The following is a 51,714-nucleotide window of genomic DNA, read 5'->3' as shown; positions in this document are numbered from 1 at the left end:
CAGTTCGAGGATCTCGCCCTTCACGTCCACCGTGATCTTCTTCGACAGGTCGCCGTTCGCCACCGCGGTCGTCACCGCCGCGATGTTGCGCACCTGGCCCGTGAGGTTGGACGCCATGAAGTTCACGTTGTCGGTCAAGTCCTTCCACGTGCCCGCGACGCCCGGCACGTACGCCTGGCCCCCGAGCTTGCCTTCCGTACCGACCTCCCTTGCCACGCGCGTCACCTCGGACGCGAAGGAACGCAGCTGGTCCACCATCACGTTGATGGTGTCCTTCAGCTGCAGGATCTCGCCGCGCACGTCCACCGTGATCTTCTTCGACAAGTCGCCGTTCGCCACGGCGGTGGTCACCTCCGCGATGTTACGCACCTGCGACGTGAGGTTACCCGCCATCGAGTTCACGGAGTCGGTCAAGTCCTTCCACGTGCCCGCGACGCCCGGCACGTACGCCTGGCCGCCCAGCTTGCCCTCCGTACCGACCTCGCGCGCGACGCGCGTCACCTCGGACGAGAACGACGACAGCTGTTCCACCATCGTGTTCGCGGTGGTCGCCGCGCGCAGGTACTGGCCCTTGAGCGGGTGGCCGTCGACTTCCAGCGCCATCGTCTGCGACAGGTCGCCCTTCGCGACGGCGCCGATGACGCGCGCCATTTCCGTCGTCGGGCGCACGAGGTCGTCGATCAGCGTATTGACCGAGCTGATGATGGTCGACCAGCCGCCCGCCGCGCCCGGCACGGAGGCGCGCTGCGTCAGGTGGCCCTCGCGGCCGACGACGCGCGACACCTCGGTGACCGCTTCGACCATTTTTTCCTTGGTCTCGATGATGTCGTTCAGGGTATCGGCGATCTTGCCGGACACGCCGGTCCAGTCGGACGGCATGCGCACGGAGAAATCCCCCTTTTTCAGCGCCATCAGCGTGGACAGCAGCAGCTTGACGTCGAGCTGTTCAGCCATGTCGGTCATATTATTCATTGACTAAAGATCCTCGAGTAGGGAAAGAAGGGAAGGGCAGGGCGCCGGCGGGCGCCGGTAGCGCGCGGCCGCGGGGGCCGCTGTAATCCGGATGGGTATCGCGAACAAGATTTTGGACGAGCGCGTATTGTTAAATGTCTAGAAAATGCAAAGATACTCCGGTGTCCAGTCAAGTCAAGCATGGGCGGCGACCGCTCGGCGAGATTGTTACGGATTCCATAGAAAAACTTGCATTTTTGAAATTTTAAACGGACAATTCGCGCGAGGATAAGCGAAAAGCGTAGAGGCTGGCGCACGATTCGATGGCGGGCCGCGTTCGGCGTGTATCGGAACGACAACTGAGCAAAAGCCAGTGCTCTGCCATAATGAATAAAAGACTAATTTTTCGTGCTTTTTGGTTACAACTCATCTAGCATACCGGGTGTCGTTACATCCCACATCAATAGCGCGAGGCAGCCATGAAGACCGTCGATTTGGACGAGTTGTTACATACCGACACCGCGTCCAGTTGGGGCGAAGCGCTGTTCGCCCTGGGCCGGCAGTATGGATTCGACAAGGTCTTGTTCGGCATGTCCGGCTCGCGGCATGCGCGCCTCGAAAATGCATTTATTCAGAGCAATTATCCGACGAAATGGCGGGAGCGCTACGACGCCGAGCGGTTCGCCTATGTCGACCCGGTCGTCAGCCATTGCATGGCCACCACGCTGCCGCTGGTGTGGCAGCCCGAGCTCTTCCGCAGCCCGGCCCAGCGCGCCTTGTACGAGGAAGCGTGCACCCATGGCATCCGGGCCGGCGTGACGTTTCCCATCCACGGTCCGAACGGGGAGTTTGGCCTGCTGAGCTTTGCCGTCGACGCGGCGGCCGACGGCGCGTTCGTGCGCGACGTGGCGAGCATGCTGCCGGATCTGGCGCTGGTGCGGGATTATGCGTTTGCGTCGGGCGTGCGTTTCTGCCCGCCGCCGACGCAGGAGGCGGCGCCGCGCCTGACCCCGCGCGAGCTGGAAGTGCTCAACTGGGTCATGGTGGGCAAATCGTCGTGGGAGATTTCAAAAATCACCGGCTGCTCCGAGGCGACGGTAAACTTCCATATGGGTAATATCCGGCAGAAGTTCAACGTCAACACCCGGCAACAGGCGGTCGTGCGTGCAATTTCCTTGGGTTTGATCACCCCAGAAGATCACCATCGTTGAGCTTGCCGTTGACATACAGCTTCAACAGCAGGGCGACCGGGGCCGGTATGGCCAGACCCGTTTCGAAGCGGCTGCCGCTGGACTGGGTGACGCCGAAACGGCCCCAGAATTTTTCCTGACTCTCGCGTTTGCTGATCCGATATTTCTTCAGATCGCCGATGGAGGGCGACAGTGAAGCGGGCGGCTTCACCAGGGTGCCTGCCAACGGTTCACGCAGGCTTGCTTCGGTAACGAAATCATTAGCCATCGCAGCTCCTCCATGGAAAGATGTGTGAGAAACAAGTATTCCATGCAACATTCATTTAGCGTCCTAGCAACCCTGCTAGTTCCCTATCCCATCTTTCGGTAACGGTCGCGCGATAACCGGTGGTTACTGTCGAAATGCGCCACCGGCCATGTCAATCCTTGCGGTTTACTTGAGCTGGCTCAACAGGAACGCATACGTCATGGCCCACATGGTCGCCGTCTGTTCGTTGTTGGCCGCGCCGGCATGGCCGCCCTCCGTGTTTTCCCAATACAGCACGGCATGGCCCTGTTCCCGCATCCGCGCCGCCATCTTGCGCGCGTGGCCGGGGTGGACGCGGTCGTCGCGCGTGGACGTCGTGAACAGCACGGGCGGATAGCGTTTGTCCGCGACCACGTTCTGGTAAGGCGAGTAGCGCGCGATGTAGTCCCATTCGTCCGGCTCGTCGGGGTCGCCGTACTCGCCGATCCACGAGGCGCCGGCCAGCAATTCGTGATAGCGGCGCATGTCCAGCAGCGGCACCTGGCAGGCGACGGCCCCGAACAGGTCCGGCCGTTGCGTGAGCGCCGCGCCGACCAGCAGCCCGCCGTTGCTGCCGCCCATGATGCCGAGGTGGCGCGGACGCGTGACGCCGCGCCGGACGAGGTCTTCGGCGACGGCCAGGAAGTCGTCGAATGCCTTCTGGCGGTTTTCCTTGAGCGCGGCCTGGTGCCAGCGCGGGCCGAACTCGCCGCCGCCGCGGATGTTCGCCAGCACGTACGCGCCGCCCTGGTCGAGCCACGCCGTACCCGTGACGCCGCTGTAGAAAGGCGTCAGCGACACTTCGAACCCGCCGTAGCCGTACAACAGCGTGGGGTTCGAGCCGTCCAGCGGCGCGTCCTTGCGCATCACGACGAAATAGGGGACGTCGGTGCCGTCGGGCGAGCGCGCCGCGAACTGGCTGACGGCATACGGCGCCGCGTCGAAGAACGCCGGCATGGATTTCAGGGGCTCCAGCCCGTCGCTGCCGGCTTCCATCAGATACAGGCTGCTCGGCGTGAGGAAGTCGGTGACGGTCAGGAACACCTGGTCCGACGCGTAGTCGTCGACGCCCGACACGTGCAGCGCGCCCATGGCGGGGGCCTGCACGTCGCGGCGCTGCCAGCGCCCGTCCGCGCGGCACCACTCGACGATGCGGTTCTTGACGTTGTCGAGGATGGTGAGGAACAGCGCCGTGCGCGTGGCCGCGATGCCGTCCAGCGACGTCGTCGGCGACGGTTCGAACAGGATCTCGAAGTCGCGGCTGCCTTCCATGAAGCGGTCGAATCCGATGGCGAGCAGGGCGCCCTGCGGCCACGTCCTGGCGCCGAGCGTCCAGTCCGAGCGCAGTTCGACGATCAACTGGTCGCGCAGCGCGAACGCATTGGCGTCCTGCGGCTTGTCGATGCGTTCGAGCCGGCCGTCGGCGGGATCGCGCAAGAACAGGTCGCTGGTATAGAAATCGATCTGGCGCTGGACGAACTGGCGCGCGTAGCCGGGCGTCGGGTCGTGCCAGGCGGAGACCGACAGATCGTCGGGCTGCGCTTCGTACACGAGCGTCGCGTCGTCCAGCGGCGTGCCGCGGCGCCAGGTCTTGACGATGCGGGGATAGCCCGACGTCGTCATCGAATCGGGGCCGAAGTCGGTCGCGACGAAGAGCAGGTCCTCATCGATCCAGCCGGCGCTCGTCTTCGCTTCCGGCAGCGTGAAACCGCCGGCGACGAAGGCGCGCGCCGCCACGTCGAATTCGCGCACGACGTGGGCGTCGCCGCCGCCGCGCGACAGCGAGACGAGGCAGCGGGTGCCGTGCGGTTCCAGGAACGCCACGCCCGCCCAGACCCAGTTCTCCGCCTCGTCCCGCGCCAGCGCGTCCAGGTCCAGCACCGTTTCCCAGGCAGGCAGGGGCTTGCGGTATTCGGCGAGCGTCGTGCGGCGCCAGACGCCCCGTTCGTGGTCGGCGTCGCGCCAGAAATTATAGAAGCGGCCGTCGTGGTGGCCGACGTAGGGAATGCGGTCGCGCGAATCCAGGATCGTCTTGAGGCGCGCGCGCAGGTCGGTGTAGCCGGGCAGGGCGGTCAGTTCGCGTTCGCTTTCCCCGTTGCGTTCGCGCACCCAGGCCAGTGCGCGATCCGAATCGACGTCTTCCAGCCACAGCCAGGGGTCCGGATTGTCATGATGTGTTTCGCGCATACGCATTCCTTATTGTTAAGCTCGCCATTTTGTTCCGATTCGGACATACTAGCAAACATCTAAAAATTGCCGTACGACAATACTCATTGTCATTTCTCGGACCGGTGGACATGGCTGACATCGCAATGCGCAACACGGGAAGGACGGCCGCGCCGTGGGTGGGCGGCGTGACGCTCGCCCTGCTGGCCGGTGTCGGCCTGTACCTGGGCGCGGCCCACGCGGTCGCGGTCGACGCGCAGGCCCGCTTCGACCACCTCGCGCGCACCGGGCGCCAGCAACTGGACGGCGCCGTGCACGAGTACGCGGACGTCGTGCGCGGACTGGCGGCCCTGTTCCAGGCCAACGGCGGCACCGTCTCGCGGCTGCAATTCCACCGCTATGTCGAGACGCTCGGCGTGGCACGACACTACCCGGCGATCGAGTCGATCAACTATGCGCAATACGTGGACGACGGCGCGCGCGACGCCTTCGTGGCCGCGGTCCGCGCCGACCGCGGCGTCGCGCCGGCCGGCTATCCGGACTTCGCGATCCGCCCGGCCGGGCACCGTCCGTCCTATACCGTGCTGTCCTACCTGGAGCCGCACCTGCCCGAAAAATTCGGCGTCGACCTGACGGGCGGCGCGCCTGCCGTCGCGCAGACGATGGACCGGGCGCGCGACAGCGGCCGCATGGCGGCGTCGGGCAAGCCCATCGTCGTGGAGCACCCCGTGCGCCACCCGGCCCTCGGCCTGCGCGTGCCCGTCTACCGCATCCCGGCCGGCGGCGCCGCGCCGCGCGACGTGGAAGGACGGCGCGCGGCCTATGCGGGCTCGGTCGGCATCGGCTTTTCCATCCCGGCCTTCGTGCAAGGCGCTCTGCAAGACGCCATGCGGGGCGTGGACGCCCGCCTCGTGGCGCTGCAGTTGTACGCGGCGGCCGATGCCGCGGCGGCCGATGCCGGCGCGACCGGACCGCTGCGCGTGAACGGGGCGGACGCCGTGTTGTATGACGGCGCGCCGCCGGCGCTGGCCGGCGCCGACCTGCTGGAAACCGTGCTGCCCGTGCGCTTCGACGACAATCTGTGGAAAGCGCGCTTCGTCGCCCGCCGCGCCGACCTGGCCGGCGGCTTCGGGCGCATCGTCCCGTGGCTGGCGGGGGCGGGCGGCTTCGGCGCCACGCTGCTGGTCTACGCGCTGTTCCTCAACCTGGCCTGGTCGCGCCGGACGGCGGTGGAACAGCGCCGGCTGCTCGGTCTCGTGCTGGACAACGTCGACGCCTACGTCTACCTGAAGGACCGCGACCGCCGCTACCGCTACGTCAACGCGAAGATGGCGGCCGCCTGCGGCCGCGCGGCACAGGACGTCGTGGGCCGGCGCGACCACGATGTGATGCCGCCCGCGCAGGCCGACGCGTTGTGGGCGCTGGACCGTCCCGTCTTCGAACTGGGCGAGAAACGCGCCGTGCAGAACCCGTTCGCCGGCACCGACGGCGTCGTGCGCCAGTTGTGGAGCGTGAAGGTGCCGGTGCGCTTCGACGGCGACGCCGACGGTGACGTCGATGCCGTCCTGTGCGTATCGACCGACGTCACCGAGCTGCACGCGCTGAAGGCCCGGGCCGACGCGGCCGGCCGCGCCGGGAACGACTTCCTGTCGACCATGAGCCACGAGATCCGCACGCCGATGAACAGCATCCTCGGCATGGCGTACCTGGCGCGCAAGCATGCGGACGAGCCGAAGCAGCGCGACTACCTGGACAAGATCCACCACGCGGCGCAGCACCTGCTGGGCGTCCTCAACCGCGTCCTCGACCGTCCCTGGACCGAGGCCGGCAAGGTGGAACTGGAACGGCTCGACTTCACGCTGGACGCGCTCGCGCACGATCTTGCCGGCCAGTTGGGCGCGCAGGCGGCGGCGCGCGGCCTCGTGCTCGAATTCGACGTGGCGCCCGAGCTGCGGCGGCCCTTGCGCGGCGATCCGCTGCGGCTGGAACAGGTGCTGCTGAATTTGGTCGGCAACGCCATCCGGTTTTCCGAACAGGGCACCGTGCACGTGCGCGCCCGCGTCGAGCGCACGGTGGGCGCCGACCTGCTCGTGCGCTTCGAGGTCGAGGACCACGGCATCGGGATCGCGCACGACGACCTGGCGCAGCTGTTCGCGCCCGGCCACGAGGCCGACCCGGCGCCGCCGCGGCGCCACGGCGCCGGCCTGGGCCTCGTCATCGGCAGGCAGCTGGTCGAGCTGTTGCAAGGCACGGTCGGCGCGACGAGCACGCCGGGGCAGGGCAGCACGTTCTGGTTCACGGCGCGCCTGCAGCCGGTGCCGGTGGCGCATGCCGCCGCCGAGCCGCAACCGGCGGGGCCCGGGGCGCTGGACGGCATCGCGATCCTGCTCGTCGAGGACAATGCGTTCAACCAGCTGGTGGCGCGCGATCTGCTCGAAGACGCCGGCGCGCACGTGACCGTCGCCGGCAACGGCGCCGACGCGCTGGACCGGCTGGCGGAGCGTCCCGTCGACTGCGTGCTGATGGACGTGCGGATGCCGGTGATGGACGGTCTCGATGCCACGCGCCGCATCCGGCGCGACCCGGCGCTCGCCGACCTCAAGGTGATCGCGATGACGGCGAACGCGGGGCCGGACGACCAGGCGCGCTGCCTCGCGGCCGGCATGGACGAATTCCTGACGAAGCCGGCCGCGCCCGAGACGCTGATCGCGACGGTTGCCCGCGCGCTCGGCCGCAACGTGCGGCGGCCGGACAACGGTGGTCCCCGGGCGGCCGATGCCTTGCTCGACGTCGGCGTGCTGTCCGACGCGTTTGGCGGCCAGCCGGACCAGATGCGCAAATACGCATTCCTGTTCCTGGACGCCGCGCGCGACGGCATGCAGGAGATCGAGCGCGGGCTGGCGGCGCACGAACCGGCGCGGGCGGCCGCGGTGGCGCACCGGCTCAAATCGGCGGCGCGGACGGTCGGCGCCCTCGGCTTCGGCGACCTGTGCGCCGAGCTGGAACGCCAGCTCGAGCCGGGCGCGCCGGGCCAGGCGCGCACGCTGGCGGCCCGGTTGCGCGGCTTGCTGGCGCGGCTGGAACGCCACATCCACGCCGAACTGGGCGCGCGCCAGCAGGATCACCAGGCGTAACGACTCGCCAGCTCTACCGCCCGGGGGCCGGAAGTAGTATGCTGCGCGAGTCTTCCCGTCACGTCGCGCCATGCCATCCCCGATCCGCCCCGGCCTCCTCATCCTGCACGGCAACCAGATGGAATTGCTGCGCGCCGCCGTCTTCGACTGGCTGCGCGCCAATCCGCTCGGGCCGCTGGAGGAAGAAATCATGCTCGTCCAGTCCAACGGCGTGGCCGAGTGGCTCAAGATCGCGCTGGCGGAAGAACTGGGCGTGTGCGCGGCCACGCGCGTGGCGCTGCCGGCGCGCTTCCAGTGGGAAGCCTACCGCGGCATGCTGGGCCCGGAACGCGTGCCGCGCCGCTCGCCGTTCGACAAGGACGCGCTGACATGGCGCCTCATGCGCCTGCTGCCCGAGGTGCTGGACAAGGCCACGTTCGAACCGCTGCGCCACTTCTTGAACGATGGCGACGCCGAGCGCCGCCTGCAACTGGCCGAGCGCCTGGCCGACCTGTACGACCAGTACCAGGTGTACCGCGCCGACTGGCTCACCGACTGGGCCGACGGCATCGACCAGCTGCGCCGTTCCGGCGGCGAACCTGTGCCGCTGATGCCCGACCAGTGCTGGCAGGCGCAGCTCTGGCGCGAGATCCACGCGAGCCTGCCGCCCGAGCGGCGCTGGTCCGGGCGCGCGACGATCCACGCGCAATTCATGGCCGCCGTGCTGGAAGACCGCGAACCGGTGCTGCGCCTGCCGCACCGCGTGATCCTGTTCGGCATGTCGACCCTGCCGTACCAGACGATCCAGGCGATGGCGGGGCTGTCGCGCCACACGCAGGTGCTGCTCGCGGTGCCGAACCCCTGCCAGTTCTACTGGGGCGACATCATCGAAGGCCGCGAGCTCCTGCGCGCCGCCTACAAGCGCCAGCAGCACCGCAACGGCAGCGACCTGGCCGACATCCCCGTCGAACAGCTGCATGCGCACAGCCATCCGCTGCTCGCGAGCTGGGGACGGCAAGGCCGCGACTTCGTGCGCATGCTCGACGAATTCGACAACGGCGAGGGCGCGCAATTCGGCAATATGCGCATCGACCTGTTCTCGGACGAGCCGGGCGATACGCTGCTCGGCCAGGCGCAGGCGGCCGTGCGCGACCTGCTGCCGCTGTCCGAGCATCCGCACACGCCGCCGCCGGCCGCCGACCGCTCGATCGAATTCCACGTCACCCACAGCGCCCAGCGCGAAGTGGAGGTGCTGCACGACCAGCTGCTGTCGTGGTTCGCCGAGGAGCGCGACGATCCGCTGCGCCCGCGCGACGTCGTCGTGATGGTGCCCGACATCGAGACGTTCTCCGCGGCCGTGCACGCCGTGTTCGGCCAGCACAAGCGCAGCGACCCGCGCTACATCCCGTTCGAGATCGGCGACGTCAAGGACCGGCGCACGAATCCGCTGCTCGTGGCGCTGGAATGGCTGCTGCGGCTGCCGCAGCAGCGCTGCCGCCAGAGCGAGGTGCGCGACCTGCTCGACGTGCCGGCGCTGGCGGGCCGCTTCGGCCTGCTTGACGCGGACCTGCCCATCCTCGGCCACTGGATCGAGGGCGCCAGCGTGCGCTGGGGCCTGGACCAGCACCACCGCGCCGGACTGGGCCTCGGGTCCGCCGGCGAGCAGAATTCCTGGCTGTTCGGCGTGCGCCGCATGCTGCTCGGCTATGCGACCGGCCACGGGGCCAGCTTCCGCGACATCGAACCGTATCCGGAAGTGGGCGGGCTCGATGCCGCGCTGGCCGGCTCGCTGACCGAGCTGGTGGAAGCGCTGCTGGCGTGGCGCGAGGACCTCGACCGCACGTTGCGTCCGATGGAATGGGGCAGTTGCGCGCGCGCGCTGCTGGCGCGCTTCTTCCGCGCGGCGAACGAGGAAGACCGCCTGACGCTGCAGCAGCTGGAAGAAGGGCTGCAATGCTGGCTGGAGATCTGCGAGAACGCGCTGTTCGACGAACCCGTGTCGCTGGCCGTGATGCGCGAGGCGTGGCTCGGCCAGCTGGACCAGCCGGCGCTCTCCCACCAGTTCGTGTCCGGCGGCGTCACGTTCTGCACCCTGATGCCGATGCGCGCCGTGCCGTTCCGCGTCGTCTGCCTGCTCGGCATGAACGACGGCGATTTCCCGCGCCGCGGCCATCAATCGGACTTCGACCTGCTGGCGCTGCCCGGCCTGGCCCGCCCCGGCGACCGCTCGCGCCGCGACGACGACCGCTACCTGATGCTGGAAGCGGTGCTGGCCGCGCGCGAAAAACTGTACGTCAGCTGGGTCGGCCGCAACGTGCGCGACAACACCGAGCAGCCGGCGTCCGTGCTCGTGTCGCAGCTGCGCGATTACCTGGCCGCCGGCTGGAACCTCGACCTGGCCGAGCGCACGACCGTGCATGCGCTGCAGCCGTTCTCGCGCCGCTATTTCGAGCGCGGCGGCCTGCTCACGTACGCGGGCGAATGGCGTTCGGCGCACGGGGCCGACGCGGCGGGCGCCGGCGCGGCGCTCGATGCCGATCCCTTGCCGCCGTTCGAACTGGACGCGGACTACCGTCTCACGCTCGGTGAACTGGCGAGCTTCCTGCGCCAGCCGGCGCGCTTCTTCTTCCGGCGCCGCCTGGGCGTGACGTTCAACGACCTGGAAGTCGTCGGCGAGGACGAGGAACCGTTCTCGCTCGATGCGCTCGACCGCTACTTCCTGGAAGACACGCTGCTCGACGACAGCGGCACGCCGGAAGCGCAGCACGAGGTGCGCCAGGTGCTGGAATCGCGCGCGGCGCGGCTGGCGCGCGAAGGCGTGCTGCCGATCGGCCTCGTGGGCCGGCAGTGGCAGCAGCAGCTCGTCGACGATCTCGTGCCCGTGCGCAGTGCCTGGCTGGCGCTGGGCAGCCGCTATCCGCGCCCGGCGCCCAAGCTCGTCGTCAGCGTGGAAGTCGGCGGCTGGCGCCTCGAAGACTGGATCGACCGCCTGCGCGGCAACGACGACGATACCGTATGGCTGCTGCAGATATCGTCGAAAGTCCTGGACCGCAAGGGCGAGCCGCGCGGCGACAAGTTGATGGGCCCGTGGCTGCGCCAGCTGGCCGCCGCCGCGATGGGCGAGCGGGTGGGCGGCGTGCTCGTCGCGCGCGACGCCAGCCTGGCGATGGCGCCTTTGGCCCGCGCCGAAGCGCTCGCGCAGCTGGGGGCGCTGGTGACGCTGTGGCGCTCGAACCTCGACCGGCCGCTGCCCGTCGCGTGCAAGACGGCGCTCGCGCATTTCGTCGGCGGCGACGCGCGCGAAACGTATGATGGCGGCTTCGAGATCGACGGCGAAGTGATCGATCCGTGCCTCGCGCGCCTGTGGCCCGAATTCGCGCTGCTGCGCGCCGCCGGCGGCTGGCCGCTCATGGCCGAGGCGTTGTACGGACCGTTGGTCGCCTGGCTGAAGGACAGCGTGACGGTCACGCGCTTCGACGGAGGCGAGCCATGAGCCAGCTGCTCGACGCCTTGCGCTTCCCGCTGCACGGCTCGCGCCTCATCGAGGCCAGCGCCGGCACCGGCAAGACGTGGACCATCGCCGCGCTGTACCTGCGCCTCGTGCTGGGCCACGGCGGCGAGGACGGCTTCGCGCGTCCGTTGATGCCGCCCGAGATCCTCGTGATGACTTTTACGCGCGCCGCCACGCGCGAGCTGTCGAACCGCGTGCGCGAACGGCTCGTGCAGGCGGCGGCGTGCTTCCGCGGCGAGGCCGAAGCCGACGATCCCTACCTGGCGGCGCTGGCCGCCGCGTACGGCGATGAAGCGTCCCGCCTCGTGGCCGCGCACCGCCTCGTGCTGGCGGCCGAGACGATGGACGAAGCGGCCATCTTCACCATCGACGCCTGGTGCCAGCGCATGCTGCGCGAGCACGCGTTCGACAGCGGCAGCCTGTTCGACGAAGAACTCGTCAGCGACGAGCGCGCGCTGTTCGAGGATGCCGCGCACGATTACTGGCGCCAGCACGTGTACCCGCTGTCCGGTGCGGCATTGGGTAGCCTGTTGTCGTGCTGGAGCGACGTCGAAGCCCTGAAACAGTCCGTGCGCGAACTGGTGCAGCGCGCCGGCCGCCTCGACGGCGGCAGCGAGCGGCCGCTGGGCGACGTCATCCTCGATGCGGAACGCACGCAACGCGAGGCGCTGGCGCGGCTGAAGGACGGCTGGCAGGCGCGCGCCGATGCGATGGAAGCGTGGATCGCCGCGCAGCGCGGCGTGAATGCCAAGGCGTTCAACGGCACCAAGATGCGCCCGGACTCGCTGGCGAAAGCCTTCGACGCGCTGCGCCGCTGGGCCGTCGACCCGCAAGCGCACTATCCGCAGCTGAGCGACGCCATGTGGCAGCGGCTGACGCCTGGCGGCATCGCGGACGCGTTCAGCAAGGACTACAGCGCGCCCGTGCCCGAGTGCTTCGGGCACACCGATACGTTGAAGGAAGGACTGGATGCCGTCGCGCCCGTGGCCCATGCGCTGCTGCGCCACGCCGCGTGCGCCATCGCGCGGCGCATGGCGGAGCTCAAGCGCCGCAACCGCCAGTTCGGGTTCGCCGACATGCTGGCGCGCCTGAAAGCCGCGCTCGAGGGCGCCAACGGCGACGCGCTGCGCCGGCGCATCCTCGATCAATACCCGGTGGCGATGGTCGACGAATTCCAGGATACGTCGCCCGACCAGTACCGCATCTTCGACCTGCTGTACCGCGTGGCCGACAATGACCCGGCACGCGGCCTGTTCCTCATCGGCGACCCGAAACAGTCGATCTACGGCTTCCGCGGCGCCGACATCCACAGTTATCTGTCGGCGCGGCGGGCCACGCACGGGCGCCACTACCAGCTCGGCACGAACTACCGCTCGACGCGCCAGCTCGTGGGCGCCGTGAACCGGCTGTTCGTCCACGCGGAAGGCACCTACGCGGCCGGCGCGTTCCGCTTCCGCAAGGGCGCGGAAAATCCGCTGCCGTTCGACGCCGTCGACGCGGCCGGACGCAAGCAGCGCCTGGTCGGGGTGGACGGTCCGTTCCAGGCGCTGGCCGTCGGTATCGCGGAGATCGAGGACATGCGCGCGGACGACTACCGCGAATTCTTCGCCCAGCACTGCGCCGAGCACATCGTGCCCCTGCTGAACGATCCGCGCGCCGGGTTCGAAGACGGTGCCGGCCGCTTCGCGCGCCTGATGCCGGCCGATATCGCGATCCTCGTGCGCGACCGGCGCGAGGCGGCGGCGGTCCGCCGCGCGCTCGTGCAACGGCAAGTCGCCAGCGTCTACCTGTCCGACCAGGACTCGGTCGTGGAAAGCGACGAGGCGCGCGACGTCTTGCGCTGGCTGCAGGCCGTGGCGAATCCGCTCGACGTCACGCTCGCGCGCGCCGCATTCGCGACCGCGACGTGCGCGTTGCCGCTGGCCGAACTGGCGCAGCTGGCGAGCGACGAACTGGCGTGGGAAGCGCGCGTCGAGCAGTTGAAGACCCTGCACCAGGCGTGGCAGCGCCAGGGCGTGCTGGCGATGCTGCGCCGCTTCATCCACGAACTGGGCCTGCCCGCCAAGCTGCTCGGCGCGTCAGGCGGCGAGCGCCGCCTGACGAACCTGCTGCACCTGGCCGAGCTGCTGCAGGAAGCGAGCCGGGAGCTGGATGGCGAACAGGCGCTGATCCGCTGGTTCGCCGAGCAGACCGAGGGCATGGGCGAGGGCGGCGACGAACGCGTGCTGCGGCTGGAGTCCGACGCGGAACTGGTCAAGGTCGTCACCGTGCACAAGTCGAAGGGCCTCGAGTATCCGCTCGTGTACCTGCCGTTCGCCGTCACCGCGCGCAAGACGGACCGCCGCAACCGCGCCTTCTTCGACTACGCCGAGGACGACGGCGAGCGCCGCATCGATCTCGCGCTGTCCGACGCGGCGCTGGCCGCCGTCGACCGCGCGCGCCTGGAAGAGGACCTGCGCCTGTTGTACGTGGCGCTGACGCGGGCGCGCCATTTCCTGTGGCTCGGCGTCGCGGCCGTGGCGGCGCGCAAGAAGGGCGAGAATCAGCTGCACGAATCCGCGCTGGGCTATCTGCTGACCGGCGGGACGCCGGTGCCCGCCGGCGCCGTGCGCGAGCGCTGGGAGGCCTTGCGCGGCGACGCCGACGGCATCGAGCTGCATGCGCTGGCAAGCCCGGACGGCTGCACGGTGCTGCGCCGCGCCGACGTGCGGCCGGAGCTCGTGGAGCCGCCGCGCTTCGAGGCGCGCTTCGAGCGCAACTGGGCCGTCGGTTCGTTCACGTCGCTGACGAAAAACACGGTGGCGCCGCCCACGCGGCCGCAGGAAGAGAACCTGCTGGAAGAGGACGACCCGGGCGTCGTGGCCGTCACGCACAGCGAGGACGCGCCGTGGCACCGCTTCCCGCGCGGCGCCGGCCCGGGCAACTTCCTGCACGAGCAACTGGAATGGATGGCCCACGAGGGCTTCGGCCAGGTCGACGACGAACAGTTCCGCGCGCGCCTCGCGCAGCGCATCCAGCGCGCCGGCTGGGGCAACCGCCTGGACGATGCGCTGGCCTGGCTGCGCATGATCGCCGTCACGCCGCTGCCGCCCATCGGCTGCGCGCTGGCCGACATCGATGCGCCGCTGGCCGAGATGGAATTCTGGTTCCCCAGCCGCCAGCTGGACGTCGCCGCGCTCGACCGCCTGTGCCGCCGCCGCATGCTGGGGAACACGCCGCGTCCGACGCTGCCTGAGCGCCAGCTGCACGGCATGTTGAAGGGCTTCACGGACCTCGTGTTCGAATGCGATGGCCGCTATTGGGTGCTCGACTACAAATCGAACGCGCTCGGACCGGGCGATCTCTCGTACACGCAGGCCGCGATGGCGGCCGGCATGGCGGCGCACCGCTACGATGTCCAGGGCGCCATCTACATGCTGGCCGTGCACCGCCTGCTGCGCGCGCGCCTCGGCAGCGATTACTCGCCGCGCGAGCACCTGGGCGGCGCCGTATTCCTGTTCCTGCGCGGGGTCGGCAGTCCGGCCACGCACGGCTGCTATTTGATCGAGCCCGACCCGGAACTGCTGGACGGCCTCGATCGCCTGCTGGGAAAGGACGCGCATGAAGCCTGATGCCAACGCCAACGACGTCGACGCGTCCGCGTTCTGGACCGAGGTCGAACGCCTGACCGAGGCGGGCGAGCTGCGCCGCCTGTCCGGCGTGTTCGCGCGCTTCGTCGCCACCTTGGGCACGGCGGCATGTGCCCGTTCGGTCCCGCTGCAGCTCGCGGCCCTCGTGCTGTCCGAGCTGGAAGGGCGCGGCCACAGCTGCCTGCTGCTGGACGACCTGGCGGCCGATCCGGCAGGGCTGCTCGGCTGGGCGGACGAGGACTGGAAGGCGCTGGCGCGCGCGGCGAAACCGCTGCCGCGCGGCGTCAAGGGATGGATGACGCAACTGGCCGCGTGCGAGCAGGTGTGGCGCGTGGGCGACCTCGATTACGACCAGCCGCTCGTGCTGGACGACAGCCGCCTGTACCTGCGCCGCTACTGGCGCGACGAAACGCTCGTGGCCACGTGCGTGCGTGCGCGTGCGCAGGAGCGCCGCGCCGTCGACATCGACCAGGCGCGCACGTGGCTGGAGGCGCTGTTCGGCGCCCAGCGCGCGGGCGAATCGCCGGACTGGCAGCGCATCGCCTGCGCCGTCGCGCTGCGGGGGTCGTTCGCCGTCATCACGGGCGGACCGGGTACCGGTAAAACGTACACGGTAGCGCGCCTGCTGGCGCTGTTGTTCGCGACGGCACCGGACGCGGAGCGCCAGCGCATCGCGCTCGCCGCGCCGACCGGCAAGGCCGCGGCGCGCCTGAAGCAGGCCATCGACAAGGCGCTGGGCGAACTGGCCGAGCGCGTGGGCGGCGCGCTGCCGCTGCGCGAACTCACAGGCAGGATGGGCGCCGCGCGCACCCTGCACAGCCTCCTGGGCGCGCGGCCGGACACGCGCAGTTTCGCCCACCACCGCGGCAATCCGCTCGACGTCGACGTGCTGATCGTCGACGAGGCGTCGATGGTGCACCTGGAGATGATGGCGTCGCTGCTGGATGCGCTGCCGGAAGGGAGCACGCTGATCCTGCTGGGCGACAAGGACCAGCTGGCGTCGGTGGAAGCGGGCGCCGTGCTGGGGGACCTGTGCCACGACGCGCAGGCCGGCCGCTACGACGCCGCCACGCTCGACTACGTGCGGGCGGCCAGCGGCGAGGCGATTCCGGACCACTACGCGGGCGCGGGCGGCCCGCTCGCCCAGCAAACCGTGATGCTGCGCCACAGCCGCCGCTTCGGCGGCCCGATCGGCAAGCTGGCGCTGGCCGTCAACGCGGGTGACGTCGACGGCGCGGCCGCCGCGCTGCGCGCCCCGGACGCAGCGGGCGTGCTGCGCTGGATCGACCACGCCCACCAGCACCACGTGATCCAGCTGGCCGTCGACGGCTACCGTCCGTACCTGGAACTGCTGCGCGCCGGCAGCGGCGGCACCGACGGCCAGGGCGGCCACGAAGACTGGGTGCGCGCCGTGCTGCAGCGCTTCGAAGCCTTCCGCGTGCTGTGCGCCGTGCGCGAGGGCGAGTGGGGCGTCGGAGGCCTGAACGACGCCATCGAACAGCGCCTCGCGCACGCGGGCCTGATCGCGCGCGGCGACTGGTACGTCGGGCGCCCCGTCATGGTCACGCGCAACGACTACCCGACGAAGACCTTCAACGGCGACATCGGCCTCGCGCTGACCGATCCGGCCCGTCCCGGCTCGCTGCGCGTGTGGTTCCTCGAAGGCGACAACGTGCGCAGCGTGCTGGCGACGCGGCTGCGGCACGTCGAGACGGCATACGCGATGACGGTCCACAAATCCCAGGGCTCGGAATTCGCGCACACGGTGCTGGCCTTGCCGAAAGAAGGCGGCGCCGTGCTCGCACGCGAACTGGTCTACACGGGCATCACGCGCGCGAGCCGGCAATTCACGCTGACGACGCCGGCGCCGGCCGTGCTGGGCGAGGCGATTTCGCGGCGCACGCACCGGGCCAGCGGGCTGCGGGGGATGGTGGAGCGGTAGGCCCCGCGTGCGGCGCCGGACGGTGCGCTGTGCGCCGCGCGTCCATGCGAAAATGGAGGCACAACGACCGCGAGGGATGCGCATGGAACCCGTCTGCACCATCGGCCATTCGAACCGTACGATAGCCGACTTCATCGGGCTCTTGCGCCAGAACGGGATCGCCTGCCTGCTCGACATCCGCACGGTGCCGAAATCGCGCCACAATCCGCAGTTCGGCCAGGACCAGCTCGCGGCCTCGCTGGCCGCCGCCGGCATCGAATACCGGTACATGAAAGGCCTCGGCGGCCTGCGCCGGCCGCACAAGGATTCGCCGAACGCCGGCTGGCGCAACGAATCGTTCCGCGGCTACGCCGACTACATGCAGACGGAGGAATTCGCGGCCAACGTCGATGCCGTCATCGAACTGGGCCGCGCCACATCGTGCGTGCTGATGTGCGCGGAAGCGGTGCCGTGGCGGTGCCACCGTTCGCTCGTGGCCGACGCGTTGCTGGTGCGCGGCGTGCCGGTCGACGACATCATCGATGCGCGCCAGCGCCGTCCCCACAAGCTGACGCCGTTCGCCCACGTCGAGGGCCTGCGCATCACGTATCCGCCGGAGCCGGACGCGCAGGGGCAGTTCAGCCTGGATTGACCACGCGGGCGACGGCCGCGCTCAATTCCGCGAGCTGGAACGGCTTGCGCAGCACGGCATGGGTGCCGATCGCGTTTTCGATGGCGCCCATGTCGGCATAGCCCGTCGCCACCAGCACCGGCAAGCGCGGGAACAGTTGCCGCGCGCGGACGGCGAGTTCGACGCCCGTCATGTCGGGCATCAGGTAATCGGTCAGCAGGAGTCCCGGCTCGCCGGACGCGAGCACGGCGAGGCCTTGCGTGCCGCCGCCCGCCTGCGACACGTTGCACCCGAGGGCCAGCAGCGCATCGACGATGCCCGCGCGCACGTCGCCGTCGTCCTCGACCACGAGCACCTTGAGACCGGCCAGGCCCTGGCGGTCGATGGCGGCCGCGCCGTCGCCGGCGGCGTCGCCGTGGGTGGCCTGCAGCCAGACCTCCACGGTCGTGCCTTTCCCCGGGGCGCTGTGGATGAAGGCGCCGCCGCGCGATTGCTGGGCCATGCCGTAGACCTGGCTCAGGCCCAGTCCCGTGCCTTTGCCGACGCCCTTGGTCGTGAAGAACGGTTCGAAGACCTTGGCGGCGATTTCCGGCGACATGCCGGGGCCGTTGTCGGACACCGTCACGCACACATAACTGCCCGCCGGCAGCACGCCGGCGGGCGGCTGCGCGCGCGCGGCGCGCACGTCGATGCGGCCGTGGCCGGCCATCGCGTCGCGCGCATTGATGACCAGGTTCAGCAACGCCATCTCCAGCTGGCTCGTGTCCGCGAGCACGGCGTCGACGTCGTCGCCGGCCGCGACCGTGAGTTCGATGCCCGCGCCCAGGATCGGTTTCGCGAGTTCCTCGACGTTCTCGAACAGTGTCCTGACTGCCAGCGGCCGCAGGTCGAGCAACTGGTTGCGCGCAAACGACAGGAGCTGGCTGGTGAGCTTGGCGCCGCGCCGGCACGCGGCTTGCGCCGTCTTCGCGCGTGCCCGCGTCGAGTCTTCGCGCGAAAACATGTTGATGAGTTCCATATTGCCCTGGATGACGTTCAACAGATTATTGAAGTCATGCGCGATGCCACCGGTAAAGCGGCCGAGGAACTCGAGCTTTTGCGCCTGCGCCATGGCCTGCTGCGCGCGCTCGCGCTCCATGATCTCCGCCGTGAGCCGGTCGTTGGCACGCGCCAGCGCCCAGGTGCGCTCGTCGACGCGCGCTTCCAGGTTCGCGTTCAGCGACGCCAGCTCGTCGGCGACGGCTTCGCGCTGCGCCAGCACCTCGCGCGCCTGGTACTGGCGCCGGCGCGCCCGCAGGGCCGAACCCGCCGCCGTGGCCAGGGTGTCCGCGCTCAGCGGGCGTTCGAGCAGGATCACGTTCCCGAGCGCGGCCAGCGTCGTTTTCAGCTGCGCGGGCGCCGCGCCGAAGCGCTTGGCCAGCAGGACGACGAACGGAAAATCCGACCAGGCGTCCTGTTTGCCCAGCCATTCCGCGATGCGCGTCAACGCATGCGGCGACAGCGCCTCTTCGGAGACGATGGCCGCCGCCGCGCCCTGGCCGACCGCATCGACGAGGTCGTCGGCATTGGCGACGATCGCGCAATCGACGCCGTCGCGCGCGACGACGCCCGCGATGACTTCGGCGTCGCGTCCGTGCGGGGCGACGATGAGGACACGCTGTTCGCGGCGGTCAGCTGTTGGCATCGATTGCGACCATCATTGGGGTCGCCCCGCGATAGGTCGGAAGGCCCGTCAGCACGCCCTCGAAACCTTCCAGCGCGGCGCCGACTTCGATGCCGCCGGCGCCGAGCAACAGTTCGTGGATCGTCAGCGCGTGGCTCGTCGTCCTGCTCTTGGACACGGTAATCGCGCGGCGCAGCTTGCCGCCCGCCTCGAAGTAGCGGAGCAGCATCGTCGAGTCGCTCAGGTAGCTGAGATCGACGTCGCGGACGACCTCGCCGATGATGCCGTGCTCGCCCAGGATCAGCGCGGTGGTGACGCCTTTCTGGTTGAGGTAGGCGAGCAATTCATGCATCTGGAGGATCAGGAATTGTTCGCCGGGCATGGCTTGCAGATAGGCATTCAGGCTGTCGATGGCGATGAAGACGGCGCCGTCGATCTCGACGGAATCGCGCAGCATCTGGGCGAACTGGCCCGGCGCCAGCTCGGCCGGATCGATATGGCGCACGGTCAGCAGGCCCGTCGCCAGGTGCGGCCGCAGGTCCAGCCCGAGCGCGGTGGCTCGGGCAAAGAAGGTGCCCAGGCCCTCGTCGAACAGGTAATAGGACGCGCGCTCGCCCCGGTTCAAGGCCGACAGCATGCAGCGCACGACCACCGTCGTCTTGCCGACGCCGGACGGCCCGACGAACAGCGTATTGGTGCCGGACACGAGGCCGCCGCCGAGCAGGGTGTCGAGCCCGCGCGAACCCGTCGAGCGCGTGATCGGCCGGAACTCCGCGCTGTGCTCGGCCGCGATCAGCCTGGGGAATATGCGGATGCCGCCGGTGTCCAGGATGTAGTCGTGGTAGCCGCCGCGGAAGGCGATGCCGCGCATTTTCATTACGTTGACGCGGCGCCGCTCCTTGCCGAATTCCTTGGCCAGCTGTTCCAGGCAGACGACGCCGTGGGCGATGCTGTGCAAGTGTTGATCGGACTGGCTCGTCTTGTCGTCGAGCATGAGCACGGTACAGGCGCGCGACGCAAAGAATTGCTTGAGCGCCAAGATCTGGCGGCGATAACGCAAGGGGTTCTGGGCCAGCAGGCGCATTTCGGACAGGCTGTCGAACACGACCCGCGCCGGTTTGACCTTGTCGACCTGCTCCATGACGCCCCGCGCCGTCTCGCCGAGTTCGATCTCGGCGGGATGCAAGATCGACTGCTGCGTGTCCGGGTCGAGCGCCTCGTCGCTGGCGAGCTCGAAAATGGCGAGCTTGTCGAGCGACCAGCCATGGCTGTCGGCGACGGCCCGCAACTCGTCCGCCGTTTCCGACAACGTGATGTAGAGCCCGGCTTCGCCCTTGGCGGCGCCGTCGAGCAGGAACTGCATGCCGAGCGTCGTCTTGCCGGTGCCCGGCGTTCCTTCGACCAGGTACACCCGTTCTGCCGTCAGGCCGCCGCCCAGGATATCGTCCAGGCCGGAAATGCCGGTCGATATGCGGCGGGCGGGCTTGTGCGGTGTTGCGGGCGTGGGCGACGGTTCAAGCATACGGGACATCCGAAAAAGGCGGTAGAGCGCGCCCGGCCGGGCGCGATGACGGTCGCAATTGGCACGACAGTTCGATTATAAGACCAACCCGCCGGCCGCCGGCGCGAACAAGGAATGCACACGATCCGGCCCGACTTTTGCGCCCGGCTTTGCTTTCCCCGCAGCAACAATGTTAAAGTTGCGATCTGGAAAAAGTTATCGGAGCGGTATCATGCTGATTGTCGTGGGTTTCGTGATCGTGCTGCTGGCCGTGTTCGGCGGTTTCGTGCTGCAGGACGGACACCTGGCCGCGTTGTTCCAGCCTTACGAACTGCTGATGATCTTCGGCGGCGCGCTGGGCGCGTTCGTCATCGCCAACGACCGCAAGGCCATCGGTCTCACGTGGCGGAGCCTGCCGATGCTGTTCCACGGCTCGCGTTACACGCGCGAGCTGTACATGTCGTTGATGGCGCTCATGTTCGACCTGTTGACGAAGGTCCGCCGCGAAGGGTTGATGGCGCTCGAGAACGAGATCGACGCGCCCTACGAAAGCGCGATCTTCACGAAATACCGCGCCATCCTGCTCGACGACCATCTGCTGGAATTCATCACGGACTACCTGCGCCTGATGGTGTCCGGGACGATGAACGGCTACCAGCTGGAAAACCTGATGGACAATGAGATCGAGACGTACCAGGAAGACGCCGACATTCCCGTGCAGGCCATCCACAAACTGGCGGACGGCATGCCCGCGTTCGGCATCGTGGCGGCCGTGATGGGCGTCGTGCACACGATGGGCGCCATCGGCCGCCCGCCGGCCGAGCTGGGCGCGCTGATCGCGGCCGCGCTCGTCGGCACCTTCCTCGGCATCCTGCTGTCGTACGGCCTCGTCGCGCCGCTCGCGAGCCTGCTGCACCGGCGCCACCAGGAAGCCGCCAAGGCGCTGCAGTGCGCGAAGGTGACGCTGCTGGCGTCGATGAACGGCTATGCGCCCGCGATCGCCGTGGAATTCGGCCGCAAGGTCATCTCGGCCACCGAGCGCCCGACCTTCGCCCAGCTGGAAGGCCATGTGCGGCAGCTGAAGTCGCGCTGACCGGCGTCAGCGGTGCGGCGCCATCTCGATGCCGGCCAGTTTCCAGCTCCACAGGCCGGCGCGGCGGAAGACGAAGCTGCCGCCGTCCTGCGCGGTGACGGCAAAGCGATTCAAGCCGCGGTAGGCCAGCCGATAGCGCGGCGTGTCGCGCACCGGTTCGGTGGCGGCGGCTTCCGGGGACCGCTGCGGCTGCGCGATCTCGATCCGGCCATGTTCGACCATGGCGCCGACGCCGGCCGGCGACACGACCGCGTCGATGACGGGATTGACGAGGGCCAGCGCGAACGCCGAGCCGATCGCGGCAAAGGGATTGGCGTCCTTAACCTCCCCGGTATCCCGGCCCATCGCGGCGAGCAGCTGGCCTTTCACGCTGGCGCGCAGGGCGGGAAAGTCGACTTGCGCGGACACGGCCTCGGCATCGCGGCGGGCGACGGCCGACTGCAGGCGGTGCAGCGTCCACCACGGGCTGGCGGCGCTGGTGGCGAGGACGACGAGGAGGGCGCCGGCGGCGAGGGCTCGGGTGCGGTTCATCGTGGAATCTTTGCTTTCTGGAAAAGCGCCATGATAACCGCACTGCACAGCCGAAAGCATGTGCCGAACCTGCGCAGGGCTCTATGGCTGGGTCATTGCAGCAACTGCCGTCTTTGTGCTCAGTCAGTTCGTTTTATGCCATGCAAGGTCAAAATGAGGCCCCGTATTCATCGTGAGGAGCGTGACGCCATGGCAATCGATGTTTATCTGCAGATCGACGGAATCAAGGGCGAGTCCCAGGACTCGGGACACCAGGGCTGGATCGAGTTGACCTCCGCCAGTTGGGGCGTGACGCAGCCCCGGAGCGCGACCGCGTCGACGGCTGGCGGCCACACCGCTGAGCGCTGCGAACACCGGACACTGGTGCTTTCCAAGCTCGCCGACCTGGCTTCGCCGCTTCTGCTGCAGCACTGCTCGATGGGCAAGACGATTCCCAAGGCGAGACTGGAATTCATGCGCGCCGATGGCGATGGCAAGCCGGTCAAGTATTACCAGATCGATCTGGAGAACGTCATGATCGCCAGTATGGAGCAGATGGTCAGCCAAGGCAGCATCCTCCATGATTCGATTGGCCTGCGATTTTCGAAGGTGAAATGGTCTTACACACAGCAGAGAATCGCTGGCGGTACGGGCGGCAACACTGCCGGCGGCTGGGACCTCGTGGCCAACAAAGTCGCCGCATGAAGGAGCGTGCCGTGGACGACGATAACGATCCGTTGCGCCCCCGGCCGACCGAGGATTCGCGCGGTTTTTTCATGCTGCCGCAAGCGCCGGCCGAGTCGGGTTACTATACCTATGGCAAGCTTTACGGCCAGCCGGCCAAGGGGGCATATCAGTATCCACACCCTCTGATGATGTCATGCATTCTGCGTGTGGCTCTGGAGTGGCAGGCCGTCGACGAGCGACGGATCGGTATTGGCGACATCAGCCTTCCGGATGGCAAGAAAACACCGGATCATGGCGGGCACAAGACAGGTCTCGACGTAGACGTGCGCCCGCTGCGTAAAGATGGTCTGGAACAGGCTGTGACGTGGCATGATCCGCAGTACGATCAGGAGGCGACGCGGCGGTTGATCGACCTGTTCCGGGCGCTTTCACCCGTCAAGTTCATCATCTTCAATGATCCGCGGATCCCCTTTGTCGGCAGGGCGGCCAGGCACGATAACCATTTCCACGTAACTCTCCTGGGCTGAACATGCGAACGATGACCTGGCTTTTGTTCGGGGCGACCACAGTTGCCGCATTGGCATATGCCCATGCCGCTGATCCGTCGTCCGATCCTTACGGATTGTGGAAAACCCTCCAGGGGGCGATGTACAAGATCCATTCCGGCAGCGTGGCCGACCGCGCGCCGCCGACTGCCAAGGATCGCATGTTGACGCTCCTGATCGATGGGCAGGGCGCGAAAGATGTATTCGAGTCGATCGGGCCTGATGTCCAGCCCGTTTGCAGTGGCGTCGACAAAGACAGGGATCGGCGAAGGAAGGGAATTTATTGCACGTACAGTGCCGAGGACGCAAGGACGAAGGAGGGGCCTTACCGATGCTGGATTGGCGTCAATCTTCTCACTGGCGGCACGGAAACGACTGTCAGCTGCTAAGTTGGATTTCGATGTACCAATGAAAAAGCCGGAACGGTTCGCCATTCCGGCTTTTTAGATCTTATTTGACGTCTGGCTCAGTGATGCCGGCGATGCCGCGTCACCGTCACGTGCCTGCGGCCGTGGCGGGTGCTGCCGCCGACCGAGGCGCGGATGCGCGGGCCGCCGGCGGAAGCGCGCACGCGCGGCGATTCGGCGCTCGTCGACACGGGGCCGGCGTCGCCCAGCACGTGACGGCGGATGTTCAGGGCATCCAGGAAGCGCACGGACGAGGCGCCCGCATTCAGCAGCACCATGGTCGCGTTCTTGCCGGCGGCCTTGATGCGCATGATCAGGCAGCGGCCCGCTTCCTGGGTGTAGCCGGTCTTCGACAGGCCGATGTCCCAGCCCTTCGCGCCGACGAGGCGGTTCGTGTTGTGGTACTCGACTTCACGGCCCTTGATGTTGATCAAGTCCTTGGGCGACGTCGTGATGCGGGTGATTTCCGGATAGTTCGAGGCGGCCGTGGCCATCTTGACGAGGTCGGCGGCCGTCGAACGGTTGTGCGGGCTCAGGCCGGTCGGCTCCTCGAGGACCGTCTGGGTCATGCCCAGTGCCGCGATCTTGCGATTGACCGCGCCGTGGAAGGCCTCGATGCCGCCCGGGTAGGTGCGCGCCAGGGCGGCGGCGGCGCGGTTGTCCGAGGACATCAGCGCCAGCTGCAGCACGTCGCGGCGCGGAATGGTCGCGCCGACGGGGACGCGCGACGAGCTGTGCTTCAGCATGTCGACGTCTTCCTTCTCGATCTCGATCGGCTCGTTCATGTCCTGGTGGGCATCGAGCACGACCATGGCGGTCATGAGCTTGGTCAGCGAAGCGATCGGCGCGACGGTACCGGCGTTCTTTTCGAACAGCACTTTGCCGGTGTCGTCTTCGACGACGAGCACGGATTGCGATCCGAACGGCACGGCGAGGGCCGCTGCGCTGGAGATCGTCATCACTACGGCAGCGAGAAATTTTTTGATCATGGATGGTGTCTTGTACGGTTAATGGTCGGGCGCCGGACGGCGGCGGAACATCAGCGTCGGGTTGGCAGATAGCGTCTAGCTATACAGCAACAAATAAAGTTGGAAGATAGCACTAAAGATTGACATATGTCCATGTCCCTTAGTGAAATATCGAGTCCAACGGAAAGATTCTACAAGAAAAAAAAGCCCCGCGTTGCCGCAGGGCCTTCTTTTTGAACGGAATTTTCTAATGTGTCTTATTTTGACTGGTAGATTTTGTCGAATTCACCACCATCGTCGAAATGTCGTTTCTGCGCGGCACGCCATCCGCCGAACACCTCATCCACGGTGAACAACTTGATCGGCTTGTAGTTCGCGGCGAACTGCTTCATGACTTTTTCGTTGCGCACGCGCAGATAATGCTTCGCGCCGATGGCCTGGCCCGTTTCCGAGTACAGGAAGTTGAGGTACGCCGTGGCCTCCTTGCGGATGCCCTTGCGGTCGACGACCTTGTCGACGACGGCCACGGGCGACTCGGCCAGCACGGAGATCGACGGGTACACGACTTCGAAGTCGTTGCCGAATTCGGCGCGGACGAGGTTCACCTCGTTCTCGAACGTGACGAGCGCGTCGCCGATCTGGCGTTGCGTGAACGTGGTGGTGGCGGCGCGGCCGCCGGCGTCCAGCACGGGCACGTTCCTGAAGATCTTGCCGACGAGATCGCGCGCCTGCGCTTCGTTGCCGCCCTTCTTGATCACGGAGCCCCATGCCGCCAGGTAGGTATAGCGGCCGTTGCCGGCGGTCTTGGGATTCGGGATGACGACTTTCACGCCCGGCTTGGCCAGGTCGGCCCAGTCGTGGATGCCCTTGGGATTGCCCTTGCGGACCAGGAACACCATGGTCGAGTAGTAGGGCGCGGCATTGTCCGGGAATTTCTTCGCCCAGTCCTTCGCGACGAGGCCGCGGTCGGCCAGCATGTCGATGTCGTTGGCCTGGTTCATCGTGACGACGGACGCTTCCAGGCCGTCGGCGACGGCGCGCGCCTGCTTGCTGGAGCCGCCGTGCGATTGCTTGATCGTGATGTTTGCGCCGGTCGTCTTTTTCCACTCGGCGACGAAGGCGGGATTGATGTCCTTGTACAACTCGCGTGCCACGTCGTACGACACGTTCAGCAGTTCGACGTCGGCGGCCTGGGCGGTGAACGGCAGCACGGCACTGCCGAGTGCCAGCGCCAGCAATGCGCGGCGCAGCGAGGAAACCGATGGGATCGCCATATTGTTTTTCCTTGTAAAGACTCTCTTGGGGTGATGGATGATCCGTTAAAAAATAGCAAAACAAAAGTACATTTTTATCATATGCTTAGACGCCGTATGAAGCATGCATACGTTTGGAGCCAGAGCAAAGCAGGTAAATCGCGTTTGGGTTATAGTCCGGCCTTTGCTGTTCGGGCCGGCTTCCGGTCCGCTGAATCATCGTTCGTTCCAGGTTGATGCTGAAAAACAATGGGTATCGAAATTCGCCACGCAACACCCGATGACGCGCCGGCGGTCTGCGAGCTGCTGCGCCGTTCGATCGAGGAGGGCTGCGTGCTCGACCACGGCGGCCGTCCCGAGATATTGCAGGCATGGCTCGGCAACAAGACGACCCAGAACGTGCTCGGCTGGCTGTCGTCGTCCAGCAATTTCGCCCTTGTGGCGGAGGGCGGCGCGGCCGGTGCGCGTGACGTGGTCGGGTTCGCATTGCTGAACCAGGCCGGCAAGGTGCCCCTGTGCTATGTCCGGCCGGACCTGTTGCGCAACGGCGTCGGGCGGGCGCTGCTGGTCGCGCTGGAAGCGCAGGCGCGCGCCTGGAACATCAGCAAGGTGTACATGCAGAGCCCCGGCTCGGCCAGCGGCTTCTTCGAGCGCCTCGGCTACGTCAACGCGGGCAAGGACAAGGCCTGCTATGGCCTCGAATGTGACTTCCTGTGGAAGCACCTCGACGCCGAAACGGTGCCGGCGCGCAAGCGTTTTTGCAATTGCAGCCAATGAGCTGCGTCATGCTTCGATCGTTGTTTAACATTACATAACGTGAACTCATCTTTTTTCCCGCGTGCGCTTGCGCTATAGTAGGCGGGTTGCAATGATGAGTTCGTTATGGCTTCCCGCAGAGATTTTCTTCACCAAGGCTTGCGCCTGACCGCACTGGGACTCGTCGCCGTCCCGGCCATCGATGCCCATGCGGCCCGCGCCGCGTCCGGCCGCGACCAGCTTGACGCCCCCGGCACGGACCTGGAACCGCCCCCGGACCTGTTCGATGCCCAGCTCCTCGACATCGACTTCTGGGTCAAGCCGCGTACGCTGTCCGTGGTCCGTCCGGCCAGCGGCGAACGCGCCAGCGTCATGTACTGGAAGGATGGCGAGGTGATCGACTCGGCCTACCAGGAATTGTGCCATCTGTTGCGCGACGTCAACGGCAAGGCGTCGATTCCCATCGACCCGAAGCTGATCGAGACGCTGTGGGCCTCGCAGGCGTTCGTCGCGCGTTACGGCCTCGACCGGCCGCTGGAGATCCTGTCCGGCTACCGCACGCCCGCGTCCAACAACCGCTTGATCGAGCAGGGCGTGCCGGCCGCGCGCCAGTCGCTGCACATGTCCGGCAAGGCGGCCGACGTCCGCATCGCCGGCCTCACCGAGGAAGTGCTGGGCGGACTCGTGAAGAGCTTCCGCAAGGGCGGCGTCGGTTTCTATTACCGCGGCGGTCCGAAAGGCGGCTGGATTCATACGGACACCGGCCTCAACCGTACCTGGAAGGGCTGAGCACGCTCTGGCGCCGCCGGATTCCCGGGCGGATAGGCGGCGCGCGCATTCCCGCGTTTTTGCTATCGTGAGCACACCAACCTTTTCACGAAGGAGGACATGATGGCAACCATGAATGCACCCACGATGGAACGCCGGCACCTGCCCGAACGGCGCGCCGCCGTGCGCGAGGGCGCGACGGCGCTGTCCGGGCTCGATTACACCGCGATGGTGCTCCTGATTATCGGCGGCCTGAACTGGGCGATGGTCGGCCTGCTCGACGTCGACGTCGTCGCCACGCTGTTCGGTCCGGGCAGCCCGGCCAGCCGCGTCGTGTACGTCATCGTCGGCCTCGCGGCCCTGTATTCGATCTATACCGCGGTCAAGATGGGTCGCCACAGGCATTGAGCGCATGCGCGTCGGCCTCATTTCCGACACGCACGGCCTGCTGCGCCCCGAGGCGCTCGATTTCATCGACGGGGCCGACCACATCATCCATGGCGGCGACATCGGCAGTCCCGCGATCCTCGAGCGCCTGGCAGCCATCGCGCCGCTGACGGTAGTGCGCGGCAACAACGACACGGCGCCGTGGGCGCATGCGATCCCGGAGACGGCCCGCGTCGACTTCGGGCCGGTGGCGCTGTATGCGATCCACGACCTCAAGCTGCTCGCCATCGACCCGCGCGCGGCCGGCGTGCGGGTCGTCGTGTCCGGCCACTCGCACCGGCCCGCATGCGTCGAACGGGACGGCGTGCTGTACGTGAATCCGGGCAGCGCCGGGCGCCGCCGCTTCACGCTGCCGATCGCGGCCGCCGAGCTCTTCATCGACGGCGACGCCGTCCGTGCGCGGCTCGTGACGCTCGTCCCGTAAGCGCGTTCTGGCCGCGGCGCCGGAAATGCCGTAGCATACGCGCCGTCCTCAAGCTTGATCGATCCCATCCATGACGTCTGACCAGAACACCAACGACCGCGCGGCCGACAGCGCCGAACGTCCCCGTTTCCGCCCCGTCCCGTGGACGCCGCTGGAGACGCCGCAAGACGTCGAGCTGTGGATCGACGAGCACAACCGCACCATGCAGGAGCTCGTCAGGCCGCAGGAAACGGGCGTCGGCGTGCGTTTCCGCCTCGCGCCCGGCGGCGACGTCTACATGCAGACGACGGCGGATGCCGTGATCCTCGACGTCGAGCCGGACGCCGGCTGGATCGCGCCCCTCATCATGGCCGCGACGGGCGCCGAACAGCCCGCCGGGACCATCTGGGTGCTGCCGGACGACAAGCTCGTGCAGTTGCTGCTGGGCCTGTCCACGCTCGTCGAGCACTCGCTGATCGTCACGGGCCACAATTTCGGCAAACACGCTCGTAGAAACTTTTAGCATATATTTACGACAATATTTCCTTTGCGCATAGTCATGATTCGGTGTTAAATCAGCACTGTCCCGAACGAAGAGCTGAGCCGATGCACACTGGATTCCCGAATACCACGCGGCGCGCGCTGCTGTCCGCCGCGGCGCTGACCCTGGGTCTCGCGGCCGTGTCCGCGTCGGCCCGCGCGGCCGACCTGCTCGACACCGTCAAGGCGCGCGGCCAGCTCCGCATCGCACTGGAAGGCACGTATCCGCCATTCAATTTCAAGGATGGGAAGACGGGCCAGTTGGCCGGCTACGACGTCGACGTCGCGAAACTCGTCTGCGCCCGGCTGGGCGTGAAGCCGGAATTCGTCACGACCGAATGGGCGGCGATCCTCGCGGGCCTCGGCGCCCGCAAGTACGACGTCATCGTCAGCCAGGTGGGCATCACGCCGCGGCGCCTGCAGGCGTTCGATTTCTCCCAGCCTTACACCTATTCCACGCCGCAGCTGATCGTGCGGCGCAACGAAGGCGCCACGTACAAGAGCCTGGCTGACCTCAAGGGACGGACGGTCGGCGTGGGGCAGGGCAGCGTGTTCGAGCAGCAGGTCCGCGCCGTGCCGGGCATCGAGGTCAAGAGTTATCCGGCCGCGCCGGAAAACCTGCAGGACCTCGCGTTCGGCCGCATCGACGCCGCCCTCAACGACAGCCTGATGGTGGCATACCTGCTGAAGAACTCGCAGCTGCCGATCCGCGCCGGCGCGCGCGTGGGCCAGGTCGAGCGCATGGGCATCGCCTTCCGCAAGGGTAATCCGAAATTCCACGCGGCCATCGACAAGGCCCTGGACGAGGCACGTGCCGACGGCAGCCTGAAGCAGGTGTCGGTCAAGTGGTTCGGCACCGACGCGACCCACGCGCCATGACGGCGTCATGGCCGCGCTGACCGAACTCGTCGAGCTGCTGCGCGAAGCGGCGCCCGTGATGGCGAAGGGCGCCGGCACCACGCTCGCATTCGCGCTGGCATCGATGGTGGGCGGACTCGTGCTGGGCTTTCCCACGGCCGTGCTGCGCGTCGCGCCCTGGGCGCCCCTGCGCTGGCCGGCCGCGCTGTACGTGAGCGCGTTCCGCGGCACGCCACTGCTGGTGCAATTGTTCGTCATCTATTACGGCCTGCCAGGCATCGGCATCGAATTCACGCCCGTCACGGCCGGCATCCTGGCGCTGTCGCTGAATGCGGGCGCGTACCTGTCCGAGAGCTTGCGTGGGGCCATTCTCGGCGTCGGACAGGGGCAGTGGAATGCCGGCTTCAGCCTCGGGCTGACCTATCCGCAGACGCTGGCCCTCGTGATCCTGCCGCAGGCGCTGCGCATGGCCGTGCCGGCGATGAGCAATACGCTGATCAGCCTGATCAAGGACACGGCGCTCGTGTCCGTCATTACCGTCAGCGAACTGATGCTCGTGACCAAGGAACTGATCTCGGTGACGTTCAAGCCGTTGCCGCTGTACGTGGCGGCGGCCGCCGTGTACTGGCTGCTGAGCCTGTTCTTCGAGGCCGTGCAGCGCCGCGCCGAGCGCCATTTCAACCGCGCGCATCGCTGAAAAGACGGTGTAGGCGTTGGTGATGAGACGGTACGCGCGGGGCAGAGGACGCGCGGGTTCCGGACGTCCTGCCGGCCGTTCGCGAAGTCTTACCTCATGCGTTCAAACGGCCAGGCCTTTTTGCAGCAACGCCGTCACCAACTCGCCCAACTCGACGCCGCGCTCCTTGCTCAGCGCCTGCAACTGCTTCACCAGGTCGCCGTTGAGCTTCACGGCAAACGGCACCAGTCCCAGCGCGCGGTCACGCTCACGCTGCTGGCGCCGGTCAGGCGCCGCGGCGGCGGCCGTTGCGCCGAAGGCGGCGCCCTTCGCACCCATCTGGTTCATCAATTTCTTTGCATCGCTCTTGGCCAGGTCGGTCTTTTTCATTATCTGCTCTTGTGTTATTTAACTGGACTAAAAAGGAACATCGGGACCGCATATCGAATAACGGGCCGGCGCCAGGTCAGCTTTCAGGGTCGTAGTAGAACTCGCGGAGTTCTTGTGCACAGCGGCAGGCCGCAGCGATCCTGGCCGCCCATTCAACGGCAACCGCCCGGGACGGAAGCTCGAGCACACAAAAGCCCCCATCGAACTCCCTGGTCTGGCGGTAGGTCTCGCTCGTGCAGCGGCCGTCCGCCGCAACCATGACCGGTTCGACTTCGTCGTTGATGCCGCCGCCAAACACATAGACCCCGGCGGCCTTAGCCTCGCGGATCACTGCACGCGCCGCATCGCCGACGGCCGGCATGTCCTCGGTAGGCACATCCATCGCACTCGCGGGGAAGGAGATAAGAAATTTCGTCATGATGCGATGCTCGAGATGGGGGCCCCGCAACCTTTGCCGGCCGGGCCAGGGCGTTCAGTGTACGGTAGTTCTCGCCCCAAAGCGGCGATCGGATGCCGACGTCAATCGCATCTCGATCCGCGAGCGGATCGGGACCGGCGGCTATCCTGTGAAAACGGCGGATTGCTCCGCCGTCTTGATCATCACATGTTCGGGTAGTTCGGCCCGCCGCCGCCCTCCGGCGTGACCCAAACGATGTTCTGCGTCGGGTCCTTGATGTCGCACGTCTTGCAGTGCACGCAGTTCTGCGCGTTGATCTGCAGGCGGTCACGGCCCTCGTCCGTCTTCACGAACTCGTACACGCCGGCCGGGCAGTAGCGCTGTTCCGGACCCGCGAACTTGGCCAGGTTGACCTCGACGGGGATATTCGGATTCTTCAGCGTCAGGTGCACGGGCTGGTCTTCCGCGTGGTTCGTGTTCGAGATGAACACGGACGACAGGCGGTCGAACGTCAGCTTGCCGTCCGGTTTCGGATAGGCGATGGGCTTGAAGTCCGATGCCGGACGCAGGCATTCGTGGTCCGCGTGCTTGTGGTGCAGGGTCCACGGGGCCTTGCCCTTGAACACGATCTGGTCGATGCCGACCATGATGGTGCCAGTGATCAGGCCCTTGCTCATCCATGGCTTGAAATTGCGCGCGACGTGCAGTTCCTCGTGCAGCCACGACTGTTCGAACGCGGCCGGGTAGCTCGCCAGTTCGTCGTGCTGGCGGCCTGCGCCGAGCGCGGCATAGGCGGCGTCGGCGGCCAGCATGCCCGTCTTGATGGCCGCGTGGCTGCCCTTGATGCGGCTCGTGTTGAGGAAGCCCGCGTCGCAGCCGATCAGCGCGCCGCCCGGGAACACCGTCTTCGGCAGCGACTGCAGGCCGCCGGCAGTGATCGCGCGCGCGCCGTACGAGATGCGCTTGCCGCCTTCGAAGAAGTGGCGGATGGCCGGGTGCGTTTTATAACGCTGGAATTCCTCGTACGGCGAGAGGTACGGGTTCTGGTACGACAGGCCGACGACGAAGCCGACCGCGACCTGGTTGTTTTCCAGGTGGTACAGGAACGAACCGCCGTACGTGTCGTTGTCCAGCGGCCAGCCGGCCGTGTGGATCACGAGGCCGGGCTGGTGCTTGGCCGGATCGATTTCCCACAGTTCCTTGATGCCGATGCCGTACGTCTGCGGGTCCTTGCCCTTGTTCAGGTCGTACTTTGCCATCAGCTGCTTGCCGAGGTGGCCGCGCGAGCCTTCCGCGAACAGCGTGTATTTCGCATGCAGTTCCATGCCTAGCTGGAATGCGTCGGTCGGCTGGCCGTGGCGGTTGACGCCCATGTTGCCGGTCGCGACGCCCTTCACGGAGCCGTCGTCGTTGTACAGGATCTCGGCGGCGGGGAAGCCCGGGAAGATCTCGACGCCCAGCGCTTCCGCCTGCTGGCCCAGCCAGCGCACGACGTTGGCCAGCGAGATCACATAGTTGCCGTGGTTCGTCAGCGCTTTCGGCACCATGAACGACGGCGTCGCGTACGACCTGGTCTCGGTGAGGAACAGCACGCGGTCTTCCGTGACGGCCGTGTTCAGCGGTGCGCCCAGCTCCTTCCAGTTCGGGAACAGCTCGTCCAGCGCGCGCGGATCCATCACGGCGCCCGACAGGATGTGCGCGCCCAGTTCTCCGCCTTTTTCCAGCACGCAGACCGACACGTCCTGGCCCTTTTCGGCAGCCAGCTGCTTCAGGCGGATCGCTGCGGACAACCCGGCCGGGCCGCCGCCGACGATGACCACGTCGTATTCCATTGCTTCGCGGGGGCCGTATTCTTCGAGGAGGGAGTTGGGCTGAGTCATGTCTTATAGTAGTTAAAAAAATTTAAGCACGAGTGTGCACTTTTTTGCGCTCGTTGGCAACGTCGAGCGCCATTGTAGGGCAACTATTAGACGCGGCAATCTAATCGGTGTGAAATAGGTGAAGTGTGTAATCATTATGACTTCGCAACAGAATTTAGTTCGGGGACAGGGGGCGTAACGTGGGGATTGAAGTCAATTTCGAAGGAAAAATCGCGATGGTCACGGGCGCATCCAGCGGACTGGGCGCGCGGTTCGCCAAGGCCCTCGCCGGTGCCGGTGCCCAGGTCGTGCTGGCGTCGCGCCGCATCGAACGCCTGAAGGAGTTGCGCGCGGAGATCGAGGCGGACGGCGGCGCGGCCCACGTCGTGGCGCTGGACGTGACGGACCTGGCCAGCATCAAGGCCGCGATCGCCCACGCCGAGACGGAAGCGGGGCCGATCGACATCCTCGTCAACAACTCCGGCGTGTCGACGACGCAGCGCCTGCTCGACGTCAGCGAGGAAGACTACGGCTACGTGATGGACACGAATCTGCGCGGCGCCTTCTTCATGGCCCAGCAGACGGCCAAGCGCATGATCCAGCGCGCCAAGGGCGACCCGAAGAAGCAGCACCGCATCGTCAACATCGCGTCCGTCGCCGGGCTGCGCGTGCTGCCGCAGATCGGCGTGTACTGCATGAGCAAGGCCGGCGTCGTGCAGATGACGAAGGCGATGGCCGTCGAATGGGGCCGCTACGGCATCAACGTGAACGCCATCTGCCCGGGCTATATCGCCACCGAGATGAACGAGGATTATTTCGACACGGAGCAGGGGAAAAAGCTGATCGAGATGCTGCCGCGCCGCCGCACCGGCAAGCCGGAAGACCTCGACGGCCTGCTGCTGCTGCTCGCGGCCGAGGAAGCCCATTTCATCAACGGCGCCATCATCACGGCCGACGATGGCATGACGGCGCAATAACGTTGCGATGACAGCGCGATGACAGCGCGTGCGCGGCCGCGGCTGCTGCTGGTCCACGGCCTGCTGGGCTCGTTGAGCTATTTCGAGCCGCAGCGCTACCTGCCCGGCGTCGACGTCGTCGCGCCCGACCTGGCCGGCTACGGCCGGCGCCGCAGCGACGACACCGGTCTCGCATTACCCGATCAGGCGGCAACGCTCGCGCGCTTCCTGCGCGACGATGCCGGCGGCCCCGCCTGGGTGCTGGGCCACAGCGTGGGCGGCGCCATTGCGATGCTGCTGGCGGACATGGTGCCCGATCGCGTGCTCGGCCTGATCAGCGTGGAGGGCAACTTCACGCTGAAGGATGCGTTCTGGACGGGCCGCATCGCCGCGCTGGCGGACGCCGATTGGGCGGCCGAATATGGCGCGATGGAAGGGGCGCCGGCCGCCTGGCTGGAAAAAAGCGGCATCGAGGCGAGCGACGAGCGCGTCGCGTGGGCGCGCGAGATCCTCGCCAATCAACCGTACACGACGGTGCAGAAGATGGCGCAGTCCGTGCTCGACACGACGGGCGCGCCGGATTACCTGGGCTGCGTCGGCCGCGTGCTGGCGCGCGCCACGCCTTTGTACCTCGTCGGCGGCGAACAGTCGGCCGCCGGCTGGGACGTGCCCGACTGGGTGCTGTCGCAGGCACGCCGCGTGTGCGTCCAGCCCAGGGCGGGGCACATGATGATGCTGGAAGATCCGGCGACATTCTGCCGCATCGTCGAGGCCATCCTCTACGACGGGGACTGCCGTTCCGGCGCCTGACACCGTATCATTGCGCCTTTTGGCAACGACACAGACGCAATAATGAGCGACAAGAAGCAGGTTCACGCCATGCGCCAGGCCATCCGCTGGGGTGACATGGATGCATTCGGACACGTGAACAACACGGTGTATTTCCGGTACATGGAGAGCGGGCGCATCGCCTTCCTCGAACAGGCGGCGGGCGGCCTCGACGTCCAGCACGAAGGCCCGGTGCTCGTCACCGCCTACTGCACCTTCATCAAGCAGCTGAAGTACCCGGGCGAGATCGAGATCCGGACGTTCGCCGGTCCGCCCGGCCGGTCCAGCTTCGAGGTGACGCACGAGATCCGCATGGTCGACGGGCACGGCAATGCCGACGTGGTGGCGGCGGAGGGCGGCGGCAAGGTCGTGTGGATCGATTTCGCGGCCGAGAAATCGGTGCCGCTGCCGGCGCAGTTGCGCGCGATGCTGCCCGCGGACTAGCAGAGCCCGGCGGGCACCCGCGCCCACCGTTCATTCTCGTGACATGCCCACCAGCTTGTGCACGAGTTCCGACGACGTCGACGCCGAGAACTTGCGCATCAGCTTGGCGCGGTGCATCTCCACCGTGCGCGGCGACAGGTCGGTCTCGCGCGCGATCACCTTGCTCGTCTTGCCTTCGACGAGCAGGGCCGCGATCTCGCGCTCGCGCGGGGTCAGCTCGGCCGTCACGGGGCGCTTTTCGCTGACGTCCTCGAACGTCCACACGCCGGCACCCAGCGGCTCGGCCGGGTCGAGCGCGCGGCCCGTCACGTGGCACCAGAACAATTCCCCATTGCCCCGCCGCATGATGCGCTCGTCCGAGTAGCGGCCCTTCGCGTTCATGATCGGAATGATGCGGTCGCCCGTGCGCAGGAACTCGTCCATGGTCGGGTAGAGTACCGAGAACGACTGGCCGTCCAGATGCGTGCGTGGATAGCCGAACATCGCCGCGAGGGCGTGGTTGCAGGACTGGATCACGCGGTTCACCGAGATGCACATGCCGACCGGCGCGTGCTGGAAAATCATCTCGTAATCGATGGCGTATGATGCGTTCATTTGATGGTAGTCGAGTGTCCCCGCAGGAAACGCTTGCCGGTATTTCTACGGTATTGTGCTTTGGAGGGGCGTATTCTATTCTCGAATTCTACTCTGCTGTAGAGCAGCATAACCACGCTTGAAGCTCAATAACCAAAGGGACGGGTATGAACAAAGTGTATCCTGATGCGCGCGCCGCGCTGGAAGGGGTCGTCGCAAGCGGCCAGACCATTGCCGTGGGCGGTTTCGGCCTGTGCGGCATTCCGGAGGCGCTGATCCTCGCGCTGCGCGATTCCGGCGTCAAGAACCTGACGGCGATCTCGAACAACGCCGGCGTCGACGACTTCGGTCTCGGCCAACTGCTCACGACGCGCCAGATCAAGAAGATGATCGCTTCGTACGTGGGTGAGAACAAGGAATTCGCGCGCCAGTTCCTGGCCGGCGAACTGGAACTGGAATTCACGCCGCAGGGCACGCTGGCCGAGAAGCTGCGCGCCGGCGGCGCCGGCATCCCGGCCTTCTTCACCAAGACGGGCTACGGCACCATCGTCGCGGAAGGCAAGGAGACCCGCGAATTCGACGGCGAGATGTACGTGATGGAGCGTTCGCTCGTGCCCGACGTGTCGCTCGTCAAGGCCTGGAAGGCCGACCGCGCCGGCAATCTCGTGTTCCGCAAGACGGCACGCAACTTCAACCCGAACGTGGCGACCGCGGGCAAGGTCTGCATCGCGGAAGTCGAGCAGCTGGTCGAGATCGGCGAGATCGATCCGGACCAGGTGCATACCCCGAGCATCTTCGTGCACCGCATCGTTCACAACCCGACGCCGGAAAAGCGCATCGAACAGCGCACCGTGCGTCAAGCATAAGACCAGGGAGACAGACATGGCATGGACTCGTGATGAAATGGCCGCGCGCGCGGCCAAGGAACTGCAGGACGGTTTCTACGTGAACCTGGGCATCGGCCTGCCCACGCTGGTGGCGAACTACGTCCCCAAGGACATCGAAGTGTTCCTGCAGTCGGAAAACGGCTTGCTGGGCATCGGTCCGTTCCCGACCGACGCTGAAGTGGACGCCGACCTGATCAACGCCGGCAAGCAGACCGTGACCGCGCTGCCGGGCGCCGCCTACTTCAGCTCGGCCGATTCCTTCGGCATGATCCGCGGCGGCAAGATCAACCTGGCGATCCTCGGCGCGATGCAGGTATCGGCCAAGGGCGACCTGGCCAACTGGATGATCCCGGGCAAGATGGTCAAGGGCATGGGCGGCGCGATGGACCTCGTGGCCGGCGTCAAGCGCGTCGTCGTCGTGATGGAACACGTGGCCACAAGCAAGGACGGCTCGGTCAGCCACAAGATCCTCAAGAAATGCGACCTGCCGCTGACGGGCGTCGGTGTCGTCGACCGCATCATCACCGACCTCGGCGTCATCGACGTCACGGATACCGGTCTCAAGCTGGTCGAACTGGCGCCGGGCGCCAGCAAGGATGACGTCGTGGCCGCCACGTCGGCGGAACTGGACGTTTCGGCCGTCTGAGGCCGCTGCGGGCGGCGCCGCAATGCCGCCGCCCGTTTCTCTTCCAAACGCTTCCGTTCAGCGCAGGGTCCACACGTATTTCACGCTGGTCCATTGCTGCACAGGCTTGCCGTTGTCGAGCGCGGGGCGAAAGCCGCATGTCGCCAGCGCCGTGCGCGCGGCCTCGTCCAGTGTCGCGAAGCCGCTCGATTCCATGACCTTCGAATCCTTCACCCGGCCGTTCTCGTCCACCAGAAAGCCCAGGGTGACCGCGCCCTCGTGGTGGCCCTGCAGGTCGGCTTTTGGGTACTGTGGTTTGGCGCAGCTCCTAAACTCGAGTGTCGCCCTGGCGGTTACGGCGCTGTCGTTGGCCGGCGGACTCGACGCGGCCTGTGCCGCAGCAGCGCAGGCGAACGCGACGCCGGCCACGTAGAACGATGCCGGGACTGGCGGGCAGCCCAGGGTGGAACGGACACTGCGGACGATGCTGAACATGGATTCTCCTTTGGGCCGAGGCCCGGTTGAATGGGAACTGATGACCTCCAGTTCGGGAAGGCGCCGCCTCATGCGAGCGTCCAGATGTACTTGACGGGTGTCCACGTCGGTACGGGCCGGCCGTGGCTCAGTGCGGGCTTGAACCGGCATCGATGCAGCGCGCCGCGCGCCGCCTCGTCCATACTGGCGTAGCCGCTCGACTGCAGGATCTTCGACTCCATCACGGCGCCGGCGGCGTCGACGCGGAATCCCACGATGACGGCGCCTTCGTGTCCGGCCGCGATGTCGGCCTTCGGGTATTGCGGCTTGCGGCAGGAGGTGAAGTCCACGATGGCACGGCGCGACACGTCGGCCGCCGCGATGGCTGGCGCAGCGACGGCTGCCGCAGCGACGGCTGCCGCAGCGACGGCTGCCGCAGCGACGGCTGCCGGGCGGTCCGTGCCGCTGCGCGATGACAACGCGTGGGCACCGGCGGCGCAGGCCACCACGAGACCCAGCACGAGGCTCAGCCCGGGCAGCGCGGCACGCCAGTCCAGCGCCTGCCGATCGGGACGCAGCAGGCGGCGGATGCGCGACGCGAGGTCGCCACCTGTCGCGGCCTGGGCCAGGTGGTGGCGCGAGAACTGCAGGCGCTCCAGCTCGGACAGCGCCCGCGCCAGGCGGCGCGGTTCGCCAAGCAGGCGCGCGGCGAAATCGTCGGCAATCTGCTCGCGCTCGTGGCGGATGCGCCGCGAGATCCACCACACGGCAGGATGATAGAACAGCAGGGCCTCGATCACGTTCTGCGCGAGGTTGACGAGGTAGTCGTGGCGCCGCACGTGGCCCAGTTCGTGCACCAGCAGTGCCTCGAGCAGGGCGGGCGGCATGCCCGTCACGAGCGCGGCCGGCACGAGAACGATGGGCCGCCAGCAACCGGCCGTGATCGGGCTCGCAAGCCTGTCGACGATGCGCAGGCGCAGGTGGCGCACCATGCCTGCACGGGCGGCAAGTTGCGACAGGCGGGCCTGCCAGGTGCGTTCGCCATCGCGACGTTCCGAAGCGTCGCCCCGTGCCGTGTCGTCGTCCGCGCCCGCGCCATGTCCGATCCACAGTAGCCCGAGGGCCATGCGCAGCCCGAATGCCGCCGCGCAGACCGCCCACGCGCCGACGATCGTGTCGAGATGGCGCTGCAGCCAGCCGAACACGCCGGCCGCGTCCGGCAGTGCCGCGTCCGGCGCGGGCACCAGCGGCAGCAGGCGCGCCGCCGGGATATCGCGGCCGTCCTGCAGCATCAGCACGAGGTCGGCCACCGGCCAGGCGATGCAGAGCAGCAGCGCGCCGCACGCCAGGGCATAGCGGCTTTCCGGCCGGGCGTTGCGCAGCGCTACGAGCAGCACGGCCGTCGCGCAGCCGACCAGCGTCCCTTGCCAGACGAAGTGCAGCAGCGTCCAGCCGAGGCTCGCCACGAAGGCGGGAGCTAGCGCGGGCAGGTGCAGCGGCGCGAGTAGATGCGTGGGCAACAGCATGGTCAGCAGCCCACGGGCAAACCCGGCGCTCATTGCTCGTCCTCGTCTTTCAGCAGTTGTTCGATCTCATCGCGCTCCTTTTTCGAAATGCCGCTCTTGAGGGCGGCCAGTACGAGCGCTTTCGCCGAGCCGGCGAAGGCGCGTTGCATCAGGTCCTTGAGCAGATTCGTCTGCAGCGCGTCCTGCGCCTGGGCTGGTGCGTAGACGTGAGACCGTTCGCTCTCGTCGCGGATCAATAAACCTTTGGCGTGCATGATCTGCATCAGGCGCAGCACGGTCGCGTACGTGACGTCCGGGCGTTCCTTGATGATGTCCTCGTGGACCTGGCGCGCCGTGGCCGAGCCGAGCGGCCACAACACTTGCAACAGGTCGAGTTCGGCCGGCGTCGGCCTCGGCAGGGCGGGGGATGTGGTCATGGCAGTCTTGCGGAACGTGGTCGATAAATCTAGACTAGCTTGTCTAGAACGACTTGTCTACAAGTTTATTTTCCGCCGTTTCGCTTGCCATGGGCTTGCTTTGCGCACTAACATAGACATGGTTGTCTACATATCGCCGAGCCCATCCACCGTTGGAGCCTTCATGCTGAAAACCCGTCTGCGCATTGCCGTTCTCGTCCTCCTGCTGGCCACCGGCGCGGCCCGCGCCACGCCCGTCCCCGCGTACCCGTTCGTGCATGTCACCGGCAGCGCCTTCCAGGCCGTCGTGCCCGACATCGGCAGTCTCGACTTCGAAATCGTGGCCACGGACGCCGACCCGGCCGCGGCCCGAACCGTCCTCGAAACGCGCGTGGGAGAAGTGCGTGCCCTGATGGGGCGCCTGGGCATGGAGGACAGTGACGCCGCCGTCCGCGAAGTGCGCCAGAGCGTTCGCAAGGACGACCGGGCCGCGAACGGCGCGCCCGTGTACGAACTGCGCTGCGACGTCCATATCAACGTGCGCAACCTTGCCAACTGGGCGCCGCTGGCCGGCGGCCTGCTCGGCCAGCCGAACCTCGACGGCTTCGCGTCGGCCTTCGACCGCAGCGACATGGACCGTATCAACGACGAACTCATGACGCAGGCGATCCAGGACGCGCGCCGCCGGGCCGAGGTGATGGCGGCCGCATTCGGGCGACGCGTCGGCGGGGTGATGGCGGCGACGCCGGATATGCTGAAGAACCTGGGTACGGCGATGGGCCTGGAGCGCGACGATTTCCGCCACGCGCGCACCACGGGCGATGCGCGCGCCCAGGACGTGGACCGCGAACAACTGCTGGCGGTCCCGGCGCTCAAGCTGCGCCAGCCCGTCGACGTCATCTTCCGCCTGGAAAATGCGCCCAGGCACGCACGGTGACACGAGAGGATGTCCCGGCGCGCCGCCATGAATGCGCGGCGCGAAAAAAAACGCCGGGAGAACCCGGCGTCTGAACGAGGAATCGTCGTTGTGGCGTGCGGCTTATGCGGCTTCGCGGACCGGGTGCAGGTCGGCGGCGGCGTCGTCCGGGCTCGGATTCTTGAGCTCGGCGGTCAGGCGTTCCTGGTCCAGCTCACCTTCCCATTTCGACACGACGATCGAGGCGACGCCGTTGCCGATGATGTTGGTGAGGGCGCGGCATTCGCTCATGAACTTGTCGATGCCGAGGATCAGGGTCATGCCGGCCACCGGGATCGTCGGCACGACGGCCAGGGTCGCGGCCAGCGTGATGAAGCCGGCGCCGGTGATGCCCGAGGCGCCCTTCGACGTCAGCATCGCCACGAACAGGATCGTGAGTTCCTGCGTCAGCGTCAGGTCGGTGTTCGTGGCCTGGGCGACGAACAGGGCGGCCATCGTCATGTAGATGTTGGTGCCGTCCAGGTTGAACGAGTAGCCGGTCGGGACGACGAGGCCCACGACGGATTTCGGGCAGCCCATCTTTTCCAGCTTGCGCATCAGGGCCGGCAGGGCGCTTTCCGACGAGCTGGTGCCCAGCACGATCAGCAGCTCTTCCTTGATGTAGGCGAGGTAGCGGAAGATCGAGAAGCCGGTGAAGCGGGCGATGGCACCCAGCACGATCACGACGAACAGGAAGCAGGTCAGGTAGAACGAACCGACGAGCGATGCCAGCGGGATCAGCGCCTTGACGCCGTATTTGCCGATGGTGAAGGCCATGGCGCCGAAGGCACCGATCGGGGCGGCTTTCATGATGATGTTCACGACGCCGAAGATGGCGTGCGACATGTCGTCGATGAAGCGGGTCAGCGGACGGCCGCGTTCACCCATCATCGACAGCGCGAAGCCGAACAGGATGGCGATGAACAGCACCTGCAGGATTTCCCCTTTGGCGAACGCATCCACGAACGTGTGCGGGATGATGTTCATGAGGAAGTCGACGGTGTTCAGCGACTTGGTCTTGTCGGTGTACTGGGCGATCGAGTGCGTGTCCAGCGTGGCCGCGTTGACGTTGAAGCCGGCGCCCGGCTTGATCACGTTGGCGACGATCAGGCCGATGGCCAGCGCGAAGGTCGAGACGACTTCGAAATAGAGCAGGGCCTTGCCGCCGACGCGGCCGACCTTCTTCATGTCCTGCATGCCGGCGATACCGGCGACGACGGTGCAGAAAATGACCGGGGCAATGATCATCTTGATCAGTTTGACGAAGCCGTCTCCCAGCGGCTTCATCGCGGTTGCGACGCCCGGATCGTAGATGCCCAGCAGGACGCCCACGATAATCGCAAACAATACCTGGACATAAAGGACTTTATAGAATGGTTTTTTCATGACGAGGCTTCATGCGTTATTAGTAACACCGTCATCATTACGCAAAATATCTGGGTCGGCTATTGTGGAAAACCGCAACGGCGGGACAGATATCCGGACCTCGGCTTGCTGAATAACGGGCTGCCGCCCGCAAGCCGACGTCGTCCCCGCGCAGGCGGGGACCCAAGTCCTGTGCGCGGTCGGGAATCATGTCAACGGTCCGGACATTGGGCCCCTGCCTGCGCAGGGGCGACGGGAGACGCGTGCGCCGGTCTCTACTGATTCCGGTACACCGTCCCGCCCTTCATGACGAACCCCACGTTGCGCAGCGCCGCGATGTCGCCCGTCGGATCCCCGTCGACGGCCACCATGTCCGCCAGCATCCCGGTACGGATCGCGCCCAGGTCCTTGCGGTCGAGGATGCCTGCCGCGACGACCGTGGCCGCACGCAGGGCGTCCGTCGGGGTCATGCCCAGGCGCACCATCCACTCCAGTTCGCGCTCGTTCGTGCCGTGGGCGAACACGCCGACGTCGCTGCCGTTGCCGATGGTCACGCCCAGCTTGCGGGCCAGGCGGAAGGCGCGCTCGACCTGCTGCATCGCCGGCGTGGGCGTGCCGCCGCGCACGTGGTGCTGGAAGTATTCGCCGATGGCTTCCGGCGCGGTCAACGTCGGGACATATGCGGTCTTGTGTTCCAGCATCAGCCGGAACGTGGCCTCGCTGGCGCCGTAGCCGTGCTCGATGGTGTCGACGCCGGCCAGCACGGCCAGCCGGATCGCGTCGTCGCTGCTGGCGTGCGCGGCGACCTTGCGGCCGCTCACGTGGGCCGCCGCGACGATCGCCTTCATTTCGTCGAGCGTGAAGGTGGGCCGGGTGCTGCCGTCCGGGCCCGTGCGGTAGTCGGCGTAGAACTTGATCCAGTCGGCGCCGTGGGCGGCCTGTTCGCGCACGGCCCTGGTCGCCTCGTCGGCGCCGGTCGCCTGCTGGGCGCCGTAGGGGATGTCCATGTCCGGCCGGTAGGTCCGCTCCGCGGGGCCGTAGCTGGCCGTCGCGACGATGGCGCGGGTGGCGACGAACAGGCGCGGGCCCGGCACCTGGCCTTCGTCGATGGCGCGCTTGATGCCGACGTCGGCATAGCCGGCGCCCTCCGTGCCGAGGTCGCGCAGCGTGGTGAAGCCGGCCTGCAGGGTGTCGGCGGCGTGGCGCACGGCCAGCGCGATGCGGTAGGCCGGGGCTTCCTTGATTACCTGGTCGTCCCACGTCGTTTCGTTGTACGGATGCAGCAGCACGTGCGAATGCAGGTCGATCAGGCCCGGGATCAGGGTCTTGCCGGGTAGAAGGATGCGGTCGACGTCGGCCGGGACCGGCAGGCTGGCGGCCGGCCCCACGCCCTGGATTCGGCCCTGTGCGACGAGCACGCTCCAGTCCGCGTGCGGGGCGCCGTCGCCGGTCCAGACCTTGTCCGGCGTGAGCAGCATGGGGCGCTGGTCGGCCGCGTGCGCGCCGGGCACGGCGCAGGCCAGCAGGGACAGCGCGGCGATGAAGGTCGTCGTCCAGGTGCGCATCGGTCGTCCTCGATGTCTCGATGATGAAGACGCGATCATAGCCGACGCGCCATGCGGTGGGGAACGGGCGCGGGCGGATGGCTTATCATCATCCGTCATTCCGACAACAAAGGCCGATCCGATGACATTGCGATCCCTCGTCCCGCTGCTGGCGGCGCTGTGCGCGTGCACCGCGGCCGCACAGGAACCCGCGCAACTGATGGACAAGATGGCGGGCGTCTACAAGCAACGCTTCATGAGCGCGACGATCACGCCCGGCAAGGGGCCCGGCGAAGCGGACGTGCCCTACCAGGCCGAAGACGTCATCGAGATCGTGCCGTACGACGCCGGCCATGTGTATGTGCGCGCCCATCTCGATTTCTACAACGGCCACATGTGCGACATCGCCGGCATGGCGCGCTACGAACAGGGCGCGTTCGTGTACCACGATCCCGCGCCGTCGCCGCTGCCGCAGGATCCGCAGTGCGCGCTGAAGGTGAGTGTCGAGCACGGCAAGTTGACGATCACGGACCGCGCGGCGCCCGATGCTCCCGCAAGCTGCCGGGCCTATTGCGGCGCGCGCGGCGCGCTCGAGTATTCGATCGGCATGGACAAGCGCCGCGCGATCCGCTACCTGGACCGGCTGAAGGCGTCGCGGGAATACGGGAGGGCGATCGACGATCTGCACCGGACCGAGTCGCAAACGGCATCCGGTCGGGCGCGCTGAACGTCCGGCTCAGTCCAGGTCGTGCAGCGACTGCGCGATGCCGGTCTCGACGTCGTGAAGAAACGCCGCGCCCTTCGGCGACAGCGCGATGCCGGGCACGGCCAGTTCGACGAGGCAGGCGAGGGCCTGGCGGAACCATTCCATGTCCGTGCCCATCAGCGGCAGCGCGTGGGCGTCGGCGAGGTAGTGCACGGCGCGGGCCAGCAGCGCCGTGTCGCGCCCGGCGTTGCCGACGAGCAGGGCGAAGTCGGCCGCTTCGCGTTCGAAGCGGTCGGCCAGCGTTTCGAGGATGTCGCGCGACACCTGCGGCTGGCTCGAGGCCAGCACGACGTGGGCGAGTTCCAGGCAGGCGTCGTGCAGGCCGGCGATGTCGAAGTCCGACCCGTCGATGGACTCATCCATTTATTGCGCGACCCAGCCGCCGTCCATGTTCCACGCGACCCCGCGCACCTGGTTGGCGGCAGGACTGCAGAAGAACACGGCCAGCGCACCCAGCTCTTCCGGCGTGACGAATTCGCCCGACGGCTGCTTTTCGAGCAGCAGGTTTCTCTTGGCCTGTTCGTTGCTGACGCCTTCGCGCGCGGCGCGGTCGTCGACCTGCTTCTGCACGAGCGGCGTCAAGACCCAGCCCGGGCAGATCGCGTTGCAGGTGACGCCGGTCGGGGCGGTTTCCAGCGCCGTCGATTTGGTCAGGCCGACGAGGCCGTGCTTGGCGGCGACATATGCCGATTTCTGCGCCGATGCGACGAGGCCGTGGGCCGACGCCAGGTTGATGATGCGGCCCCAGTTCTTCCGCTTCATGTAGGGCAGGGCCAGGCGGCTCGTGTGGAAGGCCGAGCTGAGGTTGATGGCGATGATCGCGTCCCATTTCTCGACGGGGAAATCCTCCACGTTCGCGACGTACTGGATGCCGGCGTTGTTGACGAGGATGTCGACCCCGCCGAATTTTTCGCCCACGAACGCCATCATGGCCGCGATCTGGTCCGGCTGCGACATGTCGGCGTTGTGGTAAGCGGTCTGCACGCCGAATTCCTGGCCGACGTCGGTGTACAGCTTTTCGATCTGCTGCGCGTCGCCGAAGCCGTTGAAGACGATGTTGGCGCCTTGCTCGGCCAGCGCGCGTGCGATGCCGAGACCGATGCCCGAGGTCGAGCCGGTGACGAGCGCAGTCTTGCCGCTTAACATGGTGGATTTCATTCGATCCTCTTTCTCGTGGACAGTTTCTATGAAGTGCCGGGTGGTCCCGGGCCAGACTTGGTAGAATTCTAATCGGTCCGCCGGGTAAAATGTTGGCGGCCCCCCGGGACGTTGATATGTTCCGGGCGGATGCATGGTGAACGTCGGGACTGGAAAATGAGCGAACCGAGGATGAAATCCGTGCTGTGCAGTTCGCCCGCCGGCCTGCACCGCATGGCGTACAAGGAGTGGGGCGACCCCGGCAATACGAAGGTGCTCGTCTGCGTGCACGGCGTGACGCGCGTGGCCGACGATTTCGACGCGCTGGCGCGGGCGCTGTCCGACCGCTACCGCGTCGTGTGCCCGGACGTCGTGGGGCGCGGGCGCTCCGGCCGGTTGCGCGATCCGGCGCTGTACGTCATAGCGCAATACGTGGCCGACATGGTGACCCTGATCGCGCGCGTCACGGCGGGCGCGGACGACGAAGGCGTCGAGTGGTTCGGCACGTCGATGGGCGGCCTGATCGGCATCGGCCTGGCGTCGCTGGAAGGCAGCCCGATCCGCCGCATGGTGCTGAACGATATCGGCCCCGTGCTGGACCCGGCGGCGATGGCGCGCATCGGCGACTATATCGGCCAGGCCCTCCGCTTCCGCACCTTCGGGGAAGGGGCCGCGTTCGTGCGGGCGGTGTCGACGCCGTTCGGTCCGCACAGCGATGCCGAATGGGACAAGCTGGCGCGCGACGTGCTCGTCCAGCAGCCGGACGGCCAGTGGATACTCCACTACGATCCCGGCCTGGCGGCGCCGTTCAAGGCGCTGACGCCGGAGACGGTGGCCAGGGACGAGGCGCAGCTGTGGGCCGCGTACGACGCGATCCGCTGCCCGACCCTGCTGGTGCGGGGAGAACTGTCCGACCTGCTGTCGCGCGCGACGGCGGAAGAGATGACGCGGCGCGGGCCGCAGCCGCGCCTTAGGGAAATCGCAGGCGTGGGGCACGCCCCCACGTTCCTGCAGCCGGCGCAGATCGCGATCGCAAGGGAATTTTTGACCGGCTGATGCAAGCCGGAGGTGTTCGGCTCCACGGCCGGGCGAAACGGCCGCAAGGCCACGTTTTACATTTAGAGAAAAGCATGGAAATCAAACGACTGCACGTAGGCAAACGACTGTCCGAAGTCGCCATCCACAACGGTACGGTGTACCTGGCCGGCCAGATCGCGAGCGACACCACGCAGGACATCATCGGCCAGACGCGCGAAGTGCTGGGCCACGTCGACCGCCTGCTGGCCGAGGCCGGCAGCGACAAGTCGCGCATCCTCTCCACCCGGATCTACATCACCGACATGGCCAACTTCCCGGCCATGAACACGGTATGGGAAGCATGGGTCGTGCCGGGCGCCACCCCGCCGCGCGCGACCGTCGAAGCCAAGCTGGCCGATCCGGCCTGCCTGATCGAATTCGTCATCGTTGCCGCCCAGGCGTAAAGACCGTCGATGGTATCGATTGTCGCGCTCGGCGACGCCACCACCCAGCTGGTCCACGGACTCGGCCCCGACGACTGCGCGCGCGTAACGGGCGCGCTGGATTTCGCCGCCGCGTCGTATGGCGAACGCACGGCCGCAACGGGCCAGAGCGCGTTCGAGTTTTCGCTGGGGGTGGGCGGTACGCTTGCATTGCTCGGCAGCGATGCCGAGACCCGCATGGCCGGCCTGCTGTTCGAGCTGGCCATCGTGGAGCCGGGCGTGGCCGAGGCGCTCGAGGAGCGCTTCGGCAAGGAAGTGGCGGACATGGTGCGCGGCGTGCACCAGCTGATCCGCCTGCGCGACCTGACGGCGGCCCAGGCCCCCGTCGGGCGCGGCAAGAATGCGGCGCAGGAGGCCATGGCCCAGGTCGAGACCCTGCGCAAGATGTTGCTGGCGATGGCCAGCGACATGCGTGTCGTGCTGATCCGCCTCGCGTCGTGCGTGATCGCGCTGCGCTTCTTCGCGGAGCACAAGCGCTTCGACGACGTCACGCGCAACTACGGCCGCGAAGTGCTGGACCTGTACGCGCCGCTGGCCAACCGGCTCGGCATCTTCCAGCTGAAATGGGAACTGGAAGACCTGTCGTTCCGGATGATGGAGCCGGACACGTATAAACGCATCGCCAAGATGCTCGAAGAGAAGCGCATGCTGCGCGAGAGCTTCGTGCAGTCGTCCATCGAGCGCTTGCAGAGGGAGCTCGCGGCGGCCGGCATCAAGGCCGAGGTCTTCGGCCGGCCCAAGCACATCTACAGCATCTGGAAGAAGATGCGCGGCAAGGAGCTCGACTTCTCCGAGCTGTACGACGTGCGCGCGTTCCGCGTGATCGTCGACGACATCAAGACCTGCTACACCGTGCTGGGCGTCGTCCACAACATCTGGACGCCGATCCCGAAGGAATTCGACGACTACATCTCGCGCCCGAAAGCGAACGGCTACCAGTCCCTGCACACGGTCGTCACCGCCGAGGACGGGCGGCCGCTGGAAGTGCAGATCCGCACCCACGAGATGCACAACTTCGCCGAATACGGCGTGGCCGCGCACTGGCGCTACAAGGAAGAAGGCGGCTCCAACTTCAAGAGCCAGGAATACGACGCCAAGATCGCGTGGCTGCGCCAGCTGCTGGCGTGGAAGACCGAGGTCGCGAGCGCCGTCACCGGCCAGGAAGAGCTGCAGCGCGAATGGGTCGAGAAGCTGAAATCCACGACGCTGGACGACCGCATCTTCGTGCTGACGCCGCAGGCGCGCGTGCTCGAGCTGCCGGTCGGCGCGACCCCGATCGACTTCGCCTACCACCTGCACAGCGAGGTGGGGCACCGCTGCCGCGGCGCCAAGGTCGACGGCGTGATGGTCCCGCTGAACACGCCGCTGAAGAACGGCCAGACCTGTGAAGTCATCACGGCGAAAGGCCCGGCCGGCAGCCAGGGGCCGTCGCGCGACTGGCTCAGCCCCGGCTACACGGTCAGCAGCCGCACGCGCTCGAAGATCCGCGCCTGGTTCCACGCGCTGGAACTGGCCGAGACGCTGGGGCACGGCCGCGCGCTCGTCGAGAAATCGCTGCAGCGCGAAGGCAAGACCGCGGTCAACCTGGACGCGCTGGCGCACAAGCTGGGATTCGCGAAGGTCGACGACCTGTTCATCGCCGTCGGCAAGGAAAAATTCAGCCTGCGCCACGTGGAAGCGGCGCTGCACGACACGGGCGCGCCGGCGGCGCCCGTCGCCGACGAGGCGGTCGTCAACAAGAGCCGCGCATCGAGCGTGGAGCAGGGCGCCAAGTCGGGCGTGCTGGTCGTCGGCACCGAAGGCCTGATGACGCAGCTGGCGCGCTGCTGCAAGCCGGCGCCGCCGGACCCGATCGTGGGCTTCGTCACGCGCGGCAAGGGCGTGTCGATCCACCGCGCCAGCTGCAAGAACTTCGCCGAGATGGCGTCGCGCAATCCGGAGCGCGTGCTCGAGACGGAATGGGGCGCGACGGGCCAGGAGACGGTGTTCCCGGTCGATATCTTCATCCACGCGAGCGACCGCCAGGGCCTGCTGCGCGACATCTCGGAAGTGCTGGCCATCTCGAAGATCAACGTGACCGGCGTGAACACCCAGAGCAGCAAGGGGTTCGCGCGGATGGTGTTCACGGCGGAGATCAGCTCCACCGGCCAGTTGCAGAAAGCCCTCGCCGCGATCGGCGAGGTGAAGGGTGTGCACGAGGCCAGGAGGACGTAGGGTGGGCACCCCGTGCCCACGCGTGACGTATGGGGTCCGTTCGCGTTACGCGTGGGCGGGGCCCGCCCACCCAACAATGCAGACATGTCGATGACTTCGCTCTTGTACATCAAACCGCGCCTGTGGGGCGTCATGGCGGCGCGCTACGCCGCCAGCTGGTGGGCCATGCTGCACCTGGGCGCCGTGGCGCTCGTGATGGCGCTGACGCCGTCGACGTACCACCGCGCCAACCGCCTCGCGACGTCGCGCTACATCTACGCGAGCACGTGGCAGGTGCTGCCCTGGTTCACGCTGCTCACGGCCCTCGTGAGCCTCGTCATCATCCGCATCGTGCTCGTCACGGCGCAGAGCTATGGCCTGTCGCGCTACGCGCTGGAGATGGTCGTGCGGGTGCTCGTGCTCGAACTGCTGCCGCTGTCGGCCGCGATGTTCGCCGCGCTGCGCGCCGGCATGGCGTTCGACGCCGGCGCCATGGGCCTCGCGCGCAGCGGCGTGCCGGCCGGGGAGGCGACGGCCGAGACGCTGCGCCGCCTGCGCCGCGACCTCGTGCCGCAGGTGATCGCCAACGCGTTTTCCGTGCTGAGCCTCGCGATGGTGTCGAGCACCATCGTCCTCGTGCTGGCCTACCTGAACGTGTACGGCCTGTCGCCGTGGGGCCTGCCGGACTACACGCGCACGGTGGGCCGCGTGTTCGACCCGACCGTGACCCTCGGCTTCGTGCTCAAGACGGTGCTGTTCGGGCTCGCGGTGGCGGTGATTCCGAGCGCCGCCATCCTGGAACTGCTGCGCCGCCCGCGCCGCCTGCGCACGAACGTGCAGCCGGGCGCGCTGCGGCTGCTGTTCGTGCTGCTGCTGATCGAGGCCAGTTCGCTGGCCGTGAAATACATCTGATGACGACCCATGACCGATAACGACAAAGACCGCATGGCGGACGCCCCGCCGGACGAACCGAAGCACGTGGAAGCCAAGGCCCTGATCCTGCTGGTCGTGATCGGCGCGCTGATCGCCGCCTTCTTCCTGTACGTGATGTACGCGCGCGGCGTGTTCGAACAGACGCAGGAACTGGTGCTCGTGGCCGACGATTCCGAGGGCGTGATCCCGGGCATGGACATGAGCTTCGCCGGCTTCCCCATCGGGCGCGTGCGCCAGGTCCGGCTGGGCCGGGACGGCAAGGTCGACGTCATCGTCGACATCCCGAAGGACGATGCGAAATGGCTGCGCACGACCAGCGTGTTCACGCTCGAGCGCAGCGTCGTCGGCGAGACCCGGCTGCGCGCGTACAGCGGCGTGCTGACAGATCCGCCGCTGCCCGACCACGCCCGCCGTCCCGTGCTGCGGGGCGACGCCGCGGCCGAGATTCCGCGCCTGCTGGCGACGGCGCGCACGCTGCTGGAAAACCTGGAGACCATGACGCGCTCCGACTCCCACATCGGCAACACGCTCGCCAACGTCGACGCGCTGTCCGGCCGCCTGTCGGGCCGCTACGGCGTGCTGGGCACGGCACTGGGCGGCGACGCCGAGGCGGAAAAACTGCTGCAGACCCTGCACCGCGTGGACACGCTGCTGGCCAAGACGGACCAGCGCGTGTTCGGCAAGGACGGCGTGATGGACGATACGCAGGGCGCCATCCGCGAACTGAACGGCCTGCTGGCGGACGCGCGCGGCACCTTGCAGAAGGCGGACGCCGTGCTGGCCGAGGCCCAGGCCGTCGGCAAGAACGCGCACGCCGCCACCGAGGACCTGGGCCGGCTGCGCGGCGAAGTCGATGCGAGCCTGCGCAAGGTGAACCGCCTCGTCGACGAGATCAACCGCAAATGGCCATTCAAGCACGACACGGAGATCAAGCTGCCATGACCGTCAAGCCGCTCATCATGATGATCGCCGCCGCCGCGCTGGCCGGCTGCGCCAGCAAGCCGCAGCCGCCCGCGTGGGAAGGCGATGCCAGAAGTTCGCTCGACGGCTTCACGGACGACTGGCTGCGCGGCGACTCGCCCGCCGCCGATGCCGAGTTCGCGCGCGCCCGCCGCGCGAGCGCCAGCACGGGGCGCTTCGACGTCGTCGCCCAGGCCGAGCTGGTGCGCTGCGGCGTCAAGGCGGCGGCGCTCGACTATGACTGCGCCGGTTTCGCGGCGCTGGCGTCCGACGCCACGCCGGCCCAGCGCGCGTACGCTGCCTACCTGGACGGCCGCTGGCAAGGCCTGGACGCGGCCCTGCTGCCGGAGCAGCACCGCGCCGTCGTGACGAGCGGTTCGCTGGCCGGGGTCGCCGATCCGCTCGCGCGCCTCGTCGCGGCCGGCGCGCTGCTGAAGGCGGGCCGCATCACGCCGGCCGACATCGCGACGGCCGTGGACACGGCGTCAAACCAGGGCTGGCGCCGGCCGCTGCT

49 protein-coding genes are annotated in these 51,714 nt (G+C 67.3%); 30 read left to right on the top strand and 19 right to left on the bottom strand.

Annotated elements, in window-relative coordinates; all coding sequences use genetic code 11:
- Positions 1-972, bottom strand: a 972-nt coding sequence (locus ASC93_RS31840; protein ID WP_229412561.1) for a HAMP domain-containing protein, incomplete at its 3' end; no start/stop codon positions are given.
- A 458-nt stretch (positions 973-1,430) separates the two neighbouring features.
- Between ASC93_RS31840 and ASC93_RS01370 the strand changes: the two genes are divergently transcribed.
- Entirely contained in the window at positions 1,431-2,162 is a 732-nt protein-coding gene (locus tag ASC93_RS01370; protein ID WP_082547690.1) for a LuxR family transcriptional regulator, read from the top strand.
- Here ASC93_RS01370 and ASC93_RS01365 read toward each other — a convergent pair.
- Entirely contained in the window at positions 2,137-2,409 is a 273-nt protein-coding gene (locus tag ASC93_RS01365) for a helix-turn-helix transcriptional regulator (protein WP_056435822.1), read from the bottom strand. The two genes, ASC93_RS01370 and ASC93_RS01365, sit on opposite strands and share 26 nt — an antisense overlap.
- Positions 2,410-2,574: 165 nt before the next feature.
- Complete coding sequence (locus ASC93_RS01360; RefSeq protein WP_056435819.1) at positions 2,575-4,614, bottom strand: prolyl oligopeptidase family protein; 2,040 nt, start codon at positions 4,612-4,614, stop codon at positions 2,575-2,577.
- Between the two features lie 110 nt (positions 4,615-4,724).
- On the opposite strand from ASC93_RS01360, the gene ASC93_RS01355 reads away from it, so the two are divergent.
- From ASC93_RS01355 to ASC93_RS01335, 5 genes are all read left to right on the top strand, one after another.
- A complete protein-coding gene (locus ASC93_RS01355; RefSeq protein ID WP_082547689.1) occupies positions 4,725-7,727 on the top strand; it encodes a CHASE domain-containing protein in 3,003 nt (1,000 codons plus the stop codon).
- A gap of 70 nt (positions 7,728-7,797) precedes the next feature.
- Complete coding sequence (gene recC / locus ASC93_RS01350) at positions 7,798-11,199, top strand: exodeoxyribonuclease V subunit gamma (RefSeq protein ID WP_056435813.1); 3,402 nt, start codon at positions 7,798-7,800, stop codon at positions 11,197-11,199.
- Complete coding sequence (gene recB / locus ASC93_RS01345; RefSeq protein ID WP_056435809.1) at positions 11,196-14,828, top strand: exodeoxyribonuclease V subunit beta; 3,633 nt, start codon at positions 11,196-11,198, stop codon at positions 14,826-14,828. The genes recC and recB overlap by 4 nt, the downstream gene beginning before the upstream one ends.
- A complete protein-coding gene (gene recD / locus ASC93_RS01340; protein ID WP_056435806.1) occupies positions 14,818-16,788 on the top strand; it encodes an exodeoxyribonuclease V subunit alpha in 1,971 nt (656 codons plus the stop codon). Before recB ends, recD begins: the two co-directional genes overlap by 11 nt.
- Positions 16,789-16,870: 82 nt before the next feature.
- Complete coding sequence (locus tag ASC93_RS01335; RefSeq protein WP_157201701.1) at positions 16,871-17,419, top strand: DUF488 family protein; 549 nt, start codon at positions 16,871-16,873, stop codon at positions 17,417-17,419.
- Here ASC93_RS01335 and ASC93_RS01330 read toward each other — a convergent pair.
- Complete coding sequence (locus ASC93_RS01330; RefSeq protein WP_056435800.1) at positions 17,406-19,082, bottom strand: ATP-binding protein; 1,677 nt, start codon at positions 19,080-19,082, stop codon at positions 17,406-17,408. The two genes, ASC93_RS01335 and ASC93_RS01330, sit on opposite strands and share 14 nt — an antisense overlap.
- Positions 19,069-20,583 carry an ATPase domain-containing protein gene (locus ASC93_RS01325; protein WP_056435797.1) on the bottom strand — a complete coding sequence of 505 codons (1,515 nt, stop codon included), beginning with the start codon at positions 20,581-20,583 and terminating at the stop codon, positions 19,069-19,071. The genes ASC93_RS01330 and ASC93_RS01325 overlap by 14 nt, the downstream gene beginning before the upstream one ends.
- Positions 20,584-20,794: 211 nt before the next feature.
- On the opposite strand from ASC93_RS01325, the gene motA reads away from it, so the two are divergent.
- Entirely contained in the window at positions 20,795-21,655 is an 861-nt protein-coding gene (motA, locus tag ASC93_RS01320; RefSeq protein ID WP_056435794.1) for a flagellar motor stator protein MotA, read from the top strand.
- Between the two features lie 6 nt (positions 21,656-21,661).
- Here motA and ASC93_RS01315 read toward each other — a convergent pair whose 3' ends face one another.
- Positions 21,662-22,186 (bottom strand): DUF2939 domain-containing protein, encoded by a 525-nt coding sequence (locus ASC93_RS01315; RefSeq protein WP_056435791.1) that lies wholly within the window; start codon positions 22,184-22,186, stop codon positions 21,662-21,664.
- Positions 22,187-22,375: 189 nt separating this feature from the next.
- On the opposite strand from ASC93_RS01315, the gene ASC93_RS01310 reads away from it, so the two are divergent.
- From ASC93_RS01310 to ASC93_RS01300, 3 genes are read left to right on the top strand one after another with little or no spacing between them, the layout of a single operon-like run.
- Positions 22,376-22,870, top strand: a complete 495-nt coding sequence (locus ASC93_RS01310; RefSeq protein ID WP_056435787.1) for a type VI secretion system tube protein Hcp — start codon at positions 22,376-22,378, stop codon at positions 22,868-22,870.
- An 11-nt stretch (positions 22,871-22,881) separates the two neighbouring features.
- Positions 22,882-23,379, top strand: coding sequence for a penicillin-insensitive murein endopeptidase (locus tag ASC93_RS01305; RefSeq protein ID WP_162251781.1), 498 nt, complete (start codon positions 22,882-22,884; stop codon positions 23,377-23,379).
- Positions 23,380-23,390: 11 nt separating this feature from the next.
- A complete protein-coding gene (locus tag ASC93_RS01300; RefSeq protein WP_082547726.1) occupies positions 23,391-23,786 on the top strand; it encodes a hypothetical protein in 396 nt (131 codons plus the stop codon).
- Positions 23,787-23,863: 77 nt separating this feature from the next.
- Here ASC93_RS01300 and ASC93_RS01295 read toward each other — a convergent pair whose 3' ends face one another.
- Both ASC93_RS01295 and ASC93_RS01290 read right to left on the bottom strand, forming a co-directional pair.
- Positions 23,864-24,793 (bottom strand): serine hydrolase, encoded by a 930-nt coding sequence (locus ASC93_RS01295; RefSeq protein ID WP_056435778.1) that lies wholly within the window; start codon positions 24,791-24,793, stop codon positions 23,864-23,866.
- A gap of 236 nt (positions 24,794-25,029) precedes the next feature.
- On the bottom strand, positions 25,030-26,046 hold the full coding sequence (locus tag ASC93_RS01290) for a sulfate ABC transporter substrate-binding protein (RefSeq protein ID WP_056435775.1): 1,017 nt from the start codon (positions 26,044-26,046) through the stop codon (positions 25,030-25,032).
- A 228-nt stretch (positions 26,047-26,274) separates the two neighbouring features.
- On the opposite strand from ASC93_RS01290, the gene ASC93_RS01285 reads away from it, so the two are divergent.
- From ASC93_RS01285 to ASC93_RS01255, 7 genes are all read left to right on the top strand, one after another.
- A complete protein-coding gene (locus ASC93_RS01285) occupies positions 26,275-26,802 on the top strand; it encodes a GNAT family N-acetyltransferase (RefSeq protein ID WP_056435772.1) in 528 nt (175 codons plus the stop codon).
- Between the two features lie 105 nt (positions 26,803-26,907).
- A complete protein-coding gene (locus ASC93_RS01280) occupies positions 26,908-27,570 on the top strand; it encodes a DUF882 domain-containing protein (protein WP_056435769.1) in 663 nt (220 codons plus the stop codon).
- Between the two features lie 102 nt (positions 27,571-27,672).
- Positions 27,673-27,957 (top strand): DUF378 domain-containing protein, encoded by a 285-nt coding sequence (locus ASC93_RS29355; protein ID WP_082547686.1) that lies wholly within the window; start codon positions 27,673-27,675, stop codon positions 27,955-27,957.
- A gap of 4 nt (positions 27,958-27,961) precedes the next feature.
- Positions 27,962-28,420, top strand: coding sequence for a metallophosphoesterase family protein (locus ASC93_RS01270; RefSeq protein ID WP_056435766.1), 459 nt, complete (start codon positions 27,962-27,964; stop codon positions 28,418-28,420).
- Positions 28,421-28,490: 70 nt separating this feature from the next.
- Positions 28,491-28,922 (top strand): hypothetical protein, encoded by a 432-nt coding sequence (locus tag ASC93_RS01265; protein WP_056435763.1) that lies wholly within the window; start codon positions 28,491-28,493, stop codon positions 28,920-28,922.
- A gap of 83 nt (positions 28,923-29,005) precedes the next feature.
- On the top strand, positions 29,006-29,818 hold the full coding sequence (locus ASC93_RS01260) for a transporter substrate-binding domain-containing protein (protein ID WP_056435760.1): 813 nt from the start codon (positions 29,006-29,008) through the stop codon (positions 29,816-29,818).
- A gap of 7 nt (positions 29,819-29,825) precedes the next feature.
- Positions 29,826-30,494: an amino acid ABC transporter permease gene (locus tag ASC93_RS01255; protein WP_056435756.1), complete on the top strand. Its 669-nt coding sequence runs from the start codon at positions 29,826-29,828 to the stop codon at positions 30,492-30,494.
- Positions 30,495-30,596: 102 nt separating this feature from the next.
- Here the strand turns inward: ASC93_RS01255 and ASC93_RS01250 are convergent, their stop codons facing one another.
- The 3 genes from ASC93_RS01250 to ASC93_RS01240 all read right to left on the bottom strand — a co-directional run bounded on the left by ASC93_RS01250 (position 30,597) and on the right by ASC93_RS01240 (position 33,140).
- Positions 30,597-30,863 (bottom strand): hypothetical protein, encoded by a 267-nt coding sequence (locus ASC93_RS01250; RefSeq protein ID WP_056435753.1) that lies wholly within the window; start codon positions 30,861-30,863, stop codon positions 30,597-30,599.
- A 76-nt stretch (positions 30,864-30,939) separates the two neighbouring features.
- The gene (locus ASC93_RS01245) at positions 30,940-31,281 is read right to left on the bottom strand and encodes a YciI family protein (RefSeq protein WP_056435750.1); all 342 of its coding nucleotides are present in this window, start codon (positions 31,279-31,281) and stop codon (positions 30,940-30,942) included.
- Between the two features lie 182 nt (positions 31,282-31,463).
- Positions 31,464-33,140, bottom strand: coding sequence for an electron transfer flavoprotein-ubiquinone oxidoreductase (locus ASC93_RS01240; RefSeq protein WP_200958247.1), 1,677 nt, complete (start codon positions 33,138-33,140; stop codon positions 31,464-31,466).
- A gap of 179 nt (positions 33,141-33,319) precedes the next feature.
- On the opposite strand from ASC93_RS01240, the gene ASC93_RS01235 reads away from it, so the two are divergent.
- From ASC93_RS01235 to ASC93_RS01225, 3 genes are read left to right on the top strand one after another with little or no spacing between them, the layout of a single operon-like run.
- On the top strand, positions 33,320-34,096 hold the full coding sequence (locus ASC93_RS01235; protein ID WP_056135408.1) for an SDR family oxidoreductase: 777 nt from the start codon (positions 33,320-33,322) through the stop codon (positions 34,094-34,096).
- An 18-nt stretch (positions 34,097-34,114) separates the two neighbouring features.
- Positions 34,115-34,885: an alpha/beta fold hydrolase gene (locus tag ASC93_RS01230; RefSeq protein WP_056435746.1), complete on the top strand. Its 771-nt coding sequence runs from the start codon at positions 34,115-34,117 to the stop codon at positions 34,883-34,885.
- A 42-nt stretch (positions 34,886-34,927) separates the two neighbouring features.
- Entirely contained in the window at positions 34,928-35,347 is a 420-nt protein-coding gene (locus ASC93_RS01225) for a thioesterase family protein (protein WP_056435743.1), read from the top strand.
- Positions 35,348-35,377: 30 nt separating this feature from the next.
- Here ASC93_RS01225 and ASC93_RS01220 read toward each other — a convergent pair whose 3' ends face one another.
- The gene (locus tag ASC93_RS01220) at positions 35,378-35,941 is read right to left on the bottom strand and encodes a PAS and helix-turn-helix domain-containing protein (protein ID WP_056435740.1); all 564 of its coding nucleotides are present in this window, start codon (positions 35,939-35,941) and stop codon (positions 35,378-35,380) included.
- 146 nt (positions 35,942-36,087) lie between these two features.
- Between ASC93_RS01220 and ASC93_RS01215 the strand changes: the two genes are divergently transcribed.
- Together ASC93_RS01215 and ASC93_RS01210 are read left to right on the top strand one after the other, a co-directional pair.
- The gene (locus ASC93_RS01215) at positions 36,088-36,786 is read left to right on the top strand and encodes a CoA transferase subunit A (RefSeq protein WP_056435737.1); all 699 of its coding nucleotides are present in this window, start codon (positions 36,088-36,090) and stop codon (positions 36,784-36,786) included.
- 16 nt (positions 36,787-36,802) lie between these two features.
- The gene (locus ASC93_RS01210) at positions 36,803-37,453 is read left to right on the top strand and encodes a 3-oxoacid CoA-transferase subunit B (RefSeq protein WP_056435734.1); all 651 of its coding nucleotides are present in this window, start codon (positions 36,803-36,805) and stop codon (positions 37,451-37,453) included.
- Positions 37,454-37,510: 57 nt separating this feature from the next.
- On the opposite strand, the gene ASC93_RS01205 is transcribed toward ASC93_RS01210, so the two are convergent.
- From ASC93_RS01205 to ASC93_RS01195, 3 genes are all read right to left on the bottom strand, one after another.
- Positions 37,511-37,927, bottom strand: a complete 417-nt coding sequence (locus ASC93_RS01205) for an energy transducer TonB (RefSeq protein WP_056435727.1) — start codon at positions 37,925-37,927, stop codon at positions 37,511-37,513.
- A 68-nt stretch (positions 37,928-37,995) separates the two neighbouring features.
- A complete protein-coding gene (locus ASC93_RS01200; protein WP_229412560.1) occupies positions 37,996-39,465 on the bottom strand; it encodes a M56 family metallopeptidase in 1,470 nt (489 codons plus the stop codon).
- Complete coding sequence (locus ASC93_RS01195) at positions 39,462-39,848, bottom strand: BlaI/MecI/CopY family transcriptional regulator (protein WP_056435724.1); 387 nt, start codon at positions 39,846-39,848, stop codon at positions 39,462-39,464. The genes ASC93_RS01200 and ASC93_RS01195 overlap by 4 nt, the downstream gene beginning before the upstream one ends.
- Before the next feature lie 163 nt (positions 39,849-40,011).
- Between ASC93_RS01195 and ASC93_RS01190 the strand changes: the two genes are divergently transcribed.
- Complete coding sequence (locus tag ASC93_RS01190; protein ID WP_056435721.1) at positions 40,012-40,764, top strand: SIMPL domain-containing protein; 753 nt, start codon at positions 40,012-40,014, stop codon at positions 40,762-40,764.
- A 102-nt stretch (positions 40,765-40,866) separates the two neighbouring features.
- Here ASC93_RS01190 and ASC93_RS01185 read toward each other — a convergent pair whose 3' ends face one another.
- Together ASC93_RS01185 and ASC93_RS01180 are read right to left on the bottom strand one after the other, a co-directional pair.
- Positions 40,867-42,168 carry a dicarboxylate/amino acid:cation symporter gene (locus tag ASC93_RS01185; protein ID WP_056435718.1) on the bottom strand — a complete coding sequence of 434 codons (1,302 nt, stop codon included), beginning with the start codon at positions 42,166-42,168 and terminating at the stop codon, positions 40,867-40,869.
- Between the two features lie 254 nt (positions 42,169-42,422).
- Positions 42,423-43,712 (bottom strand): amidohydrolase family protein, encoded by a 1,290-nt coding sequence (locus tag ASC93_RS01180; RefSeq protein WP_056435715.1) that lies wholly within the window; start codon positions 43,710-43,712, stop codon positions 42,423-42,425.
- Between the two features lie 121 nt (positions 43,713-43,833).
- Here ASC93_RS01180 and ASC93_RS01175 point away from each other — a divergent pair, with 121 nt between their 5' ends.
- A complete protein-coding gene (locus ASC93_RS01175) occupies positions 43,834-44,418 on the top strand; it encodes a hypothetical protein (RefSeq protein WP_056435712.1) in 585 nt (194 codons plus the stop codon).
- A 9-nt stretch (positions 44,419-44,427) separates the two neighbouring features.
- On the opposite strand, the gene ASC93_RS01170 is transcribed toward ASC93_RS01175, so the two are convergent.
- Entirely contained in the window at positions 44,428-44,820 is a 393-nt protein-coding gene (locus ASC93_RS01170; protein WP_056435709.1) for a hypothetical protein, read from the bottom strand.
- Positions 44,821-45,615, bottom strand: coding sequence for a 3-hydroxybutyrate dehydrogenase (locus ASC93_RS01165; protein WP_056435706.1), 795 nt, complete (start codon positions 45,613-45,615; stop codon positions 44,821-44,823). It lies immediately after the preceding gene.
- Between the two features lie 156 nt (positions 45,616-45,771).
- On the opposite strand from ASC93_RS01165, the gene ASC93_RS01160 reads away from it, so the two are divergent.
- The 6 genes from ASC93_RS01160 to ASC93_RS01135 form a co-directional block, all read left to right on the top strand.
- A complete protein-coding gene (locus ASC93_RS01160) occupies positions 45,772-46,650 on the top strand; it encodes an alpha/beta fold hydrolase (RefSeq protein ID WP_056435703.1) in 879 nt (292 codons plus the stop codon).
- A 74-nt stretch (positions 46,651-46,724) separates the two neighbouring features.
- Positions 46,725-47,075 (top strand): RidA family protein, encoded by a 351-nt coding sequence (locus ASC93_RS01155; protein WP_056435700.1) that lies wholly within the window; start codon positions 46,725-46,727, stop codon positions 47,073-47,075.
- A gap of 9 nt (positions 47,076-47,084) precedes the next feature.
- Entirely contained in the window at positions 47,085-49,328 is a 2,244-nt protein-coding gene (locus ASC93_RS01150; protein WP_056435698.1) for a bifunctional (p)ppGpp synthetase/guanosine-3',5'-bis(diphosphate) 3'-pyrophosphohydrolase, read from the top strand.
- A 90-nt stretch (positions 49,329-49,418) separates the two neighbouring features.
- Positions 49,419-50,219 carry an ABC transporter permease gene (locus ASC93_RS01145; protein ID WP_229412552.1) on the top strand — a complete coding sequence of 267 codons (801 nt, stop codon included), beginning with the start codon at positions 49,419-49,421 and terminating at the stop codon, positions 50,217-50,219.
- A 9-nt stretch (positions 50,220-50,228) separates the two neighbouring features.
- Positions 50,229-51,182 (top strand): MlaD family protein, encoded by a 954-nt coding sequence (locus ASC93_RS01140; protein WP_229412543.1) that lies wholly within the window; start codon positions 50,229-50,231, stop codon positions 51,180-51,182.
- The coding region (locus ASC93_RS01135) for a hypothetical protein (protein WP_229412538.1) at positions 51,179-51,714 on the top strand (536 nt) is incomplete at its 3' end. The genes ASC93_RS01140 and ASC93_RS01135, both read left to right, overlap by 4 nt.

This window comes from Massilia sp. Root335 (assembly GCF_001425685.1).
Taxonomy (GTDB): domain Bacteria; phylum Pseudomonadota; class Gammaproteobacteria; order Burkholderiales; family Burkholderiaceae_D; genus Telluria; species Telluria luteola.
This window is presented reverse-complemented; position numbering and strand designations above follow the sequence as displayed.

Bases quoted from the DNA above. Each gene is read 5' to 3' on its own strand.
- ASC93_RS01370 (WP_082547690.1), top strand. From the start codon at position 1,431: ATGAAGACCGTCGATTTGGACGAGTTGTTACATACCGACACCGCGTCC.
- ASC93_RS01365 (WP_056435822.1), bottom strand. From the start codon at position 2,409: ATGGCTAATGATTTCGTTACCGAAGCAAGCCTGCGTGAACCGTTGGCA.
- ASC93_RS01360 (WP_056435819.1), bottom strand. From the start codon at position 4,614: ATGCGCGAAACACATCATGACAATCCGGACCCCTGGCTGTGGCTGGAA.
- ASC93_RS01355 (WP_082547689.1), top strand. From the start codon at position 4,725: ATGGCTGACATCGCAATGCGCAACACGGGAAGGACGGCCGCGCCGTGG.
- recC (WP_056435813.1), top strand. From the start codon at position 7,798: ATGCCATCCCCGATCCGCCCCGGCCTCCTCATCCTGCACGGCAACCAG.
- recB (WP_056435809.1), top strand. From the start codon at position 11,196: ATGAGCCAGCTGCTCGACGCCTTGCGCTTCCCGCTGCACGGCTCGCGC.
- recD (WP_056435806.1), top strand. From the start codon at position 14,818: ATGAAGCCTGATGCCAACGCCAACGACGTCGACGCGTCCGCGTTCTGG.
- ASC93_RS01335 (WP_157201701.1), top strand. From the start codon at position 16,871: ATGGAACCCGTCTGCACCATCGGCCATTCGAACCGTACGATAGCCGAC.
- ASC93_RS01330 (WP_056435800.1), bottom strand. From the start codon at position 19,082: ATGCCAACAGCTGACCGCCGCGAACAGCGTGTCCTCATCGTCGCCCCG.
- ASC93_RS01325 (WP_056435797.1), bottom strand. From the start codon at position 20,583: ATGCTTGAACCGTCGCCCACGCCCGCAACACCGCACAAGCCCGCCCGC.
- motA (WP_056435794.1), top strand. From the start codon at position 20,795: ATGCTGATTGTCGTGGGTTTCGTGATCGTGCTGCTGGCCGTGTTCGGC.
- ASC93_RS01315 (WP_056435791.1), bottom strand. From the start codon at position 22,186: ATGAACCGCACCCGAGCCCTCGCCGCCGGCGCCCTCCTCGTCGTCCTC.
- ASC93_RS01310 (WP_056435787.1), top strand. From the start codon at position 22,376: ATGGCAATCGATGTTTATCTGCAGATCGACGGAATCAAGGGCGAGTCC.
- ASC93_RS01300 (WP_082547726.1), top strand. From the start codon at position 23,391: ATGACCTGGCTTTTGTTCGGGGCGACCACAGTTGCCGCATTGGCATAT.
- ASC93_RS01295 (WP_056435778.1), bottom strand. From the start codon at position 24,793: ATGATCAAAAAATTTCTCGCTGCCGTAGTGATGACGATCTCCAGCGCA.
- ASC93_RS01290 (WP_056435775.1), bottom strand. From the start codon at position 26,046: ATGGCGATCCCATCGGTTTCCTCGCTGCGCCGCGCATTGCTGGCGCTG.
- ASC93_RS01285 (WP_056435772.1), top strand. From the start codon at position 26,275: ATGGGTATCGAAATTCGCCACGCAACACCCGATGACGCGCCGGCGGTC.
- ASC93_RS01280 (WP_056435769.1), top strand. From the start codon at position 26,908: ATGGCTTCCCGCAGAGATTTTCTTCACCAAGGCTTGCGCCTGACCGCA.
- ASC93_RS29355 (WP_082547686.1), top strand. From the start codon at position 27,673: ATGGCAACCATGAATGCACCCACGATGGAACGCCGGCACCTGCCCGAA.
- ASC93_RS01270 (WP_056435766.1), top strand. From the start codon at position 27,962: ATGCGCGTCGGCCTCATTTCCGACACGCACGGCCTGCTGCGCCCCGAG.
- ASC93_RS01265 (WP_056435763.1), top strand. From the start codon at position 28,491: ATGACGTCTGACCAGAACACCAACGACCGCGCGGCCGACAGCGCCGAA.
- ASC93_RS01260 (WP_056435760.1), top strand. From the start codon at position 29,006: ATGCACACTGGATTCCCGAATACCACGCGGCGCGCGCTGCTGTCCGCC.
- ASC93_RS01255 (WP_056435756.1), top strand. From the start codon at position 29,826: ATGGCCGCGCTGACCGAACTCGTCGAGCTGCTGCGCGAAGCGGCGCCC.
- ASC93_RS01250 (WP_056435753.1), bottom strand. From the start codon at position 30,863: ATGAAAAAGACCGACCTGGCCAAGAGCGATGCAAAGAAATTGATGAAC.
- ASC93_RS01245 (WP_056435750.1), bottom strand. From the start codon at position 31,281: ATGACGAAATTTCTTATCTCCTTCCCCGCGAGTGCGATGGATGTGCCT.
- ASC93_RS01240 (WP_200958247.1), bottom strand. From the start codon at position 33,140: ATGACTCAGCCCAACTCCCTCCTCGAAGAATACGGCCCCCGCGAAGCA.
- ASC93_RS01230 (WP_056435746.1), top strand. From the start codon at position 34,115: ATGACAGCGCGTGCGCGGCCGCGGCTGCTGCTGGTCCACGGCCTGCTG.
- ASC93_RS01225 (WP_056435743.1), top strand. From the start codon at position 34,928: ATGAGCGACAAGAAGCAGGTTCACGCCATGCGCCAGGCCATCCGCTGG.
- ASC93_RS01220 (WP_056435740.1), bottom strand. From the start codon at position 35,941: ATGAACGCATCATACGCCATCGATTACGAGATGATTTTCCAGCACGCG.
- ASC93_RS01215 (WP_056435737.1), top strand. From the start codon at position 36,088: ATGAACAAAGTGTATCCTGATGCGCGCGCCGCGCTGGAAGGGGTCGTC.
- ASC93_RS01210 (WP_056435734.1), top strand. From the start codon at position 36,803: ATGGCATGGACTCGTGATGAAATGGCCGCGCGCGCGGCCAAGGAACTG.
- ASC93_RS01205 (WP_056435727.1), bottom strand. From the start codon at position 37,927: ATGTTCAGCATCGTCCGCAGTGTCCGTTCCACCCTGGGCTGCCCGCCA.
- ASC93_RS01200 (WP_229412560.1), bottom strand. From the start codon at position 39,465: ATGAGCGCCGGGTTTGCCCGTGGGCTGCTGACCATGCTGTTGCCCACG.
- ASC93_RS01195 (WP_056435724.1), bottom strand. From the start codon at position 39,848: ATGACCACATCCCCCGCCCTGCCGAGGCCGACGCCGGCCGAACTCGAC.
- ASC93_RS01190 (WP_056435721.1), top strand. From the start codon at position 40,012: ATGCTGAAAACCCGTCTGCGCATTGCCGTTCTCGTCCTCCTGCTGGCC.
- ASC93_RS01185 (WP_056435718.1), bottom strand. From the start codon at position 42,168: ATGAAAAAACCATTCTATAAAGTCCTTTATGTCCAGGTATTGTTTGCG.
- ASC93_RS01180 (WP_056435715.1), bottom strand. From the start codon at position 43,712: ATGCGCACCTGGACGACGACCTTCATCGCCGCGCTGTCCCTGCTGGCC.
- ASC93_RS01175 (WP_056435712.1), top strand. From the start codon at position 43,834: ATGACATTGCGATCCCTCGTCCCGCTGCTGGCGGCGCTGTGCGCGTGC.
- ASC93_RS01170 (WP_056435709.1), bottom strand. From the start codon at position 44,820: ATGGATGAGTCCATCGACGGGTCGGACTTCGACATCGCCGGCCTGCAC.
- ASC93_RS01165 (WP_056435706.1), bottom strand. From the start codon at position 45,615: ATGAAATCCACCATGTTAAGCGGCAAGACTGCGCTCGTCACCGGCTCG.
- ASC93_RS01160 (WP_056435703.1), top strand. From the start codon at position 45,772: ATGAGCGAACCGAGGATGAAATCCGTGCTGTGCAGTTCGCCCGCCGGC.
- ASC93_RS01155 (WP_056435700.1), top strand. From the start codon at position 46,725: ATGGAAATCAAACGACTGCACGTAGGCAAACGACTGTCCGAAGTCGCC.
- ASC93_RS01150 (WP_056435698.1), top strand. From the start codon at position 47,085: ATGGTATCGATTGTCGCGCTCGGCGACGCCACCACCCAGCTGGTCCAC.
- ASC93_RS01145 (WP_229412552.1), top strand. From the start codon at position 49,419: ATGACTTCGCTCTTGTACATCAAACCGCGCCTGTGGGGCGTCATGGCG.
- ASC93_RS01140 (WP_229412543.1), top strand. From the start codon at position 50,229: ATGACCGATAACGACAAAGACCGCATGGCGGACGCCCCGCCGGACGAA.